Origin of the sequence: Variovorax boronicumulans, assembly GCF_040544675.1 — a bacterium.
In the GTDB taxonomy this organism is placed as follows: domain Bacteria; phylum Pseudomonadota; class Gammaproteobacteria; order Burkholderiales; family Burkholderiaceae_C; genus Variovorax; species Variovorax boronicumulans_D.
The window spans coordinates 53356-109190 of sequence record NZ_JBEPKK010000008.1 but is presented as its reverse complement, the minus strand read 5'-3'; the positions used below and the strand labels follow the sequence as shown (position 1 = coordinate 109190).

Here is a 55835-nt window from a genome sequence, read left to right as displayed (position 1 = left end):
CGAGCGAGGCAACACCCGCGTCCATCGACGCGCCCGCCATGCGCAGCGCCGGCCGCGAGCTGCTGTCGCTGGCGCTGATCGATGCGCGCAACCACACGCTGCATCTGCTGTCCTTGTATGAAGAAGCTTTGGGCGCCGAGGCGCTGGCCGTGCCCCCGGTGCCCGAAGAAGAGGGCGTGGTGCCGCCGGTGTGGCTCGCGGGGCACATCGGCTGGTTCGCCGAATGGTGGATAGGGCGCAACACGCAGCGTGCCTTCGGCGCCGATTGCCCCGTGCGGCCCACGCGGCTCGCGGCCATCGAGCCCGGCGCCGACGATTGGTGGAACCCGGCCCAGAGCGCGCCGGGGCGCCGCTGGTCGCCCGAGCTGCCCGATCTTGCGCAGACCAAGGCCTACCTGCTCGAAACGCTGGAGAGCACGCTCGAGCTGCTCGAACACGCGGCCGAGACCGATGCGGGCCTGTACTTCTACCGCCTCGCGCTCTTCCATGAAGACCTGCGCGGCGAGCAGCTCGTGGTGATGGCGCAGACCCTGGGGCTGCCGCTGGGCTTCGAGCCCGCGCCCATCGCCGTCACGCGCGAACCCTTGCTGCTGCCCGCCACGCGCTGGGAACTGGGCCTGCCCGAGCAGGGCTTCGCGTTCGCGCAGGAGCGCAGCGCCCACCGCGTCGACGTGCCCGAGTTCGAGATCGATGCGCAACCGGTCACCTGGAACCAGTACATCGAGTTCGTCGACGACGGCGGCTACGACCGCCAGGACCTCTGGCACCCCGAAGGCTGGCGCTGGCTGGCCGCGCAGGTCGAGGGGCGGCGCGGGCCGCGCCATGTGGAGCAGATCGGGGTGGCGCGCCACGGCTCCGGCGGCTCGGTGCTGCAGCAGCGCTTCGGCGTGACGGTGCGCGCGGCCGGCCATCACAGCGCGGTGCACCTGAGCTGGTGGGAGGCTGATGCCTGGGCGCGCTGGGCGGGGCGGCGCATCGCCACCGAGGTCGAGTGGGAGATCGCCGCCAGCACGGCCGCACGGCGCGGATTCCGCTGGGCCGACGTGCACGAGTGGACCGCGGGCACGCTGCAACCGTGGCCGGGCTTCAGGGCCGACCCCTGGAGCGCCGGCGGCGAGTTCGATCCCACGGCCTTCTTCGGCAGGGCGCGGGTGCTGCGCGGCGCATCGTTTGCCACGCGTGCGCGCCTGCGTTCGCCGCGCCGTCGCGGCTTTGCCTTGCCCGAGCGCGACGACGGCTTCTTCGGCTTCCGGACCTGCGCGCTGTAGACGACCGTCAGCGCTCGCCGCCGTCTTCGGACGACAGCGGCGGCGCCACTTCCTCCAGCGGCTTGCGTTCCGCATCGGCCGCATAGCGCAACGCCAGCAAGCCCGCGACGATGACCAGCGCGGCGCCGATGCAATAGCCCACCATCACCGCGCCGCGGCTGCCTGTTTCGATCAATGCGCCGAACAGCACCGGCGCCACGAAGCCGCCCGCGCCCATGTCGATGGCATAGAAGATGGCGATGGCCATGGCCCGCATCTCCAGCGGGAACACCTCGCTCACCGTCAGGTAGGCGGAGCTTGCCGCCGCCGATGCGAGGAAGAACACCGCCGACCAGCACAAGGCCTGGCTGCGCGCATCGAGCCAGCCCATCATGAAGGCCCAGCCCGTGAGCGCCAGGCCGATGCCGGCCAGCACATAGGTCAGTGCAATCATCTTGCGGCGGCCCACGCTGTCGAACAGCGGCCCCAGCAGCAGCGGCCCCAGCACGTTGCCCAGCGCAAACGGAAAGATGTAGAGCGCCACGCTGCCTTCGGGCACGGCGTAGAAGCGCGTCAGCACCAGCGCGTAGGTGAAGAAGATCGCGTTGTAGAAGAAGGCCTGCGAAATCATGAGCGCGGCGGCCACCACGCTGCGCTCCTTGTAGCGGCGCAGCAGCACGCGCGCCACTTCGCGCATCGACGGGCTGTTGCTGCGCGCCGCGGTGTACGTGACGTGGCCTTGCGCGGCGGGCAGCGGCCCGTGCTGCCGCTCGACTTCGGCCTCGATGCCCGCCACGATGCGTTCAGCCTCTTCGGCGCGCCCGTGCGCAACGAGCCAGCGCGGACTCTCGGGCACATGGCGCCGCACCAGCAGGATGGCCACGGCCAGCACGCCGCCCAGCGCGAAGCCTGCGCGCCAGCCCCACACCGGGCCGATCACGCGCGCATCCAGCAGCACCAGGCTGAGCCCGGCACCCAGCGCCGCGCCGATCCAGAAGCTGCCGTTGATCGCGAGGTTCACGCGCCCGCGCACGCGCGCCGGAATGAGTTCGTCGATGGCCGAGTTGATGGCCGCGTATTCGCCGCCGATGCCCAGCCCGGTGATGAAGCGGCAGAGCGCGAAGAACGCGAAGTTGGGCGAGAAGGCGGTGGCGAGCGTGCCGGCGGTGTAGACCACCAGCGTGAGCAGAAAAAGCTTCTTGCGCCCGAGCCGGTCGGTGAGCCGGCCGAAGACCAGCGCGCCGATCACCGCCCCCGCGATGTAGATCGAGCCCGACCAGCCGATGTCGCTGGCCGAGAGCCCGAGTGTGTCGGGTCGCTCCAGGACCGCGCCGATGGAGCCCACCAGCGTGACCTCCAGCCCGTCGAGGATCCACGCCACGCCCAGCGCGATCACCACGCGCCAGTGCCAGCGAGACCACGGCAGGCGGTCCAGGCGGGCGGGGATGTCGCTGCGCAGAGCCGTCATGCGGGGAATTATGCGAAGCGCACCATCCCCTTCGTTGTAGGACCGGCGCTGCAATGCGCCGGCCGTGCGTTCGTGGCGCTGCTCAGGCCGCGACCGGCGCCGACACCTGCCGGATGCCCATGGCCTTGAGCGTGTCGGCAATGGCCGTCACCGCGCCCGGAATGCCCGCATCGCCGAAGTGCCCCATGCAGCCCACGCGGAAGGTTTCTACCTGCGTGAGCTTGCCGGGGTAGAGGATGTAGCCGCGCTTCTTGACCTCTTGATAGAAGGTCTTGAAGTCGTAGTTCGCGTCATCGGGCGCGTGGAAGGTCACGATGATCGGCGCCTGGATGTCGGGGTCCAGGAAGCTCCTGAAACCCAGCGTGGCCAGCCCGTCGATGAGCGCCTTGCAGTTGCGCGCATAGCGGCCGCCGCGCGCGGCCAGGCCGCCTTCTTCGATGTACTGCGCAATGGCGGTGTCCAGCGCCGCGACCACGTGCGTGGGCGGCGTGAAGCGCCATTGCGTGGTCTTTTCCATGTAGACCCACTGGTCGTACAGGTCCATGCTCAGCGAGTGGCAGTTGCCTTCGCACTTCTCCAGCGTGCTGCGCTTGATGACGACGAAGCCCATGCCCGGCACGCCTTCGAGGCACTTGCCCGAAGCGGCGACCACCGCATCGAACGGCGTCTTGCGCGCATCGATCTCCAGCGCGCCGAAGGAACTCATCGCGTCGATGATCAATCCACGGCCATGCTTGGCCACGACCACCGCGATCTCGTGCAGCGGGTTGAGCACGCCGGCGCCGGTTTCGCAATGCACCAGCGCCACGTGCGTGATGCTCGGGTCGGCGGCCAGTGCGCGGTCGACGTCGGCGGGCGAGACCTGCTTTTCTTCGGTGTAGTCGATGGTGGTGAGCTTGCGGCCCAGCACCTTGCAGATCTTGGCCAGGCGCTGGCAGTAGGCGCCGTTGCTGGGCACCAGCACATGGCCGTTGCGCGGCACGACGGTGCCGATGGCTGCTTCCACCGAGAAGGTTCCGCTGCCCTGCAGCGGAACGCACTCGTGCGTGCCGGTGCCGTGCACGATCTCCAGCACGTTCTTTCGAATGCGCGCGGTGATCTGGTTGAAGTCGGCGTCCCACGATCCCCAGTCGCGCAGCATCGCCTGGCGCGTGCGGTCCGAGGTGGTGAGGGGACCGGGGGTGAGCAGGATGGGGTGGGGGGCTTGACTCATGATGTCTCCAGGCGGGGGATGCAGGGGAAGGGAATGAGGGCGAGAGAGATTTTTTGTTGCGTTCGTTCGGCCGCGTCGACTGCATTCAGCCGCGGCTGAGGTTGCGCCAGGCCTGCGTGCGCGCGAGCAGCACCCGCGTGAGCAGCGAATAGACGATGCACACCAGCGTCGAGGTGCCCACGATCAGGCTGGCGAGCGCCGCGGCCGGGCCGATGTCGCCGGCGTCGTCCAGATGCATGATCGCGACCGAGGCGAGGATGGTTTCCGGCGTGTACAGGAAGATGGCGCACGAGAGGCTGGCCATCGACACCACGAAGAAGTAGCGCCCGATGTCCAGGATGGCCGGCAGGCACACCGGCACCGTCACCCGCAAAAAGGTCTTGAAGAACGGCACCTTGAGCGAGGCCGACACCGCCTCGAACTCGTTGTCGATCTGCTTGAGCGCGGTCACCGCCGTGAGGTGGCTGGACGTGTAGTAGTGCACCACCATCGAGATGATCAGGATCGCCATCGTCTGGTACAGAAAGTTCAGCGGGTTGGCTGGATGGTTGAAGAACATCACGTAGCCCAGCCCGAGCACCAGGCCCGGCACCGCCATCGACAGCACCGCCATCAGGTGCATGCCCTTGCGCATCAGGCCGAGGTTGCGCGTCTTCTCGATCAGGTAGGCGCCCACGAACACGATCAGCGAGCCCGCCACCGCGGTGACCATGGCCACCAGCAGGCTGTTGCCGTAGGCGGCCGCCATGTCGCTCTCGATCAGCACGAAGTGGTAGTGCTTCAGCGTGAACGACTGGTCATAGGGCCACAGCGAAATCAGCGAGGTGTAGACCGCCATGCCGATGGTGGCCAGCAGCAGGCCGCACACCACGGTGCAGAAGAGCGTGAGCAGCGTGTCGGCGACCTTGCGGCGCTTGGGGCTGTAGGGCACCGAGCGCGCGGTGAGCTGCGCCTTCAGCTTGCGCCGCACCACGTAGTCGATCACGAAGGAAATGATCGACGGCACCAGCAGCAGCATGCCCACCACCGCGCCAATGGAGAAGTTGTGCTGTCCCACCACCTGCTTGAACACGTCCACCGACAGCACGTTGAAGTTGCCGCCGATCACCTTGGGCGCGCCGAAGTCGCTCACCACATAGGTGAAGACCACGGTGGCCGCGCTGATGAGGCCGTACTTGCACGAGGGCAGCGTGATGGTCATGAACTGGCGAAACGGCCGCGTGCGCAGCGCGGTGGCCGCCTCGTACAGCCGGCCGTCGGCCAGCGACAGCGCGGTGACCAGGATCATCAGCGCATGCGGGAAAGTGTTGTAGACCTCGGCCATGATGATCCCGGGCGCACCGTAGATCGAGGTGCCGCCCAGAAGGAACTTGAGCGCGCCCTGGTTGCCGAACCACTGCACGAACGAAATGGCAGAGAGCAGCGAAGGCGCAAGCAGCGGAATGAGCGCGATGAGCCGGAACACCGCCTTCAGCGGCGCCGGCATGCGGCTGCGCGTGAGCGCATAGGCGAACACGAAGGCCATCGGCACGGAGATCATCACCACCGCCGCCGACACCCAGATCGAGTTCCACGCCGCGCGCAGCATGCTGGGCGTCTGGAAGTAGGTGACGAAGTGCGCAAGGCCCACGAAGCGGCCGTCCTTGTCCTGCACCGCATGCGCGAGGATGGTGAGCAGCGGGGCGATGAGAAACACGAACAGCATGACCATCACCACGAGCAGGATGCCGCGGGCGATGGTTTCGTCGCGGCTCCAGCGCATGGCGGGCCGTGTGGCGAACGTCGCCTTGGCGGCGGAGGGATGTGCCAGCGTGTTCATGGCTTGGGCGTGCGTGCGGCGCAGAAGGCCCGGATGCGGTTGGACCGCAGCGCGATGTCGATGGTGTTGCCTTCGCGGATGTCCAGGTCGTGCAACTGGTTCAGCGAGAAGTTCAGCCCCAGCGTCTGCCCATGCAGCGCCTCGGCCGTCACTTCGGCGATGCACAGGCCGCCGAGAAACTCGACCTTGGTGACCAGCGCCCGCAGGCGGTTGGCCGTGCCTTCGCCCAGGTGTTCGACCGCGCGGTCTTCGGGCCGCAGGTACAGGTTGACGGCCTCGCCGGGCTCGAAGGCGCCGTCGCAGGCATCGCACTGCAGTTCCATGTCGCCGACCTGGAAGCGCTGGTTGCCCAGCGCCACCGCGCGCAGCACGTTGACCTTGCCGACGAAGTCCGCCACGAAGGGCGTGGCCGGTTGTTCATACACCTCCATCGGCGTGCCGACCTGCTCGATCACGCCGTGGTTCATGACCACGATGCGATCGGCCATCGACAGCGCCTCTTCCTGGTCGTGCGTGACCATGATGGTGGTGATGCCCACCTGCTTTTGCAGTCGGCGGATTTCGCCGCGCAGGCGGATGCGCTCCAGCGCATCGAGCGCCGACAGCGGCTCGTCCAGCAGCAGCAGGCCGGGACGGGTGGCCAGCGCGCGGGCCAGCGCCACGCGCTGCTGCTGGCCGCCGGAGAGCTGGCTGGGGTACTTGTTGCCCGAGGTCGGCAGGCCGACGAGCTTGAGCAGCTCTTCGACGCGCGCCTTGATTTCGCCCCGTTTGGCGCGGCTGTTGACCAGGCCGTAGCCGATGTTCTCGGCGATCGAGAGGTTGGGAAACAACGCATACGACTGGAACACGATGCCGTAGTCGCGCTTGTCCGGCGAGAGCCACGAGACGTCCTTGCCGTTCTGCAGGATCTGGCCCGAGGTCTGTGTCTCCAGCCCCGCGATGATGCGCAGCAGCGTGGTCTTGCCGCAGCCCGAGGGGCCCAGAAAGCACAGCATCTCGCCCGGGTTCACGCGCAGGTGCACGTCGCGCAGCGCGCTGAAGGATTCGAAGTCCTTGCGAATGCCCACGATGTCCAGCGCCGCGGGGGCGGGCGTGGGCGACTGGGTTGCAATGAACTTGGTGTCGGTCATATCCATTTTTCGCACTCGTCGTTGGCGGGCATCACCACTGTTTCAGCACTGTGGTGACGCCCGCGGATTGAAAGTCGGGAACGCCGCTGTGCTTACTTGGGTTCGGCCTTGCCTTCGTAGCGCTTGCTCCATTCCGCGAGGATGCGTTCGCGATTCTTTGCCGCCCAGTTGATGTCGTTCTTGGCCAGGAGCTTTTCGTAGTTGTCCGGAATGCCTTCCAGCTTGGAGACCACGCCGGGATACGCGACCACGGCCCACCAGCGCGCGCTGATCTGGTTGGCTTCCTTGCTCGCCATCCAGTCGGCGAAGCGCTTGCCCTGCTCCAGCTTCGTGCTGGTCTTCATGAGGCTGGTGGCCTCGATGTCCCAGCCCAGGCCTTCCTTCGGAAAGATCAGGTCCACCGGCGCGCCCGACTTCTTGACCTGGTGCGCACGGAACTCGAAGGAGATGCCGATGGGGAACTCGCCCGCACCCGCCTGCTTGCAGGGCTTGGAGCCCGAATGCACGTACTGCGCGATGTTCTGGTGCAGCGCGTCCATGTACTTCCAGCCTTCGGCATCGCCCATGTTCTGCAGCCAGGAAGACACATCGAGATAGCCGGTGCCGCTGGACGCCGGATGCGGCATCGAGATCGTGCCCTTGTAGATCGGCTTGGTCAGGTCCTTCCAGGTCTCGGGCTTGGGCAGGCCGAGCTTCTTCGCCTCGACATGGTTGAAGCAGATCGTCGCGGCCCAGACGTCCATGCCGACCCAGGCCGGCGGGCGGGCGGTGTCGGAGTAGGCGGGGTTCAGTTCCTTGAAGCCCTTGGGCTCGTAGGGCAGCAGCATGCCTTCCTGCTGCAGCAGCGCCAGGCTGCTGGCGGCCAGGCCGGCCACCACGTCGGCCTGCGGGTTGGCTTTTTCGGCCAGCAGCTTGGCGGTGACGATGCCGGTGGAGTCGCGCACCCACTTCACCTCGATGTCGGGGTTGGCCTTTTCGAAGGCGTCCTTGTAGAGCTTCATGGCGTCGGTTTCCAGCGCCGTGTAGACCAGAAGGGGCGTCTTCTGTGCCCAGGCGGCGCTGCCGGCCACAAGGCCGAGCGTCGCAACACACAGAGCCGCCGCGAAACGGCGCGTGCTTTGTTTCATCGTCATCTGAATTCTCCTGAGAGGGCTGGCTGTCACTGAAAAGGGGGTGAGTGGCGGGCTCCGGCAGTTGGCATTGCTCAAGCTCCGGTGAACGCAATGTAGATTGCAGATTAAAGACTGTCAATAAAAAATCGTTGACAGTTTGCAATCCATGGGGAAAATACGCACCTATGGTCACCAGCAATCACTCCGCCGCCCTCGCGTTTCTCCAGTCCAGCTCGTTGCCGATGCTGATGCAGGAAGAAATCGAGCGTTTGATCATGACGGGCGAGCTCCCGGTAGGCAGCCGCATCAACGAAAGCGAGCTCTCCCAGCGCTTCAACACCAGCCGCGGCCCCATCCGTGAGGCGCTGCGCGCGCTGGAAGAAGCGGGCCTGGTGCGCAACGAAAAGAACCGCGGCGTCTTCGTGCGGGAAATCGCATTCGAAGAGGCAGACGAAATCTACGAACTGCGCGAGGCGCTCGAAGAAATCATCGGCCGGCGCGTGGCGCTGGCCATCACGCCCGACGCGGTCGAGCGGCTGCGCGCCATGCTCGATGCGATGCGCTCCGCCGCCCAGGCGCAGGACGTGGAGCAGTACGCGCAGCTGAACCTGCAGTTCCACGAGATCCTGCTGGACACCGCCGGCAGCAAGAAGCTGACCGAAACCTACAAGCGCTTGGTGAAAGAGTTGCACCTTTTCAGAATGCGCGCGCTCGACAGCGGCGGGGGCCTGCGCGTCTCCGCCGACGAGCACCGCGACATCGTCGAAGCCATTGCCAGCGGCAACCCCGACACCGCGGGGCACGCGCTGCGCCTGCACGTCGCGGGCAGCCGCGCCCGCATGCACAAGGCCTTCGGCCGCGCCGAGTCCGACACGGCCACCGCCAACGAACAACCCACCCCAAAAGGAAGTCTGAAATGACACCGGAGACACTCGAAGTCAATGCCCGCAGCTATCGCTGGATGTCGCGCCCCGTCGTGGTCGTGTGTGTGGACGGCTGTGAGCCGGCTTACCTGGACGCGGCCATCGCAGCCGGCGTCGCGCCGTACTTCGACCGGATGATGAAGTCCGGCGCCAGCCTGCTGGGCGATTGCGTGGTGCCCTCGTTCACCAACCCCAACAACCTGTCCATCGTGACCGGCGTGCCGCCCGCGGTGCACGGCATCTGCGGCAACTACTTCTTCGACCGCGAGCTGGGCCAGGAAGTGATGATGAACGACCCCAAGTACCTGCGCGCCGGCACCGTGCTGGCGGCCTTTGCCGACGCGGGCGCCAAGGTGGCCGTGATCACCGCCAAGGACAAGCTGCGCAAGCTGCTGGGCCACCGCATGAAGGGCATCTGCTTCTCGTCGGAAAAGTCCGACCAGGTGACCATGGAAGAAAACGGCATCGACAACGTGCTCGACATGGTCGGCATGCCGGTGCCTTCGGTGTACAGCGCGGAGCTCTCGGAGTTCGTGTTCGCCGCCGGCGTCAAGCTGATGGAGTCGCGCCGCCCCGACCTCATGTACCTCTCGACCACCGACTACGTGCAGCACAAGGCCGCGCCCGGCAGCCCGGCTGCCAACGCCTTCTACGCCATGATGGACGGCTACCTCGCGCAGCTCGACGCGCTGGGCGCCACCATCGTGGTCACCGCCGACCACGGCATGAACGACAAGCACGGCGCCGACGGCTCGCCCAACGTCATCTACCTGCAGGACGTGCTGGACGGCTGGTACGGCGCCGGCGAGGCCCGCGTGATCCTGCCGATCACCGACCCGTACGTGGTGCACCACGGCGCGCTCGGCTCCTTTGCCACCGTGTACGCCACCGACGAAGCCCGCGTGCCGGGCTGGATCGACCGCATGCAGGGCCTGCCGGGCATGGAGCTGGTGCTCTCGCGCAAGGACGCCGCCCAGCGCTTCGAGCTGCCGCCCGACCGCATCGGCGACATCGTGGTGGTGAGCGAGCAAAGCACGGTCATCGGCACCTCGGCCCATCGCCACGACCTGTCGGCGCTCGAAGTGCCTTTGCGTTCCCACGGCGGCGTGTCGGAGCAGCGCGTGCCGCTGCTCTGCAACCGTCCGGTGACCGGCATCGCAGCAAGCCGCCGCCTGCGCAACTTCGATGCGCTGGACATCGCGCTGAACCACGCCCAATAACAGTCGCCCCGGAGCACCCATGAGCCAAGCCATCCTGAAGCCAGGCACCGTTCACCGCGAGGCCCTGCGCATCGCCGGAGAAAAGGTCCACCGCGACCGCACCATCGAGGTCACCTATCCCTACACCGGCGAAGTGATCGCCACCGTGCCCAAGGCCACGCTGGACGACGTGCGCAATGCCCTGCGCATCGCACGCGACTACAAGCCCACGCTCACCCGCTACGAGCGCTACAGGATCCTGATGCGCGCTGGCGAGATCATCGCCTCGCGCCTGGACGAGATGTCGCGCACCATCACGCTCGAATCGGGGCTCTCCCGCAAGGACTCGTTGTACGAAGTGGGCCGAGCGTCCGACGTGCTGCTGTTCGCGGCCAACCAGGCGCTGGTGGACGACGGCCAGGTGTTCTCCTGCGACCTCACGCACCACGGCAAGAGCCGCAAGGTCTACACCATGCGCGAGCCCCTGCTGGGCGCCATCACCGCCATCACGCCCTTCAACCATCCGCTGAACCAGGTGATCCACAAGGTGGCGCCGGCCATTGCGACCAACAACCGCATCGTGCTCAAGCCCAGCGAGAAGACGCCGCTCACGGCCTACCTGCTGGCCGACATCCTGTACGAAGCCGGTCTGCCGCCGCAGATGCTGTCGGTGCTCACCGGCGACCCGAAGGAGATCGCCGACGAGCTGCTGACCAACGCCGACGTCGACCTGGTCACCTTCACCGGCGGCGTGCCCATCGGCAAGTACATCGCGGGCAAGGCCGTGTACAAGCGCCAGATCCTGGAGCTGGGCGGCAACGACCCGATCATCGTGATGGAAGACGCCGACATCGAAGAGGCCGCCACGCTCGCGGCCGCCGGTTCGTACAAGAACTCGGGCCAGCGCTGCACGGCAGTCAAACGCATGCTGGTGCACGAGTCGGTGGCCGACCGGTTCGTCGAGCTGCTGGTTGCCAAGACGAAGGCGTTGAAGTACGGCGACCCCATGGACCCCGACACCGACATGGGCACCGTCATCGACGAGGCCGCGGCGATCCAGTTCGAGGCGGTGGTCAACGAAGCCATCGCGGCCGGCGCGAAGCTCCTGTACGGCAACGAGCGCCGCGGTGCGCTGTATTCGCCCACGGTGCTCGACCACGTCGATCCGGAGATGACCGTCGCCAAGCACGAGACCTTCGGGCCCGTGTCGCCGGTGATCCGCTTCAAGACCATCGACGAGGCGATCCGCATCTCCAACGGCACGGCCTACGGCCTGTCGTCGGCGATCTGCACCAACCGGCTGGACTACATCACCCGCTTCATCCGCGAGCTGAACGTGGGCAGCGTCAACGTGCGCGAAGTGCCGGGCTACCGGCTGGAGCTCACGCCCTTCGGCGGCATCAAGGACTCGGGCCTGGGCTACAAGGAAGGCGTGCTCGAGGCGATGAAGAGCTTCACCAACTCCAAGACCTATTCGCTGCCCTGGTAATTGCAAGCATCATGAGCCTGAGCCTTGACGACATCGTCGGCCTCTTCGAAACGAAGGGCCACGCGCAGTACGACGGCGAGCCCGTCACGCAGCTGGAGCACGCGCTGCAGTCGGCGCACCTGGCCGAGCAGGAGGGCGCGAGCAGCGCGCTCATCTCGGCCTCGCTGCTGCACGACCTGGGCCACCTGCTGCACGACTTCGGCGGCACGCCGACGCAGCAGGGGCTGGACGACCTGCACCAGTACCGCTGCCTGCCGTTTCTGCGCGCGCTGTTCGGTCCGGCCACGCTGGAGCCGATCCGCCTGCATGTGGACGCCAAGCGCTTCCTGTGCGCGCGCGTGCCCGGCTATCTGGAAGCGCTGTCGCCCGATTCGAAGCGCAGCCTGCAGTTGCAGGGCGGCGTGTTCGACGAAGCGCAGGCCAGGGCCTTCGAGGCCGTGCCCTATGCGATGGACGCCGTGCGCCTGCGGCAGTGGGACGACACGGCCAAGCTGGCCGATGCGGACATGCCCGGCCTTTCGCACTTCGTGCGCCATCTCGAGATCAGCATTGCCGAGCATCGGCAGGCCCTGAGCGCTCGAGCCGATCAAGTCGCCTGAGGCCTGCGCATGCGCCCCTTCTGGATCGAACAGGCGCTCTTCAACGACGGCGACCTGGCCCCCGCCCTGCAGGGCGAGCACAGCGCCGATGTCTGCATCGTCGGCGGCGGCTTCACCGGTTTGTGGACGGCCATTCAAGCCAAGCTGCAGGCGCCTGCGCTCGATATCGTCATTCTCGAGAGCGACCTCTGCGGCGCCGGCGCGAGCGGCCGCAACGGCGGCTGCCTGCTCACCTGGTCGGCCAAGTTCCTCACGCTGCGCCGGCTGTTCGGCGAAAACGAAGCGGTGCGCCTGGTGAAGGCGTCGGAGGCGGCGGTGCAGCACATCGCCGACTTCTGCAAGGCGCACGGCATCGACGCCGAACTGCGGCAGGACGGCACGCTCTACACCGCGACTTCGCAGGCGCAGATCGGCACGCTCGATCCGATGATGCAGGCGCTGGAAGCGCGCGGCATCCACTCCTACCGCACGCTGCCGCCGGACGAAGTGGCGCGGCGCTCGGGCTCCGCGCGCAACCTGGCGGGCGTGTATTCGCCGATTGCCGCCACCGTGCATCCGGGCAAGCTGGTGCGCGGCCTCCGACGCGTGGCGCTGGCCATGGGCATCCGCATCCACGAGCGCACGCCGATGCTGGACTTCAGCACCGGCCACCCGGTGATCGTGCGCACACCCACGGGCAGCGTGCGCGCGAAGAAGCTGGTGCTTGCAATGAACGCATGGATGGCCAGCGCCTTCCCGCAGTTCGAGCGGACCATCGCCATCGTGTCCAGCGACATGATCATCACCGAGCGCTGCCCCGAACTGCTGCAGCAGACCGGCCTGACCGACGGCGTGTCGGTGCTGGACTCGCGCACCTTCGTCTACTACTACCGAAGCACCGTCGACGGCCGCATCATGCTGGGCAAGGGCGGCAACACCTTCGCGTGGGGCGGCCGCATGGCCAAGGTGTTCGACGAGCGCTCGCCGTACGAAGCCGAGCTCACGCAGGCGCTGCATTCCTTCTTCCCGGCGTTGAGCAATACGCCGATCACCGCCAGCTGGAACGGTCCGTCGGACCGTTCGGTGACCGGCTTTCCGTTCTTCGGAAAACTCGACAGCGCGCCGCACATCTACTACGGCTTCGGCTACTCGGGCAACGGCGTCGGGCCGACGTACATGGGCGGGCAGATCCTGTCGTCGCTGGTGCTCGACCAGGACAACGCATGGACGCGCAGTCCGATCACCCAAGGTCCGTTGGGCCACTTTCCGCCGGAGCCGATGCGCTACGTGGGATCGATCGTGGTGCGCAACGCGATCCGCCGCAAGGAACTGGCCGAGGACCAGGACCGCCAGCCGTGGCTGGTGGACCGCATGCTCAGCAAGCTGGCGAACGCGGCGGGCAAGGCCGACAAGGCCTGACCGCGGCGACCAAGGGATAGATCTATCAGTTGGTTTCGGCGAGCGCGTCGGCCAGCGCGTTGACCAGGCGATCGATCTCGGCCTTCTCGGAAACGAAGGGCGGCGCGAGCTGGATCGTGTCGCCGCCGTAGCGCACGTAGAAGCCCTTCTTCCAGCAGTTCATCGCGATCTCGTACGGACGGCGCGCCGGTTCGCCCGGGAGCGCGGCGATCGTGAGGCCGGCGGCAAGGCCGTAGTTGCGGATGTCGGTCACGTGCTTGCTGCCCTTGAGGCTGTGCACGGCGTTCTCGAAATGCGGTGCCAGCGTCTGCACGCGGCCGATCATGTCTTCCTTCTGCAGCACGTCGAGCGCGGCGATGCCGGCGGCGCAGGCCACCGGGTGCGCGCCGTAGGTGTAGCCGTGCGGAAACTCGAGCATGTAGTCGGGGCCGCCCGCTGCCATGAAGGTGTCGTAGATCTCCTTGCTGGCGACCACTGCGCCCAGCGGCTGCGCGCCGTTGGTGACCTGCTTGGCGATGTTCATGATGTCGGGCGTCACGCCGAAGGCTTCCGAGCCGGTGAGCGCACCGCAGCGGCCGAAGCCGGTGATGACCTCGTCGAAGATCAACAGGATGTTGTGCGCGGTGCAGATGTCGCGCAGGCGTTTGAGGTAGCCCTTGGGCGGAATCACCACGCCGGCCGAACCCGCGAAGGGCTCCACGATCACGGCCGCGATGTTCGATGCGTCGTGCAGCGCGATCAGGTCGAGCAGGCGGTCGGCCAGCTCGGCGCCGTTCTCGGCCATGCCGCGCGTGAAGGCGTTCGAGGCGAGCTGGGTGTGCGGCAGATGGTCGGCCTCCACGCCCTGGCCGAAGAGCTTGCGGTTGGCCGCGATGCCGCCCACCGAGATGCCGCCGAAGTTGACGCCGTGGTAGCCCTTCTCGCGGCCGATCAGGCGCGTCTTGCTCGCCTGGCCCTTGCTGCGCCAGTAGGCACGCGCCATCTTGAGGGACGTGTCGGCGGCTTCGGAACCCGAGCCGGTGAAGAACACGTAGTCCAGGCCCGCGGGCGTCAGGTCCTTGATCTTGTTGGCCAGCTCGAAAGAGAGCGGGTGGCCGAACTGGAAGGCAGGCGAGTAGTCGAGCTTGGCGATCTGGCGGCTCACCGCTTCGGTGATTTCGGGGCGGCCGTGGCCGAGGCCCGAGCACCACAGGCCCGAGAGGCCGTCGAAGATCTTGCGGCCGTCGCTGTCGGTGAAGTAGGCGCCCTTGGCCTCCACGATGATCCGCGGATCGGCCTTGAAGCTGCGGTTGGCCGTGTAGGGCATCCAGTGCGCGTCGAGCCAGGCGGCGTCGGTGCGCGTGGTGGACGTCGGTTCGATGGCGGGCGTTGCGAGGGTCATGGGGCTTCCCGCGCAGGGCGGGCTCCGGGGGTGATGGGATGTGCCCGATTGTTCGCAGGGCGATCAGTGTGGAGAATGGCGCAATATCAATGTTCACTTGACGATTCATGCAAGTAAAGTCCAAGCCCCAAAGCAGTGCTCAGGCCACGCGAAGCCGCGCCGTTCTGGGGCAGCTCAGCGACATGGACCTGCGCCTGCTCAAGGTGTTCAAGAGCGTGGTCGATTGCGGTGGCATGGCGGCGGCCGAACTGGAGCTGAACATCGGCACATCGACGGTGAGCCGGCATGTGAAGGACCTGGAGACGCGGCTCGGGCTGGTGCTGTGCCGGCGCGGGCGTGCCGGGTTTGCGCTCACGGCCGAGGGGCAGCGGGTGTACGACGAGACGCTGCGATTGCTTGCGTCAGTGGACGCCTTTCGCAGCAGCATCGACGACATCCACAACCGCATGGGCGGGCAGCTGGAGGTGGCGCTGTTCGACAAGACCGCGACCAACCCGAAGGCGCGCATCGGCGAGGCGATTGCGCGCTTTACCGAGATCGCGCCGGAGGTGAACCTGGCGGTGCATGTGGGTTCGATCAACGCCATCGAGCAGGGCGTGCTGGAGGGCAACTTCCAGATCGGCATCATCCCGGCGCACCGCAGCTCCAAGAGCCTCGTGTATGCCGACCTGTTCGACGAGACGATGCTGCTCTATTGCGGCAAAGGCCATCCGCTGTTCGACAGCCCGCACACGAAGCTCACATGGGCGAAGCTGGGCGAGCACCACTTCGCGGGGCTGGGCTACCACTCGCCGAACATGGAACTGAGCCACCGCGCAAGGCTGTCGCGCAAGGCGACGGGCTTCGACCAGGAGGCAATTGCCACGCTGATTCTTTCGGGGCGCTTCCTGGGCTTTCTGCCCGACCACTACGCGCAGGTGTTCGAGCAGCGCGGGCTGATGAAGGCGGTGCTGCCGGCGCGGTTCAACTATGCGTGCCGGTTCGTGAGTTTGCTGCGGCGGTCGCCGAAGCCTTCACGGGCGGTGTTGGCGTTTCAGGCGTGCCTGGAGAAGGTACACGCGCGGTAGTCGATGGGTCAGCGCTGCCCGCTCGGCAGCAGCAGATGCTTGGCGCCGATGTGCGCTTCCATCTCGTGCATGTGCACCTCCGCATCGACCATGTGCTCGGCCATCAGCCGGCGCACTTCCTCCGCATCTTCCTTGCGATAGGCCGCCAGCAGCTGGGTGTGATAGTCCACATTGGCCTCGCCGAAGTGGTGGTGGTCCAGCGCCTTCTTGTAGACCACGAGGTCGCGCAGCAGGTCGTTGAGAAAGCGGCACATGAAGGACAGCACCGGATTGGGGCAGCTCTCCGCCAGCATGGTGTGAAACGCCAGTTCGGCTTCGCGCTGCATGCGCAGCTCATCGTCGTTGGTCGGCTCGATGGTGCACAGGCGCACGTTGTCTTCCAGCCGCTCGAACTGCTCGGGCGTGAGCTTGCCGACGACGCTCACCGCCAGCTCGGGCTCCAGGACCTTGCGCAACTGGTAGATGTGGTGCCCGTCCAGATGGTGAAAGTGCAGGAAGTTGCGCAGCGGCTCCGACGCATGGTCCACCGACACCTGCTGCAGGTACGCGCCGCCACCCGGGCCTGTGCGAATGGCAATGAGCCCGCGCACTTCCAGTGCCTTCAAGGCCTCGCGCACCGTGCTCTTCGAATAGCCGAAGAGCTCGATCAGCTCCTTCTCGTTCGGCAGGCGGTCGCCGGGCTGCTTGCGCTCGGCCACGATCCATCGCTTGACGTCTTCGACGATGACGTCCGAGAGCTTTTGCCGTTTGGGGCGGTTCTCTCCCACTCTCATTGAAACGCTCCATGCCCATTGGGCGCTGCGCGGGATGCGCAACAGCGCGCGATCTTAAACGGCGTCATCGGCTGGGGTCCGGTCGGGTTTGGGCACAAGGCTTGCTAGCGGGTTTTTACCAACATATTAATTCTATTTATCCGCTTAAATTCGCCGGCACTCGCAGGCACCCCTTTCACTTACTTCCACACCACGACCGGAGAACCCCCATGCAACGCAGACACCTTCTTCAGCTGGCCGCCCTGTCGGCCACCCCGGCTTCGCTCCTGGCGAGCCGCTCGGTTTTCGCGCAATCGGCGGAGGCCATCCGCTTCGGTTGCCCGGTCCCGATGTCGGGCGCCTTCGCGGCCAACGGCAAGTTCGCCGACCTGGGCATGAAGCTGGCGATCGAGCAGTACGGCAGCGTGCTCAAGCGTCCGCTGGCCTACACCGTGCTCGATACCGAAGGCAAGCCCGCCACCGCCGTGCGCAAGGTGCAGGAAGCCTCGCAGCAGCAGGGCGCCAAGTTCTTCGCGGGCGGCATTCTGTCGTCCGAAGCGCTCGCCATGGGCAAGGAAGCCGAGAAGGCCGGCGGCCTCTTCATCACCACCGCCGGTGCGGACGAGATCACCGGCAAGGACTGCAACCCCGCCACCTTCCGCTGGTCGGTGCCCACCTTCGGCGCCGTCGAGCAGACGGTGCGTCCGCTGATCGCCTCGATGCCGAAGGCCAAGCGCTGGTACACGATCACGCCGCAGTACGTGTTCGGCGAAGGCCTCTTGGGCGCGGCCAAGAACATCTTCCAGGAGAAGGGCATCGAGCATGTGGGCAACAGCTACCACTCGCTCAATGAAAAGGAATTCAGCGGCTACCTCACCAACGCCATGGCCGCCAAGCCCGACGTGCTGCTGCTGCTGAACTTCGGCGCGCAATCGTCGGCCGCGCTGCGCCAGGCGGTGAGCTTCGGCATGCACAAGAACATGACCATCCTCATCGCCTGGGCCTCGGGGCTGGAGCAGTTCGACGAGCTGGGCGCGGACCTGTGCGACGGCGTCTACTTCGGCGCACAGTACTGGCACACGACCGACAACACGCTCAACAAGGACCTGGTCAAGCGCACGGCAGACAAGCTCAAGATCGTGCCCAACTACAGCCTCGCGGGCTCGTACATCTGCACCAAGATCCTGATCGACGGCATCGTCAAGGCGGGCACGGTCGACCAGAAGGCGGTGATCGCCGCGCTCGAAGGCATGAAGTACGAAGGCCTCACGGGCACCGAGGAAATCCGCAAGGCCGACCACCAGGTCATCAAGGACTACTACCTGCTCAAGGGCAAGGCCAAGTCGAAGATGAAGGATGCGGCCGACTACGTGGACGTGGTGAGTTCGGGCAAGTCCTTCCTCGCCGTCGACAAGACCGGCTGCAAATTGAGCTAACCCCCAGGCTTGCCCACTGCGTGTGGCCTCCAACCCCCTTGCAGGGGGCAACACCTGCGGACCGGCGAAGCCGGTTCCGCGGTGTTCCGGGAGGGGCGCCGCAGTCGAGCCCGTCATCACTCTTCACTATGTCCGTCTACCTGCTCCAGACCATCAACGGAATCGGCATCGGCATGCTGTATTTCCTGCTGGCCGTTGGCTTGTCCATCGTGTTCGGCCTGCTGCGTTTCGTGAACTTCGCGCACGGCGCCTTCTACCTGCTGGGCGCTTATCTTTGCTACCAGGCGATGCAGTGGGGGCTCAATTTCTGGGCCGCGCTGGTGCTGGTGCCGCTGTGCGTCGGCGCACTCGGCTGGCTGGCCGAGAAGCTGTTGCTGCGCCGCGTGTACGCGAAGCCGCACGAGTTCCACATCCTCGTGACCGTGGGCCTTGCGCTCGCGGTGCAGGAGATCGTCATCGTGTTCTGGGGCCCGCTGGGCAACAGCGTGGCCACGCCCGACCTGCTGCAGGGCGTGGTGATGTGGGGCGACTTCATCTACCCCAAGTACCGGCTCTTCGTGATCGGCTTCACCGCCGTGCTCGCGGTGCTGCTGTGGTGGGTGCTCGAAGGCACGCGCCTGGGCAGCGCGGTGCGCGCGGGCAGCGAATCCACCGAGATGGTGTCGTTGCTCGGCATCAACGTGTTCCGCGTGTTCAGCCTGGTGTTCGCATTGGGCGCGGCCACGGCGGCATTGGCCGGCGTGCTGGCCGCGCCGATCCGCGGTGCCGAGCCCTTCATGGGCGTCGAGGCGCTCAGTGTCGCTTTCGTGGTGGTGGTGATCGGCGGGCTGGGCAGCTTCGGCGGCGCGCTCGTCGGCGGCGTGCTGATCGGCATCGTGCAAAGCCTCATGAGCACCATCTGGCCGCCCGGGGCGAGCCTGATGATCTACATCGCAATGGGCGCAGTGCTCCTCTTGCGCCCGCATGGCCTGCTCGGCCGCAGAGGATGAACCACGCCATGCCAAGAAAAATCACTTTCCTTCTGGCGCTGATCGTCACGTTGGCGCTGCCGCTGTTCATGCGCTCGGGCTCGCTCGCGAGCGAGGTGCTGATCTACGCGCTGGCCGCGCTGGGCTGCAATTTGCTGCTGGGCTACACCGGGCTGCTTTCGTTCGGGCAGGGCATCTTCTTCGGCCTCGGCAGCTACACCATCGCGATCCTGCTCACGCGGCTGCAATTGCCGATGCCGCTCGCGCTGCTCGCCGCCATCGGCATGGGCGCCGTGGGCGCGGCGGTGGTCGGCTGGGTCGCGATTCGCCAGCGCGGCACCTACTTCGTGATGCTCACGCTGGCCTTTGCGCAGATGTTCTATTTCGTGGCGTACACCGCCTCGGGGCTCACGGGCGGCGACAACGGCCTGCTCGACGTGCCGCGCCCGGCCTTCATGGACACGCCCTGGAAGTACTACGCCTTCGTCGCCGTCATGTTCCTCATCGCCTTCGGCCTGCTGTTGCGCGTGACCGATTCGGTCTTCGGCCGCACGCTGCTGGCCATCCGCGACAACGAGGACCGCGCCGCCGCGGTGGGCTACAACCTCAAGCGCTTCAAACTGCTGGCCTTCGTCATCTCCGGTGCCGTCACGGGCCTGGCGGGCGGGCTGCACGCGATGATGACCGGCATCGCGCCGCTGTCGAACGCCGAGTACCACACGAGCGAGATGATCCTGGTCATCACCGTGATCGGCGGCACCGGCAACCTCTTTGCCTCGGTGCTGGGCTCGGCCTTCTACGTGCTCCTGGCCGACTGGCTCTCCACGCTGTGGCCGCGGTGGCTGCTGCTGCTGGGCCTGTTGCTGATCGGCGTGAGCATCGGCATGCAACGCGGCCTGTGGGGCCTGGGCGAGGCCGCATGGCGGCGCGTGTTCCGCAACAAGACGCCGTCCGAACCCAAGGCGCCCGCGGCGCAGGGAGAAAAAGCATGACGCAACCCGTACTCATCGAAGCCATCGGCGTCACCAAGCACTACGGCAAGTTCGCGGCGCTCGGCGGCGTGGACCTGAAGATCAAGCCGAACACCGTGCACTCGGTGATCGGCCCGAACGGCGCGGGCAAGACCACGCTGTTCCACATGCTCACCGGCACGGGCACCACCACGGGCGGCCGCATCCTGTTCGACGGCCACGACGTGACGCACGAGCCCGACCACAAGCGCGTGCAGCGCGGCATGGCGCGCTCGTTCCAGGTGACCAGCCTGTTCGCGAGCCTCTCGGTGCGCGAGAACCTGCGCGTCGCGGCGCAGGGCATCGCGCCGCGCCAGGCCATGAACTGCTGGCGTGCGCCGGTGGGCGATCGCGCCTGCGCCGAGACGGTGGCCGAAGTGCTTGCGCGCGTCGGGCTCGAACGGCTGGCCGACACGCCCGCCAGCGTGCTCTCGCACGGCCAGCAGCGCCGGCTCGAAGTGGGCATGGCGCTGGCCGCAAAGCCCAAGGCCATCTTCCTGGACGAGCCTACCTCGGGCATGGGCATCGACGACCTGGACGACATGAAGCGGCTCATTCGCAGCCTGCGCGATGCGCACACGGTGGTGCTGATCGAACACAACATGAACATCGTGATGGACATCTCCGACACCGTGACCGTCATGCAACTGGGCCGCGTGCTCGCCGAAGGGTTGCCGGGCGACATCCGTTCCGATGCGCGCGTGCGCTCGGCCTATCTGGGCAACATGATCACCGGGGGCAAGGCATGAGCGCAACGAACATCCTCGAAGTCGAGGCGCTGCATGCGCACTACGGCAAGAGCCATGTGCTGCAAGGCGTGTCGCTGACCGTGGGCGAGGCCGAACTGGTCACGCTGCTGGGCCGCAACGGCGCGGGCAAGTCGACCACGCTCAAGAGCATTGCCGGCGCGGTCGTGCCCACCGGCGGGCGCGTGCGCTTCCAGGGCGCCGATGTGGCCGGCATGCCGCCGCACCGCATCGCCACGCGCGGCGTGTGCCTGGTGCCCGAGCACCGCGGCATCTTCAAGCTGCTCACGGTCGAAGAAAACCTGCTGCTCGGCCAGCGGCGCGATTCGCCCTGGCAGCTGGCCGACATCTACCGGATCTTTCCGCGCCTGAAGGAGCGTCGCCGCAACGGCGGCGGGCAGCTCTCGGGCGGCGAGCAGCAGATGCTGGCCATCGGCCGCGCGCTGATGAACCATCCGCGCCTGCTGATCCTGGACGAGCCGGTCGAAGGCCTTGCGCCGGTGATCGTCGAAGAAATCGTCGCGCAGCTCAAGACCATCAAGGCTGCAGGCGTCGCGATCCTCCTGGTCGAACAGAACCTGGAGGTCTGCGTGCAGCTTGCCGACCGCCACTACATCGTGGAGCAGGGCGTGATCGTGCACGAAGCCGCCAACGCCGCCTTCATGGCCGACCACGAAGTCAAAGACCGCTACCTCGGCGTAGGTCTTGCTTGAACGCCTCCATCTTCCAGACCTCTTTCGCAGAACCATGACCACATCCGACCGACACTCCTCCGCGCCCGACGTGCGCGACCTGCGCATCGACGGCCAGCGCCTCTGGGACTCGCTGATGCAACTGGCCCAGGTGGGCGCCACCGAGAAGGGCGGCGTGTGCCGCCTTGCGCTCACCGACCTCGACCGCCAGGGCCGCGACCTCTTCACGCGCTGGGCGCGCGAGGCCGGCTGCGACGTACGGGTGGACGCCATCGGCAACATCTTCGCGCGCCGCGCCGGCCGCAACAACACGCTGCCGCCGGTCACCACCGGCAGCCACATCGACACGCAACCGACAGGCGGCAAGTTCGACGGCAACTACGGCGTGCTCGCGGGGCTGGAAGTGATCCGCGCGCTCAACGATGCGAAGCTGGTCACCGAGGCACCGCTCGAAGTCGCGGTGTGGACCAACGAGGAAGGCTCGCGCTTCGTGCCGGTGATGATGGGCTCTGGCGTGTTCGTCGATGCCTTCACGCTGGCGCATGCCCTCGGCCAGCGCGACACCGAAGGCGTCAGCGTCTCCGAAGCGCTCACGGCCATCGGCTATGCCGGCACGGTGCCCGCCTCGGCGGCGGCATCGCCGGTCGGCGCGTATTTCGAGGCGCACATCGAACAGGGCCCGGTGCTCGAAGCCAACGAGCGCGTCATCGGCGTGGTCGAGGGCGCCCTCGGCCAGCGCTGGTACGACGTGGTGGTGCAGGGCATGGAAGCGCATGCCGGCCCCACGCCGATGGAACTGCGCAAGGACGCGCTGCTCGCCGCCGCCGAACTGGTGATCGAGGTCAACCGCATCGCGCTCGCGCACGCACCGCATGCGCGCGGCACCGTCGGCTGGATCGACAACTATCCGAACTCCCGCAACGTGATCCCGGGCCGCGTGAAGCTCAGCGTCGATCTGCGCGCGGCGGACGACGTGGTGCTGTCGGCGATGGACGCAGCGCTGAAAGAAGCCGTGCAGCGCCTCGCCGCGAAGGCCAAGGTCGAGGCGACGGTGGAGCAGGTCGTGTACTTCCCGCCCCAGCCCTTCACGCCCGGGCTGGTGTCCGCCGTGCGCGATGCCGCCGAGGCGCAGGGCCTCAGCTGGATGAACGTGATCAGCGGCGCCGGCCACGATGCGGTGTACCTCGCCCGCGTGTGCCCCACGGCAATGATCTTCGTGCCCTGCCTCGACGGCATCAGCCACAACGAGATCGAGGATGCCGAGCCCGCGCACCTGGAGGCCGGCTGCAACGTACTGCTGCAGGCGATGGTGCAGAGCGCGGGAGTCGCCGCATGAACGCCGTGCTCCGACGCCTCGCCCTGCGCGCCCTGACGATCGGCATGGTCGCCGCATCCGCCGCGGCACCCGTCGCCGCGCTGGCGGCGGGCGAGCCGATATTGGTGGGCCAGTCCGCCGTGCTCAGCGGGCCGTTCACGCCGAACAGCCTCGCGTTCATGGAAGGCCAGACGCTCTTCTTCGACCAGCTGAACAAGGCCGGTGGCATCGGTGGCCGGCCGGTCAAGATGATCACCTACGACGACGCCTACGTGCCCGAGAAGGCCGCGGCCAATGCAGAGAAACTGCTCGGCACCGACCGCGTCGTCTGCCTGTTCGGGACCATGGGCACCGGCATCGGCGCGGCCATGGTGCCGGTGGCGGCCAAGTACGACAGCTTCATCTTCGGCGGGCTGACCGGCGCCGCCGTGCTGCGCGGCCCGAAGGTCCCGATCTATCACGTGCGGGAGTCGTACGCCGACGAAGTCGCGCGCGTGATGAACCACCTGATGACCGTGGGCCTGACGCGCATCGCGATCGTCTCCAGCGACGACGCCTACGGCAAGGGCATCGAGAAGGATGCCTTGGCCGCGCTCGAGAAAAGCAAGCAGCCGGCGCTGCTGTCGCTGCGCTTCGACCCGAAGGCAAAAGACCACTCCGCCGTCGCGCAGCAAGTGATCGCGAGCCGGGCACAGGCGGTTTACGTGATTGCGGCGGGCATGCCGGCGATCGACATCATCCGCGCGCTGGTGGCTGCGCCCATCCACCCGCAGATCTACACGAACTCGGTGGCGAGCTCTTTCCTCCTGTACAAGGAGCTGGGCGACAAGAGCCGCGGCATCGTGCTGTCGCAGGTGATGCCGCCGTTCTGGAAGACGCGCTTTGCCATCGTCGATGAATACCAGCGCGCGCTCAAGGCCGCGAAGAGCGGCAGCGAAGGCTCCTACCTGGGCCTGGAGGGCTACGTCACGGCCAAGGCTTTTGCGGAATCGTTGCAGCGCGTGAAGGGGCCGATCACCACCGAGTCGCTGCGGCGCAGCATCGAGAACTCGCCGCCCATGAACCTCAATGGCTTCCAGGTCGCATTCCGGCCCGACGACCGCAACGGCTCCAGCTTCGGTGACATCACCATGCTGGCAAGCGGCGGAAAGTTTGCGCAATGAAAGTACTGATCGCACGCCTGAACCACGAGACCAACACCTTCTCGCCGGTGCCCACGCCGCTCGCGGCCTTCGGGCCCGACGGCCCCACCTTCGGCGAAGCGGCCTACAAGGACAACAAGGGCATGCGCACCGCGATGTCCGCCTTCATCGACCTGGCCGAGCAGGCCGGCGCGACGGTGGTGACGCCGGTGTCGGCCTCGGCCAATCCGAGCGGCCCGGTGGACGCGAAGGCCTACACCGTGCTCACGCAATGCATCGTCGATGCGGCGCCGGGGTGCGACGCCATCCTGCTCGACCTGCACGGCGCGATGGTGGCCCAGAACAGCGTCGACGGCGAGGGCGACCTGCTGGTGCGGCTGCGTGCCGCGGCGCCCGGTGTGCCCATCGGCGTGGCGCTGGACCTGCACGCCAACGTGACGCCGGCGATGGTCGGCAACGCGGACGTGATCGTCGGCTTCAAGACCTATCCGCACATCGACATGTACGAGACCGGCGAGCATGCCGGCCGCCTGCTGTTCGACCTGCTCGCAGGGCGCAACAAGCCGGCCATGCGCTGGCACCCGCTGCCGCTGATGGCGCACACGTTGCGCAGCGCCTCCTTTACCGGGGCGATGCAGCGGGCCATCGAGGCGGCGTGCGCGGCCGAGAAATCGGAGTCGCTCGCGGTCTCGATCTTCGCGGGCTTCTCGCTGTCGGACATCGCGTCGCCTTGCATGAGTGTGGTGGTGGTCGATGCAGAAGCGCCCGAGCGCGCGCAGGCCACGGCCGACCGCATCGCCGGTCAGATGTGGGCCGAGCGCGAGGCCTTCATCTACCGCAGCGAGCCGCTCGCGCAATCGGTGGCGCGGGCCAAGCTCATCGCCGAAGGCGCGACGCGCCCGGTGCTGCTGCTGGACCACGGCGACAACTGCATGTCGGGCGGCAGCTGCGACACCATGGACGTGCTGCAGGAAGCGCTCGCGCAGGGCCTTCATGGCATTGGCGTCGGACCGCTGTGCGACCCCGAGGCGGTGGCCCGGCTGATCGCGGCGGGCGAGGGTGCCGAAGTGACGGTCGCACTCGGCAACAAGGTCTCGCTCGAAGGCATCGGGCTGAAGAAAACGCCGGTGCAGCTGACTGGCACGGTGCGCTTCATCAGCAACGGCGAGTACGTGATCACCGGCCCCACCTACACCGGCCAGCGTGCCAGCATGGGCCGCACGGTGCTGTTCGACATCGGCCCGGCGCGCATCGTGGTGACCGAACGCACGCAGGAGCCGTGGGACATCGGCGTCTTCGAATGCGCGGGGCTCGATCCGCGCAACGAGCGCTTTCTGCTGCTCAAGTCGCGCATGTACTGCCGGCCGGTGTTCGAGCCGCTCTCGGCGGCGCTGGTGGAGTGCGACAGCCCGGGCGTGACCAGCTCGGACTACAGCCTGTTCCCGTTCAGCAAGGTGCGCCGCCCGGTGTTTCCGCTGGACGCCGAACTGGCGGCATAACCTCCCACGTCATCGACGCTGCGCGCGTGCGGCGCGACCATTCCTTCACCCCGCGATGTTGCGGGTCTGAACCTCCAAAAGGAATGCGCATCATGAACACCGCCGCACACGACGCCGCCACGATTGCCCAACGCTACATCGCCGTCTGGAACGAAACCGATGCCGGCCGCCGCGCCGCATTGATCGAGGCCGGATGGACCGCCGATGCGCACTATGTCGACCCGATCGCGCAGGCCAGCGGCCGCGAGCAGATCAGCGCGCTGGTCGGCGCGGTGCAGCAGCGCTATCCGGGCTTTCGTTTCAACCTGCTCGGCAAGGCCGAGGCGCACGGCGACAACCTGCGCTTTTCGTGGACCCTGGGTCCGAGCGGTGCCGAAGACCTGATCCAGGGCACCGACTTTGCGCAGATCGATGCGGGCAAGCTCAGCGCGGTGACGGGTTTCCTGGACAAGGTACCGGTCGGCGCCTGAGCCAAAGCCCGAAGGCGCCCGGTCGTTCTGTCAGTCTGGTGTGCCGGCAGGCCGGCCGCGCCAGAGCTTGCGGTAGACCGTGGCGCGGCTGATGCCCAGCGTGCGCGCGGCTTCCGCCACGTTGCCGCGGGCGTCGGCCACGGCCTTGCGGATCAGCGCGGTTTCCACATCGCGCAGGCGGGGCCGCGCATCGGACAGGTCGCCGGCCGCGCCACTGCCGCCGCGCTGGGGCCGCACCTGCACCCACAAGCCCGACCACAGCGGCACTTCCAAAGCCGCATCGCCGCGCCGGGCGGCGTCGAACATCATGTGCAGCGGCAGCGCGAACAGGTCGTTGAAGTGCAGGGCGTGCTGGCCGTGCTGGTTGTACGCCAAGGGCTGGTGCAGCATCTGCCGCGCGGCGGCGTTGGCACCCGCCACGTTGCCTTCGGCGTCGATGCACACCAGGCCCTCGGTGGCCTCGCTGCTCGGGTGGCCGGGCCAGGCCAGGTGCAGCCGCAGCTCGCAAGGGTCTTGCAGCACCAGCGTGTTCTCGATGCTGCGCGCCGACAGGGCCGCCAGGTGCCGCAGTTCGGGCCGCTCCACCGTCTGCACACCGCTCAGGTCGAGCATGCCGATGCATTGGCCCCGGGGGCCGAAAAGCGGGGCGCCGGCGCAGCTGTAGACGCTGGTGTCGTCGAAGAAGTGCTCGCCGCGGTGCAGCCACACCGACTCCTGCTCGGCCAGCGCGGTGCTGATGGCCGAGGTGCCGATGGCGCATTCCGAAAGATCGACCCCGATCCGGCCGATGTCGCGGGCGCAGCGGCTGGCGGCGTCGGTGCCGTCAGGCAGCGCACCCACGTCGATCACGATGCCGTCGGCGTCGGTCAGGATCGCGAAATACCGGGTGTCGGCGATGGCGCGCGAGAGCCGTTCGATCACCGGCCGTGCCGCCGCCACCAGCGCCCGGTTGCGCTCGGCCACCTCGCGGCTGGCCGACCGGCTCACCGGGTCGAAGCTCACCCGCTGCTGCGGGCGGCGGCCGGCCTCGATGCAGCGCTGCCAGGAGCGGGTGATCCAGGGGTCGATGCGCAGGGCGCTGCGGGCACGCGGGGCGTCGCCGTGGAGCAGCTCGCGCCGGGCCTGGGCAATGGCCAGCGAACGCTCGGGGGACGGCGAGGCGATAGAGGTGTTCATCGTGCGGGTTTGCCCGCGTGGGGCGGCTTTTTATGGCTCACCGGGCGGCAAGCTGTTTCATTTTGAGAATTTCGCGGGCACTGCGCAAGTGTCAAGGGTTTTGCCTAGGATAGTGCGAAAGGTGGGCATCCAAGATGCCTTTTGCCAACCAGCCATCACCTTTCACGGAGACAGCCACATGCAGGTCGCTTTCAAGGTCAACGGACGCCCGGTCACGGTCGACGCACCGCCAAACACCTTTCTTGTGCACGCGATCCGCGAGCACCTTCACCTCACAGGCACCCACGTCGGCTGCGACACGGCCCAATGCGGCGCGTGCACCGTGCATGTGAACGGTCGTGCGATCAAGTCCTGCAATGTGCTGGTCGCCCAGGCGGCCGGCGCCGACATCACCACCATCGAGGGCATTGCCGAAGCCGACGGCACCATGCACCCGATGCAGGCAGCCTTCAAGGAATGCCACGGCCTGCAGTGCGGCTTTTGCACTCCCGGCATGGTGATGAGCGCCATCGACCTGTGCACCCACCACCCCAAGTCCAGCGAATCGGAGATCCGCGAGCTGCTGGACGGCAACCTGTGCCGCTGCACGGGCTACCAGAACATCGTGAAGGCCGTGAAGATGGGCGGCGAGGCCATGGCCTCGGGCACGCCGGTCAAGACCACCGCCACGGCGTGAAGGGAGCAACATCATGGGTGCTTCCGACTTCTCGAACCTGCCCCACATCGGTGAAGCCCTGCGGCGCAAGGAAGACTATCGTTTCCTGACCGGCGCGGGCAACTACACCGACGACATCACCCTGGCCAACCAGAGCCATGCGGTCTTCGTGCGCTCGCCGCACGCCCACGCCGTCATCAAGTCGATCGACATCGCCGAGGCCATGAAAATGCCAGGCGTGGTCGGCATCTTCAGCGGCAAGGACATCGAGGGAAAGATGGGCGGCCTGCCTTGCGGCTGGCTCATCAACAACCCCGACGGCACGCCGATGAAGGAGCCGATGCACCCGATCCTGGCGATCAACAAGGTGCGCTATGTGGGCGACCATGTCGCGATGGTGGTGGCCGAGACGGTCGAGCAGGCCAAGAACGCCGCCGAAGCGGTGGTGGTCGACTACGAAGTGCTGCCCGCGCTGGTGAGCGTGGCCGACGCGGCAAAGAAGGCCAGCGGCGTCACGCTGCACGACGAGGCACCCGACAACCAGTGCTACAAGTGGGTGCTGGGCGACAAGGCGGCGGTGGACAACGTGTTCACCACGGCCGCGCACATCACCAAGCTCGACCTGGTCAACAACCGGCTGATTCCCAACCCGATCGAGCCGCGCGTGGCCATCGGCAGCTACAGCCGCGGCACCGACGACTACACGCTGTATGTGTCGAACCAGAACCCGCACGTCGAACGCCTGCTGATGACGGCCTTCGTGCTGGGCCTGCCCGAGCACAAGGTGCGCGTGATCGCACCCGACGTGGGCGGTGGCTTCGGCTCGAAGATCTTCCTGTACGCCGAAGACGTGTGCCTGACCTGGGCGGCCAAGCAGCTCAACCGCAACATCAAGTGGACGGCCGAGCGCTCGGAGTGCTTCCTGTCGGACGCGCATGGCCGCGACCACGTGAGCCACGCCGAGATGGCGATGGACAAGGATGGCAAGTTCCTCGCGATGCGCGTGCACACCGACGCCAACCTCGGTGCGTATCTTTCGACCTTTTCCACCGCGGTGCCGACCATCCTCTACGCGACGCTGCTCGCGGGCCAGTACACGACGCCGCAGATCTACGTCGAAGTCGATGCCTGGTTCACCAACACCTCGCCGGTGGATGCCTACCGCGGTGCGGGGCGGCCCGAGGCCACCTACCTGCTGGAGCGCCTGGTGTCGCGCTGCGCCTGGGAAATGAACCTGGGCCAGGACGAGATCCGCAAGCGCAACTTCATCACCACCTTCCCCTACCAGACGCCCGTGGCGCTGCAGTACGACACCGGCGACTTCCATGCCTGCATGGACAAGGCCCGCGTGCTCGCCGACGTCGAGGGCTATGCGCAGCGCAAGTCGGCGACCGAGGCCAAGGGCAAGCTGCGCGGCATCGGCTACTCGAGCTACATCGAAGCGTGCGGCATCGCGCCGTCGAACATCGCGGGTGCGCTCGGTGCGCGTGCCGGCCTGTTCGAATGCGGCGAGATCCGCGTGCACCCGACCGGCAGCGTGACGGTGTTCACCGGCTCGCACAGCCACGGCCAGGGCCATGAAACCACCTTCGCGCAGGTCGTTGCGGCGCGGCTGGGCATTCCGGTCGACAACGTCGACGTGGTGCACGGCGACACCGGCCGCGTGCCCTTCGGCATGGGCACCTACGGCTCGCGCTCCATCTCGGTGGGCGGCGCCGCCATCATGAAGGCGCTCGACAAGATCGAGACCAAGGCCAAGAAGATCGCCGCGCATCTGATGGAGGCGAGCGACGCCGACATCGAGTTCGCCAACGGCGAATTCACCGTCAAGGGCACCGACAAGAAGATCCCGTTCGGCCAGGTGGCGCTCACGGCCTACGTGCCGCACAACTACCCGCTCGACAAGCTGGAGCCGGGCCTGAACGAAACCGCCTTCTACGACCCGACCAACTTCACCTTTCCGGGCGGCACCTACATCTGCGAGGTCGAGATCGACAAGCAGACCGGCGAGGTCAAGGTCGACCGTTTCACTGCGGTGGACGACTTCGGCACCATCATCAATCCGATGATCGTGGAGGGCCAGGTGCACGGCGGGCTGGTGCAGGGCATCGGCCAGGCGCTGCTGGAAAACTGCGTCTACGACAACGAAACCGGCCAGCTGCTCACCGGCAGCTTCATGGACTACGCCATGCCGCGCGCCGGCGATTTTCCGCAGTTCAAGCTCGACACCGTGTGCACCCCCTGCACGCACAACCCGCTGGGCACCAAGGGCTGCGGCGAGGCGGGGGCCATCGGCTCGCCGCCGGCCGTGATCAATGCGGTGCTTGACGCGCTGGCGCCGCTGGGCGTCAAGGATTTCGACATGCCCGCTTCGTCCAGCCGCGTCTGGGAAGCCATGCAGAAGGGCAGCGCGCCGCAGGACGTGCAAGCGCCCTCGCTCGCCGCCAGCACCCAAGGCCGTCCCGCCCCATAAGAACACAGAAGGAACCACACCATGTACGCCTTCACACTCGAACGGCCCGCCACCGTGGCCGATGCGGCCAAACTCGTTGCAGCGGGCGCCAAGCCGCTCGCCGGCGGCCAGACGCTGCTCGCCTCCATGAAGCTCAGGCTCTCCGCGCCCGAGCAGCTGGTGGACCTGAGCGGCATCCAGGAACTCAGCGGCATCAAGAAGGATGGCGGCACGATCACCATCGGTGCCATGTCGCGCCACCTCGACGTGGCGAACAACGCCGACGTGAAAGCCGCCTTCCCCGCGCTGGCCGACCTGGCTTCGCGCATCGGCGACCGGCAGGTGCGCGCGATGGGCACCCTCGGCGGCTCGGTGGCCAACAACGATCCGGCGGCTTGCTATCCGAGCGCGGTGCTGGGTTCGGGCGCCACGGTCGTCACGTCGAAGCGCGAAATTGCGGCCGACGATTTCTTCCAGGGCCTGTTCACCACGGCGCTGGAAGAAGACGAACTGATCACCGCGATCCGCTTTCCCATCCCCAAGCGCGCCGTGTACGAAAAGCTGCGCCAGAAGGCTTCGCACTTTCCGCTGGTCGGCATCTTCCTTGCGCAGCACGACAGCGGCGTGCGCGTGGCGGTCACCGGCGCGGGCAACGGCGTGTTTCGCCATGCGGGGCTGGAAGACGCGCTCAACAAGAGCTTCACCGCGGCAGCCGCTGCGGCCGTCAAGATCGACGCGAGCGAGCTCAACAGCGACCTGCATGCCTCGGCCGCCTACCGCGCCAACCTGATCAGCGTGCTCACGCAACGGGCCGTCACCAAGGCGCTGGGCTGAAGCAGTCTCCCGCCCACTGGAAGGCGCGATACCCTCGCGCCTTCCCCTGCGCTTTGCCATGATCTTTCCGACCATCGATTCCCTCTCCGAAGGTCTGATGCAGGCCGGCTATTTCGCCGACCGCCGCCTGGCGACTGCCGTGTTCCTCGCGCTCAAGCTGCAGCGCCCTTTGCTGCTCGAAGGCGAACCGGGCGTCGGCAAGACCGAGCTGGCCAAGGCGCTGTCGAAGGCACTCGGCCGCGAGCTGCTGCGCCTGCAGTGCTACGACGGGCTGGAGCAGCGCGAAGCGCTCTACGAGTGGAACTACGCCGCGCAACTGCTGCACATGCGCGCGGCCGAGGCGACAGGCGCCGCGCGCGACGTGGAGGCCGAGGTCTACCAGCCGCACTACCTGATCCGCCGTCCGCTGTTGCAGGCTCTGCAGACGCCCGCGCCCGGCGCCGTGCTGCTGATCGACGAAGTGGACCGCGCCGACGAGCCCTTCGAGGCCTTCCTGCTCGAATACCTGGGCGAGTACCAGGTGAGCATTCCCGAGCTGGGCACCGTGAGCGCGGTGGTCCCGCCGGTGACCATCCTCACGAGCAACCGCACGCGCGAGCTCAACGATGCGGTCAAGCGCCGCTGCCTTTATCACTGGCTCGATTACCCCGAACGCGAGCGCGAACTGGCGATCGTGCGGGCGCAGGTGCCCGAGGCCGGCGAGAAGCTCTCGGCCCAGGTCGCCGCCTTTGTCGCGCGGCTGCGCGATGCGCCGTTCATCAACGCCTTCCAGCGCGCACCCGGCATCGCCGAAAGCGTGGAGTGGGCGAGGGCGCTGATCGCGCTGGACACGGTCGAGCTCGACCCCGAAGTGGTGGTCGACACCGCGGGCATCCTGTTCAAGCAGCGCGACGATGTGGCCGCGCTCACGCGCGAGCTGGCGTCGGAGCTGCTCCAGCCCGAGGAGCCGGCTGCGCGCTGATCCGCTGCGGCCCCATGGCATGACGACGACCGGCATCCCGCAACTGGGCGACGTCCGCAGCGGCAAGCTGGCCGGCAACATCACCGCCTTCGGCCGCGCGCTGCGCCGCGCCGGCGTGCGCACCGATGCGATGCGCATTGCGCTCGCTGCCGAAGCCGTCACGCTGGTGGGGGTGGAAGACAAGCTCGATCTGAGCGCCGCCATGGAAGCCGTGATGGTGAGCCGCGAGCAGGACCGCATGGTGTTCCGCGAACTCTTCGACGCCTGGTTTCGCGACCCCGAGCTCGCCAACAAGCTGCTCGCGCAGATGCTCCCGAGCGCTGAGGGCAAAGCCGAGCCTTCGAAGCGGCGGCCGCGCGTGCGCGAGGCGCTGACTGCACCGCGCGACCCCACCAAGCCTGCCGTGGCCGCCAAGCCCGACAAGGAAGTCGAGTTCGATGCCGCGATGACATCGAGCGACCGCCAGCGTTTGCAGCATGCGGACTTCAACGCCCTCGGTGCCTCCGAATACCGCTTGGTCGAACGGCTCGCGCGCGACGTGACGCTGCCCATTCCTTCCTTGCCCTCGCGCCGGCTGCGTGTGGCGGGCGATGCGGGCCGGCAGCATGCGCGCATGCACTGGCCCGGCGTGCTGCAGGAAGCCGCGCGCACCGGCGGCGAGATCCTGCGGCTGCCGCGGCTGGCCCGGCGGGAGCAGCCCTTGCCGCTGCTGGTGCTGGTCGATGTGTCGGGCTCGATGGAGCGCTATGCGCGCCTGCTGCTCGCGTTTCTGCATGCATCCACCCGCAGGGCCGGGCGGCGCGACGTGTTCGCCTTCGGCACCCGCCTCACTGACCTGACGCCGGCCTTCCGCCTGGCGGACACCGACGCGATGCTCGGCGCGGCCAGCATGGCGATCGACGATTTCGCGGGTGGCACGCGGCTGGGCAGTTCGCTGGCCGAACTGCGGCAGGCCCATGCGCGCCGCCTCACCGGCCGCCGCACGCTGGTGCTGGTGATCAGCGACGGCCTAGACACCGGCGAGCCCGCCGTGCTGGAGAACGAATTGCTCTGGCTCAAGCGCCATTCGCGCCGGCTGCTGTGGCTCAACCCGCTGCTGCGCTTCGAGGGCTACGCCCCTCTGGCGCGTGGGGCCACCGTGCTGCACCGCCATGCGGACGCGATGCTCGCGGTCCACAATCTCAGCGCCCTTGAACAACTCGCCACGAGCCTGGCCGCCCTCATGCGGTCGGGCCGATAGAACAAAAGGAAGACCACCATGGAAATGCTCGGAAACCGCCGCCTCGGCGTCACCCAACAACAGGCCTGGGAAGCGCTCAACGACCCCGAGACGCTCAAGAAGTGCATTCCCGGCTGCGACAAGTTCGAGCTGACCGGCGAGAACCAGTACAGCGTGGCGCTCGCTCTCAAGATCGGGCCGGTGTCGGCCAAGTTCAGCGGCAAGGTGCTGCTGTCGGACATCGTGGCGCCCGACGGCTACAAGCTCACCTTCGAAGGACAGGGCGGCGTGGCGGGCTTTGCCAAGGGGTCGTCGAGCGTGTCGCTCCGGCCGTTGGCTGCGGCTGAAGCTGCGCCTGTTGTCGCACCCGCCGAAGGTGCGGAGGCCGCAGCGGTCGTCGATGCCGCTCCCGTGGACGCCGCAACGGCCCCCGCCGGCTGCGAACTCGACTACACGGTGCAGGCGCAGGTCGGCGGCAAGATCGCGCAGTTGGGCCAGCGCCTGATCGACGGCGCGGCCAAGTCCACGGCCGACGATTTCTTCAAGCGCTTCGAAGCCGAAATGCAAAGCCGCTACGGGCCGCCGCCCGCCGTGGCCGCGGAGCCCGCCGACGCACCCGCGGAGAAGGCTGGCGTCATGTCCGGCTTCATGAAGAAGATCGGCCTCGGCAAGAAAGACGAAGACGCCGCCAAGGACGCCCCCGCCAACCCCGGCGCCCCCAGCTAGAAGCAAACACCGGTCATGGAAAACCTCGACGTCATGGTGCTGCGCACGCTGCGCGACTGGCGGCAGGCCGGCAAGCGCGCGCTGCTGACCACGGTGGTGCGCACCTGGGGCTCGTCTCCCCGGCCGGTGGGCTCGATCATGGCGTTGGCGGACGACGGCGCGGTGGTCGGTTCGGTCTCGGGCGGTTGCATCGAGGACGACCTGATCGCGCGCTACAGCCGCGCACACGGCAAGGCCGAAGACGTGCCCCTGGGTGCGCCGCCCGCGCTGGTGAAGTACGGCATCACGGCCGACGAGGCACACCGCTTCGGCCTGCCCTGCGGCGGCACGCTGGAACTGCTGCTCGAATACGACCCCGACGCCGCCTCGTTGGACACCTTGGTCGCCCAGCTCGAAAAAGGCAGGCTCATGCAGCGCACGGTGACGCTGGCCACGGGCGCCGTGAAGCAAGCCGAGGCCACCGCCCCCGACGAGATCAAGGTGGACGACACCGAACTCACCAACACCTTCGGCCCCGAGTACCGCATGCTGCTGATCGGCGCGGGCCAACTGGCCGAATACCTGGCGACGATGGCCAAGTTCAGTGGCTTCGCGGTCACGCTGTGCGATCCGCGCGCCGAGTACCGCACCGCCTGGTCGCTGCCGGGCGTTCACATCACCACCGAGATGCCCGACGACGCGGTGCTGGCGTTCAGGCCCGACCGCCGCAGCTGCGTGGTGGCGCTCACGCACGACCCCAAGCTGGACGACCTGGCGCTGCTCGAAGCGCTGCAGACCGAGGCCTTCTACGTGGGGGCCATCGGCTCGCGCCGCAATGCCGAGGCGCGGCGCGACCGCATGATCGAGCACTTCGACCAGACCGCCGAATCGCTCGCGCGGCTGCGCGGGCCGATCGGCATCTACATCGGCAGCAAGACGCCGCCCGAGATCGCGGTGAGCGTGATGGCGGAGATTCTTGCGGTGAAGAACGCGGTGACGCTGCCGCGTGAAATGGAAGTGGCGCGCGCCAAGGGATTGCAGCAGCTCGCAATGAGCTGATCGCACGCGGCGCTTTTTAGCCCGACTTGGCCTGTGGCGGCACATCGCCGCCCTTTTGCCGTTCGCGGAACAACGCCGCACGCATCAGGAAGATGGTGGTGATCGGCGCGGTGAGCCCGATGAACAGCACGATCAGGATCGCGTGCAGGAACAGGCTGAAGCCCTGCACCGAGAAGTAAACGATGGTGGCGATGGTCATGCACCACACGCCCACCGTCGCGCCCAGCGTGGGCGCATGGATGCGGTGGAAGAAGGTGGGCAGCCGCACCAGCCCGAAGGAGCCGATGGCCGCGAAGCCCGCGCCCAGCACGGCGAACACCGCAGTCACGATCTCGGCCCACAAAGGCAAGGGTCCGACGATGAAATCATTCATGGCTGTTGCCCCCACGCTCGGCACTTCGTGTCCGTGCTGCCCCCCGAGGGGGCGTTCGCTTGCTTGGGGCGGCCCGGCGCGGCGCTCATTCAATCACCTCCCCACGCAGCAAAAACTTGGCCATCGCCGTCGAACCCACGAAGCCGAACAGCGCGACCAGCAGCGCGGCCTCGAAGTACACGTTGCTCGCGTAGACGATGCCCAGCACCAGCATCATCAGCATGCCGTTGATGTAGAGGCAGTCGAGCGCCATCACGCGGTCTTGCGCCGACGGTCCGATCAGCAGGCGCGCGAGCGCGCACAGCATGGCCACCGCGAGCAGGAAGAGGGCGAACTTCAGCGCCCAGAAAAGAATCGGCGTCATGACTCGAAGATCTCCATCAGCGGGCGTTCGTAGCGTTGCTTGATCATGGCGATGAAGGCGGCCTCGTCGGGCAGGTCGAACAGGTGGATCAGCAGCGTGCTGCGGTCGAACGCCACTTCGCCCCAGGCGGTGCCGGGCGTGAGGCACATCACCATCGCGAGCACCGCCAGGCCGTTGGGGTCGCGCATTTCCAGCGGAATCTGCACGAAGGTGGAGGCCAGGCGCGAACTGCGGCGCGTGAGCAGCAGCCGCGCCACGTCGTACGCGGACTTCAGCATGTCGTAGGTGACCGCGAACAACAGCCGCAGCGCGACGCCGGGCCGGCGCATGCGCACGGTGGCGGGGCGCAGGCCCTTGGTGAGCAACGGCACGGCAATGGCCAGCACCAGGGCCGCCAGCAGCGTGGCCGCATCCAGCGACTGGTTGAGCAACAGCCAGACGACGAAGAGCGCGCACGACAGCGGCGGGGAAGGAATCCAGCGCTTCATGGGGCGTTTCCTTTCACCGGCGGCTTGGCCGGCGCGATCACCGGGTTGGGCACCTGCGTGGCGCCCATCACGGCGTTGCGGTAGGGCTCGGGGTTCTTCAGGCCGCTGGCGGTGGCCTTGGCGTGCTGCATCACAGGCTCGGCCCACACGGTGAGCGCCACGCAGGCCGCGAGCAGCGCCGCCACCGGCAGCACTTCGAGCGCAGGCAGCGAGGGTATGGTGGGATGGGGCTGCGTCCAGAAATGGCGGATGCCGGTGCGGCTCAATGCAATCAGCGAGAGAAAGCCCGAGGCGATCAGCAGCGCAAGAAAACTCCAGCCGGCGGCGGTGAGCCCGGTCGCGCCGAGCAGGCCCGAGAGCATCGCGAACTTGCCGACGAAGCCCGAGAACGGCGGCAGCCCCGCGAGCAGCAGCGTGCAGGCCATGAAGCTCAGGCCGAGGAAGGCGACGCCGGCGGGAATCGCGCGGCCGTAGAGCGCCTGCGCCTCGTCGTCGAGGTTCACGTCGGACATGGCGCTGAGGTCTTCGGACAGAAAGGGCGCGTTGCCCGCCGCCTCGTGCGGCGCGACGCTCATGCCCGCGTTGCGCCAGCGCTCGATCATGTCGACGAGCAGGAAAAAGGAGCTCACGGCGAGCGTGGAGCTCAGCATGTAGTAAAGCGCGCCCGCCCACACATCCGGCTGCCCGAGCCCGACCGCCGCGAGCAGCGTGCCGGCCGACACCAGCACGCTGAAGCCCGCCAGGTTCGACAGCCGCTGCGTGCCGACGATGCCGATGGCGCCGACGAACAGGGTTGCCAGGCCGATGCCGATCAGCGCCGCCTGCCCGAAGGCGGCCGAATCGCCGGTGTCGGGTGCGAAGAGCACCGTCCACAAACGCAGCACCGTGTAGATGCCCAGCTTGGTCAGCAGCGCGAACACCGCGCCCACCGGCGACACCGCCGCGCTGTACGCCGGCACCAGCCAGAAGTTGAGCGGCCATGCGCCCGCCTTGGCGAAGAAGGCCGTCGCAAGAATGGCGGCCGCCGCATGCACCAGGCCGCGGTCGCCCGGCGCGAGCTCGGCGATGCGCACGCCCAGGTCGGCCATGTTGAGCGTGCCGGTCACGCCGTAGAGGATGGCCGCGCCGACGAGGAACAGCGACGACGCCCCAAGGTTGATCGCGATGTAGTGCAGCCCCGCCTGCACCCGCAGGCGCCCCGAGCCGTGCAGCAGCAGGCCGTAGGAGGCCGCGAGCATCACCTCGAAGAAGACGAACAGGTTGAACAGGTCGCCGGTGAGGAAGGCGCCGTTCAGGCCCATGAGCTGCAGTTGCAGCAGCGGGTGGAAGTGAACGCCGGCGCGGTCCCAGCGCGAGGTCGAGTAGATGGAGGCGGCAAAGGCGACCACGCCGGTGAGCGCGACCATCATGGTCGAGAGCCGGTCGGCCACCAGCACGATGCCGAAGGGCGCGCGCCAGTTGCCGGGCAGGTACACGCCGATGGAGCCGGGGCCGTTGCCTGTGTCGGGCGCGTTCACCCAGCGCAGCAGCGCGAGCGCGGCGAGCAGGCCGACAAGGCCCGAGACCACGCTCAATGCCGACTTGGTGCGCCGGCGGTTTTCGCCCAGCAGCAGCATCAGCGCGGCGGTGAGCATCGGCACGAGGATCGGCACCGCCACGAGGTGCGGCATGCTGAATTCGAGAAGCTGGTCGAGCAGGTGGAAGACTTCTGTCATTCCGCCTCCTTGCGCTCTTCACCGTCCACATGGTCGGTGCCCGTCAGCCCGCGCGAGGCGAGCATGACCACGAGAAACAGCGCCGTCATCGCAAAGCCGATCACGATGGCCGTGAGCACCAGCGCCTGCGGCATCGGGTCGGCGGTGTTGGCCAGCGTGGATTCGATGCCCTTGACGAGCACCGGCTCGCTGTCGACCTTGAGCCGGCCCATGCTGAAGATGAAGAGATTGACCGCGTAGGAGATCAGGGTCAGGCCCATGATCACCTGGAAGGTACGCGGGCGCAGCAACAGGTAGACACCCGAGCCTGTGAGCACGCCGATGGCCAGGGCGAGCACGATTTCCATCAGTGCGCTCCTTCCACGGCTTTGGCTTGCGCCTGCGCTTCGCGTTCGGTTTGTTCGTCGGCCCAGCGGTGGCTGCGGATGGACTGGTGGGCCAGCGCGGTCAGGATCAGCATGGTGGCGCCGAGCACCAGCGCGAACACGCCGATGTCGAAGAAGAGCGCGCTGGGCACGTGGATTTCGCCCAGCACCGGCAGATGAAGGTGCGCGGTGTGCGTGGTGAGGAACGGGTAGCCGAACAGCAAGGCGCCGCCGCCCGTGGCCAGGGCCAGCAGCAGGCCGATGGCGATCCAGCGGCGCGGGTAGATGCGCAGATGCTCCTCGACCCATTCGGTGCCCGAGACGATGAACTGCAGCACCAGCGCCACCGACATCACCAGCCCCGCGACGAAGCCGCCGCCCGGCGCGTTGTGCCCGCGCATGAAGAAGTAGACCGACACCAGCGCCGCCAGCGGCAGCAACAGCCGCACCAGCACGGCCGGCACCATCAGGTAGCCGACGGCGGTGTCCTTGGCCAGGCGCGGGTTCAGCAGGTCGCTGCTGCCGTCGTCGACCTGCTGGCGCTGCTGCAGCGGCAGCGCCATCGACTCGATGGCCGGACGAAAGCGCCGCAGCAACGCATACACGGTGAGCGCCACCACGCCGAGCACGGTGATCTCGCCGAAGGTATCGAAGCCGCGGAAGTCGACCAGCATCACGTTGACCACGTTGGTGCCACCGCCCTCGAGGAGCGCGTGCTCGAGGAAGAAGGGCGAGATGCTCTGCGGAAAGTTGCGCGTCAGCATCGCCCAGGCCAGCGCCGCCATGCCGCAGCCGGCCAGCGTGGCGACCAGCAGGTCGCGCCCGCGCCGGCCCCAGGGGCGAAGCCGCGCGCGCGCGGGCTGCACCACGTCCTTGCTGCGCATCGGCAGCCAGCGCAGGCCCAGCAGGATCAGCACCGTGGTCACGGCCTCGACCACGAGCTGCGTGAGGGCAAGGTCGGGCGCGGAGAACCAGATGTAGGTCACGCAGGAGACCAGGCCGGCGCCCGAGGCCAGCATGAGCGCCGCGAGCCGGTGGAACTTGGCCTGCCAGGCGGCGGCCAGCGCACAGGTGCCGCCGATGAGCCACATCATGGCGAACATCGGCGAGAAAGGCAGCAGCTCGCGCGTGCCGGGCTCAGTGGGTGTGGCCCACATCGACGCGGCAGCGCCCGCCACGGCGACCGCCACGAGCAGAAGCAGTTGCGACTGCATGCGGCGCGTGCCGAACAGGCGCCGACTGCGGCGGCCGGTTTCGCTCAGCAGCGCGAGCAGGTGTTCGAAGATGACCTGGCCGTCGAAGCGGTGCAGCAGCGGCGTGTGCTCGAGGCCGCCACCCGCACGTCGGCGGCGCTGCAGCAGGTAGAGCGCGGCGCCGCCCGCCAGCGCGACGAAGCTCATCACCAGCGGCAGGTTGAAGCCGTGCCACACGGCCAGGCTGTATTCCGGCAGGGTGCCGCCGACCACCGGCGCGGCCGCCGCGGCGAGCAGCGGGCCGACGGACCAGGCTGGCATCACGCCCACCACCAGGCACACCAGCACCAGGAGCTCGACCGGCACGCGCATCCAGTGCGGCGGCTCGTGCGGATGCTTGGGCACCTCGTCGCCGCAGGGCGGGCCGAAGAACACGTCGAAAACGAAGCGCGCGGAGTACGCCACGCTGAAGATGCCGGCGATGGTGGCGATAACCGGCAGGCTGAAATCGACCCAGGGCGTGGACTGGATGAACACCGTCTCGGCGAAGAACATTTCCTTCGACAGAAAGCCGTTGAGCAGCGGCACGCCGGCCATCGAGGCGCTGGCGATGATGGCCAGCGTGCCGGTGATGGGCATCAGCCGCATCAGGCCGCTGAGCTTGCGGATGTCGCGCGTGCCGGTTTCGTGGTCGATGATGCCGGCGGCCATGAACAGCGAGGCCTTGAAGGTCGCGTGGTTCATGACGTGGAACACCGCCGCCACCGCTGCGAGCGGGCTGTTCAGGCCCAGCAGCAGCGTGATGAGGCCGAGGTGCGAGATGGTCGAGTAGGCCAGCAGCGCCTTCAGGTCGCGCTGGAACATTGCGATGAAACCGCCCAGCAGCAGCGTGATCGCGCCCGCGCCGCCCACCAGCCAGAACCATTGCTCGGTGCCCGAGAGCACGGGCCACAGGCGCGCCATGAGGAACACGCCCAGCTTCACCATGGTGGCCGAGTGCAGGTAGGCCGACACCGGCGTGGGCGCGGCCATGGCGCGCGGCAGCCAGAAGTGGAACGGGAATTGCGCGCTCTTGGTGAAGGCGCCCAGCAGCACCAGCACCAGCGCGACCGGGTAGAGCGCATGCGCGCGGATCAGGTCGCCCGAGGCCAGCACCACGTCGAGTTCGTAGCTGCCCACGATACGGCCCAGCACCAGCACGCCGGCCAGAAGGCACAGCCCGCCCGCACCGGTGACCGTGAGCGCCATGCGCGCGCCGCGCCGCGCATCGCGACGGTGGTGCCAGTAGCCGATCAGCAGGAAGGAGAAGAGGCTGGTGAGCTCCCAGAACAGCACCATCTGGATGAGGTTGCCCGAGAGCACCACGCCCATCATCGCGCCCATGAACGCGAGGAAGAACGAGAAGAAGCGCGGCACCGGGTCGGAGGCCGACATGTAGTAGCGCGCATAGAGCACCACCAGCGCGCCGATGCCCAGCACCAGCATGCAGAACAGCCAGGCGAAGCCGTCCATGCGGAACACGAGGTTCAGGCCGAGGGCCGGCAGCCATTCGATCTCTTGCCTGAGCACGTTGCCGTGCGCGATCTGCGGGAAGAACCAGGCGGTCTGGATGGCGCAGCCCAGTGCGACCAGGCCCGCGAGGGTCGACTCCCTGTTTCGCGCGTTGGACGGCATCAACGCGGCCAGCACGCTGGCAATGAAGGGGAGGGCGACGAGAAAGACCAGTGGCATTGTGGTCAATTCTATCGGCCGGTCCTATGCACGACCCTATCTATAACCGCAGGACATAGGGCAGTTTCTCGGTGCGATCAGGCCGCGAAGGCCTGCACCGTGCGGATCCCGAGCCATGTGAAAAAGAGCGACCCGCCCAGATGGGCCGCGGCCGTCAGCATCGCCACGCCGAGCCTGCCCTCGAGCAGCATGGTCGTGACCTCGGCGGAGAAGCTCGAGAAGGTGGTCAGCCCGCCGAGGAAGCCGGTCACCAGCGCAAGCCGCCACACCGGATCGAGGTTGGGCAACAGCTGGAAGGTGGCAATGGCGATGCCGATGAGATAGCCGCCGATCAGGTTGGCCGCCAGCGTGCCCCACGGCATGAGGCCGCCGACGCCGAACCAGAGGGCAAGACCCCAGCGGGCCAGGGCGCCGACCGAGGCGCCGACACAGATCGCGAGGATCGGAAGAAGCATGCGGCTATTGTCTGGCACTTGTCGCCATGGTTCACGGCCTTCAGAAGGCCATGATGTGTTGCCCCCGGTAGGGGGTTGGAGAAGCGACACGAAGTGCGCGAAGCCTGGGGGCGAGCTCAATCTCAGGGCGCCATCTGCTGCGGCAGCCACGTCACCAGTTGCGGCACGAAGTAGATGATCAGCACCGCCGCGGCCATCAGCAGGAACATCGGCAGCGTCACCCGCGCGATGTAGAGCAGGTCCTTGCCCGTCATGCCCTGCAGCACGAACAGGTTGAAGCCCACGGGCGGCGTGATCTGCGCCGCCTCGACCACCAGCACGATGAAGATGCCGAACCAGATCGGATCGATGCCGGCCGCGGTGACGGTCGGCATGATGACGCCCATGGTCAGCACCACCATCGAGATGCCGTCCAGAAAGCAGCCCAGCACGATGTAGAAGGCGGCGAGCATCACGATCAGCTGGAACTTCGACAGGCCCAGCGAGCCGATCCATTCGGCCAGGTGGCGCGGCAGGCCGATGTAGCCCATGGCGAGCGTGAGGAAGGCCGCGCCCGCCAGGATCAGCGCCATCATGCAGTAGAGCCGCGTGGCACCCAGCAGCGCCTCCTTGAAGCTGTGCCAGGTCAGCGAACCCTGCGCCCCCGAGATGACCATGGCACCGACGACACCCACCGCAGCCGCCTCGGTGGCCGTGGCGATGCCCGCGTAGATGGAGCCCAGCACCGACAGGATCAGCAGCGCCACGGGAATCAGCGACAGCGAGGCCTTGAGCTTTTCAAGGAACGGCAGCTTTGCGTCGGCCGGCGGCACGCGGTCGGGATGGCGCAGCGCCCAGAACACGATGTAGCCCGAGAACAGCAGCGCGAGCAGGATGCCCGGGATGACGCCCGCGATGAACAGCCGCGCGATCGACACGTCCGCGCTCACCCCGTAGACGATCATGATGATCGACGGCGGAATCAAGAGGCCCAGCGTGCCGGCACCGGCCAGCGTGCCGATGACCATGTCGTCGGGGTAGCCGCGGCGCTTGAGCTCGGGCAGGCTCATCTTGCCGATGGTGGCGCAGGTGGCCGCGCTGGAGCCCGAGACCGCGGCAAACACCGCGCAGCCCACCACGTTGGTGTGCAGCAGCCGGCCCGGCAGGCTTTGCATCCAGGGCGCGAGACCCTTGAACATGTCCTGCGAGAGCCGCGTGCGGAACAGGATCTCGCCCATCCACACGAACAGCGGCAGCGCGGTGAGCGTCCAGCTCGAAGCCGATCCCCAGATGGTCACGGCCATGGCGTCCCCGGCGGGGCGGGACGAGAAGATCTGCATGGCGATCCAGGCCACACCCGAGAGCGTGAGGCCGATCCAGACGCCGCTGCCCAGGATGAGGAACAGCGCGGCGATCAGCAGGCCGGCAATGGCGATGTCACTCATGGCGAAGCGCCTCCGCGTCTGCGGACTTGGCGGGGCGGCCACGCCACTCGATCACGAACTCGTCCAGCGCCGCGACGGCGAAGACGATGGCACCGAGCGCCATCGACAGCTGCGGTATCCACAGCGGTGTGGCGTCGTTGCCGGTGGAGATGTCGTGGTAGTCGAGCGACTGCCAGACCAGGCGCACGCTGTACCAGGCAAAAAGCAGCGCGAGCAGCGCGGCGGCGCCCATGGCCCAGCGTTTGAGCCAGCGCTGCGCTGCGGGCGGCAGGTGCTGCAACACCAGCGTCACGCGGATGTGTTCGCCGCGCTTGAGCGTGTGCGCCAGCGCCAGGAAACCCGCGCCGGCCATCAGGTAGCCGGCGTAGGCGTCGATGCCGGGAATGTTGAAGTGAAGCTGCCGGCCGATGATGGACAGGAGCACCATCGTCAGCAGGCCGATCATGGAAAGCGCCGCCAGTGCGGCGGCGCTCATGTAGAGAAGATCAAGCGTCTTGCGCATCGGATGCAGTTCGGGGCCGCGTCACATCTTCTTGTAGGCGTCGACCACCGCCTGGCCTTCGGCGCCGGCCTTCTCTGTCCACTCCTTGAGCATGGTGTCGCCGACCTTCTTCATGTCGGCCTTGAGTTGTGCCGAGGGCACGTGCACCGTCATGCCGTTCTTCTTGAGCAGGTCCAGGTATTCGACGTTCTTTTTCTTCGACAGGTCCCAGCCGCGCTTTTCAGCGTCCGCCGCGGCCTTGAGCACCGCGTCCTGCGTGGGCTTGTCGAGCGCGTCGAAGGCCTTCTTGTTCATGAGCACCGCGTTCTTGGGAAGCCACGCCTGGGTGTCGTAGAAATTCTTGATGTACTCGTAGGTCTTGGTGTCGTAGCCGGTGGAGCCCGAGGACATGTACGACTCGATGACGCCGGTGGCCATGGCCTGGGAGAGCTCGGCCTGCTGGACCGTGACGGGTTGCGCGCCGACGAGTTCGCCGATGCGCGCGGTGGCGGGGCTGTATGCACGCCACTTCACGCCCTTCAGGTCGGCGGCGGAGGCGATTTCCTTCTTCACGAAGATGCCCTGCGGCGGCCATGCGACGGTGTAGAGCAACTGGATGCCCTGCTCGGCCAGCTTTTTCTCGAGCGCCGGTTTCTGCGCCTGGTAGAGCTTCCAGGCCGCGTCGTAGCTGTCGGCCAGGAACGGAATGCCGTCGGCACCGAACATCTGCCATTCGTTCTGGTAGTTCACCAGCAGGATCTCGCCCAACTGTGCCTGGCCGCCTTGCACCGCGCGCTTGATTTCGGGCGCCTTGAACAGCGAGGCATTGGAATGCACCGTGATCTTGAGCTTGCCGCTGCTGCCCTTGTCCACATCGCTCGCGAACTGGGTGATGTTCTCGGTGTGGAAGTTGCTCGCCGGGTAGGCGGTGGGAAGGTCCCATTTGGTCTGCGCGAAGGCTGCGGTGCCGAAGGCGAGGCCAGCGAGGGCAATGCCGAACTTGTGATTCATGAGGGCTCCGGAACGTATGAAAGTGAAAACGAAAATGAGCATACGTGCAAAATCCGGGCCATCTCTGAGGCATTTCCCTGCCTGCTTCCCCGCTTTGGGGCGCGCATGAAAAAGCCGCCCGAAGGCGGCTTTGCTTTGCATCGATGCGGGCAGGTTCAGGGCTTGGCGGCCTTGGAAGGCTTCGATTCCTTCGGCGCCGCGGCGGCCGCACCACCGAAAGACTGGCCGTTGACAGTGAGGCCTTCGGCCGAGAGCTTTTCAGCCGTCTTTTCCTTCACGCCCTTCACGCGCTGCATGAGGTCGGGCCAGTCCTTGAATTCGCCTTGCTTGCGCGCGTCGAGGATGCGCTTGGACATGGCGGGGCCCACGCCCTTGAGTCCGTCGAGCTCGGCTTCGGTGCCCTTGTTGGCATCGACGGCGGCGAAAGAAGCGAAGGCGAACAGCATGGCCGAGACGGCCAGAATCTTCTTGAACATGGTTGAAAAACTCCCTGATTTGTTGATATGACTGACAGCCGACAGAAGCGTCGGCTGGCGTTCAACGAGATCAGGGAAAGGGGCGTTGACGAGGTCGTCGCCCCGGTGACCATTGTTCTGAAACGTGGTCGAAACCTTGCTCAGAGTTCTTCGACGCGGCGCGGCGGATAGCTGTCCCAGGCCTGGCAGCCGGGGCAGTGCCAGAAGTACTGGTGCGCCTCGAAGCCGCAGGCGGCGCATCGGTAGCGCATGAGCGGCCGGGTGGCCTGGTCGAGCGCGCGCTGCACCTGCGGATGGAACTGCTCGTTCTCGAAGCGCTCGCCGGCGAGCCAGCGCGACGCGGCTACCAGCGAAGGCTGGTTCGCGAGGTGGGCGATGTAGCCGTCGCGCGGGGTGGGCGGCTGTTCGTCGTCGGCGCTTGCCGCGGACGGTGCGCCGCCCAGTGCGATCAGTGCCTCCAGCACATCGATCGAGGGCGATTCGGTGTAGCGCCGCTGCAGCAAGGCCAGCGCCTCGGGTTCGCGGTGCGCAGCCACAGCCGCCTGCTGCAATGCGGCGGCATAGAGCGGCAGTGCGAGCGGTGCGGTGTCGCTCAGGGCCACCAGCGTGTCGAAGGCGGCGGCCGCATCGCCGCTGCGCAGTTGCAGCGTGGCGGTGTCGATGGCGGGGCGGGGCGCCTCCGGGGCCAGCGCCACGGCCTCCGCGAGCAGCTTGGCGGCGGCTGGCAGATCGCCGGCGGCCACGCGCTCGGTGGCTTGTTCGCACAGGTGGTGCGCGCGGCGTGTGGCGTAGCTCGCCTGGTCGGATTCGTCGAGTTTCTGGGCCACGTCGGCGGCCTGCGTCCATTCGCGCGAACGCTCATAGATGGCCAGCAGCGAGAGGCGCGCCTCGTTTTCGTAGCGCGTGCCTTCGAGCTTCTGCAGCGCCGCTTCGGCGCGGTCGAGCAGGCCAGCGCGCAGGAAGTCCTGCGCGAGCGCGTGCTGCGCGCGTTCGCGGTCGGCGCGGCTCAGGTCGCCGCGGCCCAGCAGATGCTCGTGCACGCGCACGGCGCGCTGGTATTCGCCGCGCCGGCGGAAGAGATTGCCGAGCGCGAAGTGCAGCTCCTGCGTGTCGGGGTCGTTCTGCACAGCCTCGATGAAGGCGTCGATGGCCTGGTCCTGCTGCTCGTTGAGCAGGAAGTTGAGGCCCCGAAAGTAGGCCTTGGGCGCCTGCCGGTTCTCGAGCTTGAGCTGGCGGATGTCGAAGCGCGATGCGAGCCACCCGAGCACGAAGGCGACGGGCAGGCTGATCAGCAGCCAGCTGGGATCAAAGTCCATGTTGACGTACGGCGGGGAGGTCGGTGGCGGAGATGGGCGTCGGCGCGGCAGGCGCGGTTGCGGCGGGCGATGCGGCTGCGGTGGAGGTGTCGGTGGCGGTCGAGGGCAACTGCGCGGCGGCGGCGCGGTGTTTCCACCAGCCCGGCAGCATGCCGAGCGCGCCGACCACGAGCCCGCCCGCGAAGGCCGCGAGCACGACCAGCACCAGCGGCGCGCGCCAGTTCGTGCCGAAGAAGAAATAGACGGTCGCGTCGTGCTGGTTGTTCAGCGCGAAAGCGAAGAGCGTAAAAAAAATGGCTGCCTTGAGCAGCCACAGGAGGTATTTCATAGCCGTTCCCGTTGCCGGGGGCATTCTACGTTTGCATCCATGCGGATCAGGCCTTGCGACCCTTGGCTTCCTTGGCGTCGAGCTCGGCGGTCTTTGCGTCCACGGCCTCGCGCAGGGCCTTGCCCGGCTTGAAGTGCGGCACCCGTTTTTCGGGGATCTGCACGCTCTCGCCCGAACGCGGATTGCGGCCGATGCGCGGCGGGCGCCGGTTGACCGAGAAGCTGCCGAAGCCGCGGATCTCGATGCGGTGCCCGCGCACCAGCGCGTCGCTCATGGCGTCCAGGATGGTCTTGACGGCGTATTCGGCATCGCGGTGCGTGAGCTGCGCAAAGCGCGCTGCGAGTTCTTCGACGAGGTCAGAGCGGGTCATAGAGGCCAGTGCGGAGAAAACGTGGACGAAAAAAAAGACAGAGTGGCCAAGCTGAAAGCCTGGCCTGCTCTGTCTTCGGACTCAGCTTACTTGCTGTCGTTGTTGTCGAGCTTGGCGCGCAGCAGGGCGCCCAGGCTCGTCGTGCCTGCGTTTTCGCGGGCCGACTGCTGGCTCAGGTTGGCCATGGCGCCTTGTTCGTCGACCATGTCCTTCTGCTTGATCGACAGCTGGATGTTGCGGGTCTTGCGATCCACGTTCACGACGATGGCGGTGACTTCGTCGCCTTCCTTGAGCACGTTGCGGGCATCTTCGACGCGGTCGCGCGAGATTTCCGAAGCGCGCAGGTAGCCGAGGATGTCCTCGCCCAGGTCGATTTCAGCGCCGCGGGCGTCCACGGTCTTGACCTTGCCGGTCACGATCTGGCCCTTGTCGTTCACGGTGGTGAACGTGGTGAACGGATCGCTGTCGAGCTGCTTGATGCCCAGGCTGATGCGTTCGCGGTCGACGTCGACGGCCAGCACGAGCGCTTCGACTTCCTGGCCCTTCTTGTAGTTGCGAACGGCGGTTTCGCCGGCTTCGTTCCACGAGAGATCCGAGAGGTGAACCAGGCCGTCGATGCCGGCAGCCAGACCCACGAACACGCCGAAGTCGGTGATCGACTTGATCGGGCCCTTGACGCGGTCACCGCGCTTGGTGTTCTGCGCGAACTCTTGCCACGGGTTGGCCTTGCACTGCTTCATGCCCAGGCTGATGCGGCGCTTGTCTTCGTCGATTTCCAGGACCATGACTTCGACTTCGTCGCCCAGCGAGACGATCTTGTTCGGAGCGATGTTCTTGTTGGTCCAGTCCATCTCGGACACGTGCACCAGGCCTTCGATGCCGGGTTCGAGTTCGACGAACGCGCCGTAGTCGGCAATGTTCGTGACCTTGCCGAACAGGCGGGTCGATTGCGGGTAGCGGCGCGAAACGCCCATCCACGGGTCGTCGCCCATTTGCTTCAGACCCAGCGAGACACGGTTCTTTTCGGTGTCGAACTTGAGGATCTTGGCGGTGATTTCCTGGCCGGCCTGAACGACTTCGCTCGGGTGGCGAACACGGCGCCATGCCATGTCGGTGATGTGCAGCAGGCCGTCGATGCCGCCGAGGTCCACGAACGCACCGTATTCGGTGATGTTCTTGACCACGCCGCGGACAACAGCGCCTTCCTTCAGGGTTTCCATCAGCTTGGCGCGTTCTTCGCCCATGCTGGCTTCGACCACGGCACGGCGCGACAGCACGACGTTGTTGCGCTTGCGGTCGAGCTTGATGACCTTGAATTCGAGGGTCTTGTTTTCGTACGGGGTCAGGTCCTTGATCGGACGCGTGTCGATCAGCGAGCCCGGCAGGAATGCGCGGATGCCGTTGACCAGCACGGTGAGACCGCCCTTGACCTTGCCGCTGGTGGTGCCGGTGACGAAGTCGCCCGATTCCAGGGCCTTCTCGAGGGCGAGCCACGAAGCGAGGCGCTTGGCGGTGTCGCGCGAGAGGATGGTGTCGCCGTAGCCGTTTTCAACGCTGCCGATGGCAACGGAAACGAAATCGCCGGCCTGGACTTCGAGTTCGCCCTTGTCGTTCTTGAACTCCTCGATCGGCACATACGCTTCGGACTTCAGACCGGCGTTGACGACGACGTGGTTGTGTTCGACACGCACGACTTCGGCCGTGATGACCTCGCCGGTGCGCATTTCGGAACGCTTCAGGGACTCTTCGAACAGATCGGCAAAAGATTCAGACATTTATGGTTCCTTCCGTCAGGCAGGGTTGGCAGGCGCTATTGCGAAATTGCGTGCGACTGCTGTGTGTCTGGAGACGGCGGTTTTGTGGGTTTTTTGGATATAAACCCGGGTTGGTTGAACAACCAGAAGGCCGGTGCGCTGTCGCGCGAGAAGAGCCTGCTGGAGCGGTAGGCGCCAGCCGGACAACCCGGTTGGCGCGAGCCTTTCAAGCGGACTTGAAGGGCTGCCGGTTCAATCCGCTCAAGCGGGCTTGAACGGTTGAATTTGCTGCCACCAGTTCAGCACCGTATCGATCGATTTCTCGATGGACAGCTGGGAGTTGTCGAGGTGGCGGGCATCCTGCGCCGGTTTGAGAGGCGCAACGCTGCGGGAGGAGTCCCGGGCATCGCGTGCTTCCAAGTCGGAGCGAAGACTATCGAGTGTAGTCGAAATACCCTTTGAAATCAATTGCTTATGGCGCCGTTCCGCTCTCTGGGCCGCACTGGCCGTGAGGAAGACCTTGAGCGGCGCGTCGGGGAAGATCACGGTGCCCATGTCGCGGCCGTCGGCGACCAGGCCCGGGAGCTGGCGAAAGCGTTGCTGCAGCGCCAGGAGCGCCTCCCGCACGGCGGGCAGCGTGGAGACGCGCGAGGCGTCCATGCCGGCCGCTTCGGTGCGGATCTCGTCGCTCACGTCCTCGCCGTCCAGCATCACCTTGCCCTCGATGAACTGCAGGGGCAGGGCGGCCGCCAGGGCCGCGATCTGCGCTTCGTGCTGCCGATCGGCGCTGAGGCCGGCGCGGCGCATGGCAAGGCCGGTCACGCGGTAGAGCGAGCCTGAATCGAGGTAGTGATAGCCCAGAAGGCGCGCCACTTCGGCCGCCAGCGTGCCCTTGCCCGAGGCGGTGGGGCCGTCGATGCAGATCACCGGCACTTCGGCTGCCTCGGCGACCGAGAACAGGGTTTCGAAGTAATCGGGGAAGGTTTTGGCCACGCAATGGGGCTCGAGGATGCGCACCGGCACGCCCGCCGGGTTGAACGCCGCGAGCGAAAAGCACATGGCCACCCGGTGGTCGTCATACGTGCGGATGCTCGCCGCCTGCCAATCGGCCTGTGCGAGCGGGTGCACGCGGATGAAGTCGGGGCCCGCCTCGACCGTGGCGCCGAGCTTCTTGAGCTCGTTGGCCATGGCGTCGATGCGGTCGGTTTCCTTCACCCGCCAGCTGGCGATGTTGCGCAGCGTGCTCGGGCCGTCGGCATAGAGCGCCATGACGGCGAGCGTCATCGCGGCGTCGGGGATGTGGTTGGCGTCGAGGTCGATGGCCTGGAGCGGCCAGGCGCCGCGGCGCACTTCGAGCCAGTTCGGCCCGCTGTCGACCAGGGCGCCCATCTGCCGGGCGGCGTCGATGAAGCGGATGTCGCCCTGGATCGAGTCGGCGCCCACGCCTTCGATGCGGATGCCGTTCTTTCCGGCAACGCCCGTCGCGATGGCGCCCAGTGCGATGAAATAGCTGGCTGACGAGGCGTCCGCCTCGACGTGGATGTCGCCTGGCGAGCTGTAGCGGCTGCCCGCGGGAATGGTGAACCGCTCCCAGCCGTCGCGCCGCACCGCAATGCCGAAACGCGCAAGCAGGTTCAGCGTGATCTCGATGTAGGGCTTGGAAATCAGCTCGCCGATCACCTCGATCACGATGTCGCGCCCCGCCGAAGGGCCGCCCGCGGCAAGGGGCAATGCCAGCAGCAGGGCCGTCAGGAACTGGCTCGACACATCGCCGCGCACGCGGATCGGCGCGTCGAGGACCAGGTCGCCGTGGTCCACGGGATGGATGCGCAGCGGCGGGTAGCCGGGGTTGCCGAGGTAATCGATGTGGCAACCCAGCTGCGTGAGCGCATCGACCAGGTCGCCGATGGGCCGCTCGTGCATGCGCGGCACGCCGCTCAGTTCGAATTCGCCGCCCAGCAGCGACAACGCCGCGGTCAGCGGACGCATGGCCGTGCCGGCGTTGCCCAGGAACAAGGGCAGCAGCGTTTCGCTGGGCTTCAGCTGGCCGCCCAGGCCGGTGATCTGCACTGTGCTCCCAGCAGGCTGGATGCCGCAGCCGAGTGCGCGCAGTGCAGCGAGCATCACGCGCGTGTCGTCGGAATCGAGCAGGTCGTGGATGGTGGTGGTGCCGCTCGCGAGCGCGGCCAGCAGCAGCACGCGGTTGGAAATGCTCTTGGAGCCCGGCAACTGCACAGTGCCTGCGGCGCCTGTGAGGGGCGGGAGATCGAGGAACGCCGTGGAGAACATGTCAGGAATCCTGCCGGGCCGAGGCGTCGGCGTTCGAATTGGGCTTCCAGGCCGCGCGGGCCTTGCTCGCGGCAGCGATGGATTGCTCCAGCGCCTGCAGGTCGCCTGCGGCCATCAGTGCCTCGAGATCGTCCAGCGCCTTTCGGAAAGCCTGCGATTGCAGCAGCACCTGCTCGCGGTTGGCGAGCAGCACGTCGCGCCACATGACGGGGTCGCTCGCGGCGATGCGCGAAAAATCTCTGAAGCCCGGCCCCGCGAGGCTGAGAAAGCGGTCGCCTTGCGGCTGCGAGGTGAGGGCGTTGGTGTACGCGAATGCCAGCAGGTGCGGCAGGTGGCTCACGGCGGCGAAGGAGGCATCGTGCTCCTCATGCGTCATCGTGACGACGTGGGCGCCGATGCCGCTCCACACCTGCGAGGCCCGTTGCACGTTGGAGCGCAGCGTGGCCTTGACGGGGGTCAGCACCACCTGGCGGCCAGTGAACAGCGAGGCCTCGGCATGCTCGATGCCCGAGACTTCCTTGCCGGCGATCGGATGCGCGGGAACGAAGTTGGCGAACTGCTTTTGAAGGCCGTTGCGCGCGGCTTCGATGACGTCGCCCTTGGTCGAGCCGACGTCCATCACCAGCGTCTCGCTGGAGATGCCGTGGCGGATGGCCTTGAACATGGCCTCCGACGCGGCCACCGGCACGGCCAGCAGCACCAGGTCGGCGCCGGATACCGCCAGCAGCGCGGAAGGCGCGACCACGTCGATCACGCCGAGCTGGCGCGCCCGCTCTGTGGTGGACGGCGACTTGCTGTAGCCGACCACGCGTTTCACCAGCTTCGCGCGCTTGAGCGCGAGCGCAAAGGAGCCGCCCATGAGGCCGCAGCCGATCAATCCCAGTTGCTCGAACATCGTGTGTCTGTCCGGCTCAGGCTTTGATGGGGTAGGCGCCGAGCACCTTGTAGAACGCGCAGAGACCGCGCAGTTCGGCCAGCGCCGCAGCCACGTTGGGCTGCGAGGGATGGCCGTCCAGGTCGATGTAGAAGTAGTACTCCCACTGGCCGGTGCGCGCTGGGCGCGATTCGAAGCGTGTCATCGAGACGTTGTTGGCCTTCAGCGGCACCAGGAGGTCGTGCACCGCGCCGGGCCGGTTCGGCACCGAGACGATCAGGCTCGTGCAGTCCTTGCCCGATGCTGGCGGCATCGCCAGCGTTTGCGGAAGGCAGATCACCGAGAAACGGGTGCGGTTGTACGAATCGTCCTGGATGGCGTGCGCCACGATGTGCAGGCCGAAGCGGGTGGCGGCGCGTTCGCCGGCGAGTCCGGCCCAGGCCGGGTTGGTGGCCGCGAGGCGTGCGCCTTCGGCGTTGCTCGACACGGCGCGGCGCTCGGCATTGGGCAGGTGCTTGGACAGCCAGGTCTGGCATTGCGCGAGCGCCTGCGGATGGGCCAGCACGGCCTCGATACCTTCGAGCGAGTTTTCGCTGCGCAGCAGGTGGTGACGTACCAGCAGGCTGACTTCGCCGACGACATGGGTGGGCGAATGCAGGAACAGATCGAGCGAGCGGGTGACCACGCCTTCGGTCGAGTTCTCGACGCCGACCACGCCGTACTGGGCGCTGCCCGCGGCCGTGGCGTGGAACACTTCGTCGAAGCTCGCGCAGTAGATCAGGTCGGCGGCGCCACCGAAATACTCGATGGCGGCCTGCTCGCAGAAGGTGCCTTCGGGGCCGAGCACAGCCACGCGTTGCGGCGACTCAAGCGCCAGGCAGGCCGACATGATCTCGCGCCAGATGGCCGCCACATGCAGGTCCTTGAGCGGACCGCCATTGCTTTTCTGCATCTTGTCGATGACGGCGGCAACGCGGTCAGGACGAAAGAAGGGCGTACCCTCGCGCTTCTTGACCTCGCCGACCAGCTCGGCCACATGGGCGCGCTCGTTGAGCAGGCTGAGCAGGCGTTGGTCGAGCGAGTCGATCTGCACGCGCAGATCGGCAAGGCTTTCGGAGTTGTCGTTGGAGGAGGGCGGTGTGGGTGCGGAGGCGGTCATCGGTGCGAGCAGCTAGGGCGCATGCGCCTAGGCATGCGATCGCGCGAATTCTCGCATGTAGCCCACGAGCGCCTGCACCCCTGCCAGCGGCATGGCGTTGTAGAGGCTGGCCCGCATGCCACCGACCGACTTGTGGCCCTTGAGTTGCAGCAGTCCGGCCTCGCGCGCGCCGGCCAGGAAGGCTTCGTTGCGGCTTTCGTCGGCGAGGAAAAAAGGAACATTCATGCGCGAACGGCAGCTGGCATCGATGCGGTTGGCATAGAAGTCGGAGCCGTCGATGAAGTCGTACAGCAGCTTCGCTTTTTCGATGTTGCGCTGCTCCATCGCGGCCACGCCGGTGAGCGCCCCTTCGGTCTGCTGCTTCAGCCACTGGAAGGTGAGCCCCGCCATGTAGATGCCCCAGGTCGGCGGGGTGTTGTACATGGAGTTGTTGTCGGCAACGGTCTTGTAGTTGAAAGCGCTCGGGCAGATCTCGAGCGCATGGCCCAGCAGGTCGTCGCGCACGACCACGATCGTGAGGCCCGCGGGCCCCAGGTTCTTCTGCGCACCGCCGAAGGCAAGGCCTACGCGGGTCCAGTCGACGCTGCGCGAGGCGACATGCGACGAGAAATCGATGACCAGCGGCGCATCGCTGCCTAGCGCGGCGAGGTCGGGCAGCTCCTGGAACTCGATGCCGTTGATGGTCTCGTTGGTGCACAGGTGCACGTACGACGCGTCTTTACTGAGTTGCCAGGTCGCGGGGTCGGGGAGTTGGGTGTGCTGGTTGTCTGCATTGCTCGCAGCAATGCGCGCACTGCAATAGCGCTGCGCTTCCTTGTGCGACTTGATGCTCCAACTGCCGGTGATCACGAAGTCGGCGCTTTTGCCGCGCGAGAGGTTCATCGGCACGATGGCGTTTTCGCCCAGCCCGCCACCCTGCATGAACAGGATGTGGAAGTGCGAAGGCACGGCCAGCAGCGCGCGGATGTCGGCTTCGGCCTGCGTGCAGATGGCGCCGAATTCCTTGCCGCGATGGCTCATTTCCATCACGCTCATGCCGCTGCCTTGCCAGTCGAGCATTTCGGAGGCGGCGCGTTGCAGCACCTCCTCCGGCATGGCAGCCGGACCGGCCGAGAAGTTGTAGGGGCGCTTGCCGGCCGGCGTCTGCTGCTGGGTCACGTTGCTTTACTTCTTGGCGGGGGCCTTGGCTGGCGCCTTGGCGGGTGCGGAACCTTGGGCTGCGCCACCGTCGGTGGGTGCGCCGAGGGCCTTGGCGACGTTGGTGTCCAGTGCACGCATCTTGGGTTCGATGGTGGCGCGGGTTTCGGCCACCAGCTTTTCCGTCAATGCGGTCTGCATCTTGGGGTTCAGGTCCTGGTACTTCTTGCTGAGCGGCGAGTTGATCCACGCCAGCAACTGCCTGAGTTCTTCTTCATTGAAGTTCTGCTCCAGCAGCGGCGTCAGCGCGCCCGGTGCCAGTTGCACAGCCTTGTCGCGCACGATGGGGTAGGCGTCGTCGAAGTACTTCTTCAGTTCGGCGTCGGCTGCCTTGGCGGCCGATTCGCGCTTGGCTTCAGGCACTTGCGTCTGCAGGTACTGCGAGCCGGCCTGGGCGATCGGCGAGCTCGATTGCTCGACCAGACCGCGTGCCAGCGATTCGATGCCGGGACGCTGGATGTCGACAAACTGCTTGATGAGCGCGGCCTTGTCCTGGGCCATGGCGGCCATCGAGCTGCTGGCCAAAGCTACCGTCAGAAGTGCGAGTTTGATTTTTTTCACTGAGGATTCTCCGTTGAAGATGTGGAAGTGTCGTCTGCGTCCGGCTCGCTCTCGCCGTTCGCGTCGTTCTCGACGATACGTTGTAGCCCGCTGAGTTTGGCGCCTTCGTCGAGCCCGATCAGCGTGACGCCTTGCGTCGCGCGACCTAGTTCACGAATTTCGGCAACACGGGTGCGCACAAGCACGCCCTTGTCGGTGATGAGCATGATCTCATCGTCCGCATGCACGAGGGTGGCGGCAACGACCTTGCCGTTGCGCTCACTCTGTTGAATCGCGATCATGCCTTTGGTTCCGCGACCGTGTCGCGTGTATTCCGTAATGCTTGTTCGCTTTCCGTAACCATTTTCCGTGGCGGTGAGCACGCTTTGCTGTTCGTCCTCGGCCACGAGCATGGCGATCACGCCCTGGCCTGGGTCCAGTGACATGCCGCGCACGCCTCGCGCATTGCGGCCCAGGGGGCGGACGTCGTCCTCGGCGAAACGCACGGCCTTGCCGCCGTCGCTGAAGAGCATCACGTCGTGCTTGCCGTCGGTCAGCGCCGCACCGATCAGGTAGTCGCCGTCGTCGAGGTTGACAGCGATGATGCCGCCCTTGCGCGGGTTGTTGAATTCGTCGAGCGCCGTCTTCTTGACCGTGCCCATCGAGGTGGCCATGAACACATACTGGTCCGCCGGGAACACGCGCTTTTCGCCGGTCAGCGCCAGCACGACGTTGATCTTTTCGCCTTCCTGCAGCGGGAACATGTTGACGATCGGCCGGCCGCGCGAGCCGCGCG

52 protein-coding genes (2 of these 52 only partly in view) are annotated in these 55835 nt (G+C 66.9%); 23 read left to right on the top strand and 29 right to left on the bottom strand.

Annotated elements, in window-relative coordinates; all coding sequences use genetic code 11:
* On the top strand, positions 1-1268 hold the 3' portion of the coding sequence (locus ABIC90_RS15920; protein WP_354355526.1) for an SUMF1/EgtB/PvdO family nonheme iron enzyme. 34 nt of this gene lie to the left of the window's left edge; only the last 1268 of its 1302 coding nucleotides appear in the window; its start codon lies beyond the left edge, outside the window; it ends in the stop codon at positions 1266-1268.
* Positions 1269-1275: 7 nt separating this feature from the next.
* Here ABIC90_RS15920 and ABIC90_RS15915 read toward each other — a convergent pair whose 3' ends face one another.
* The 5 genes from ABIC90_RS15915 to ABIC90_RS15895 form a co-directional block, all read right to left on the bottom strand.
* On the bottom strand, positions 1276-2715 hold the full coding sequence (locus ABIC90_RS15915) for an MFS transporter (RefSeq protein ID WP_354355525.1): 1440 nt from the start codon (positions 2713-2715) through the stop codon (positions 1276-1278).
* Positions 2716-2797: 82 nt separating this feature from the next.
* Positions 2798-3928, bottom strand: a complete 1131-nt coding sequence (locus ABIC90_RS15910; RefSeq protein ID WP_354355524.1) for a 2-aminoethylphosphonate--pyruvate transaminase — start codon at positions 3926-3928, stop codon at positions 2798-2800.
* Between the two features lie 85 nt (positions 3929-4013).
* On the bottom strand, positions 4014-5747 hold the full coding sequence (locus ABIC90_RS15905) for a putative 2-aminoethylphosphonate ABC transporter permease subunit (RefSeq protein ID WP_354355523.1): 1734 nt from the start codon (positions 5745-5747) through the stop codon (positions 4014-4016).
* Positions 5744-6883 (bottom strand): putative 2-aminoethylphosphonate ABC transporter ATP-binding protein, encoded by a 1140-nt coding sequence (locus tag ABIC90_RS15900; protein ID WP_354355522.1) that lies wholly within the window; start codon positions 6881-6883, stop codon positions 5744-5746. Before ABIC90_RS15900 ends, ABIC90_RS15905 begins: the two co-directional genes overlap by 4 nt.
* An 86-nt stretch (positions 6884-6969) precedes the next feature.
* Positions 6970-8010 carry a putative 2-aminoethylphosphonate ABC transporter substrate-binding protein gene (locus tag ABIC90_RS15895; RefSeq protein WP_354355521.1) on the bottom strand — a complete coding sequence of 347 codons (1041 nt, stop codon included), beginning with the start codon at positions 8008-8010 and terminating at the stop codon, positions 6970-6972.
* Positions 8011-8174: 164 nt separating this feature from the next.
* Here ABIC90_RS15895 and ABIC90_RS15890 point away from each other — a divergent pair, with 164 nt between their 5' ends.
* From ABIC90_RS15890 to ABIC90_RS15870, 5 genes are read left to right on the top strand one after another with little or no spacing between them, the layout of a single operon-like run.
* On the top strand, positions 8175-8909 hold the full coding sequence (locus tag ABIC90_RS15890) for a phosphonate utilization associated transcriptional regulator (protein ID WP_354355520.1): 735 nt from the start codon (positions 8175-8177) through the stop codon (positions 8907-8909).
* On the top strand, positions 8906-10132 hold the full coding sequence (gene phnA / locus ABIC90_RS15885; RefSeq protein WP_354355519.1) for a phosphonoacetate hydrolase: 1227 nt from the start codon (positions 8906-8908) through the stop codon (positions 10130-10132). The genes ABIC90_RS15890 and phnA overlap by 4 nt, the downstream gene beginning before the upstream one ends.
* Before the next feature lie 19 nt (positions 10133-10151).
* Entirely contained in the window at positions 10152-11600 is a 1449-nt protein-coding gene (phnY, locus tag ABIC90_RS15880) for a phosphonoacetaldehyde dehydrogenase (RefSeq protein WP_354355517.1), read from the top strand.
* Positions 11601-11611: 11 nt separating this feature from the next.
* Complete coding sequence (locus ABIC90_RS15875) at positions 11612-12199, top strand: phosphonate degradation HD-domain oxygenase (protein ID WP_354355515.1); 588 nt, start codon at positions 11612-11614, stop codon at positions 12197-12199.
* A 9-nt stretch (positions 12200-12208) separates the two neighbouring features.
* Complete coding sequence (locus tag ABIC90_RS15870; RefSeq protein ID WP_354355513.1) at positions 12209-13597, top strand: FAD-dependent oxidoreductase; 1389 nt, start codon at positions 12209-12211, stop codon at positions 13595-13597.
* 25 nt (positions 13598-13622) lie between these two features.
* Here the strand turns inward: ABIC90_RS15870 and ABIC90_RS15865 are convergent, their stop codons facing one another.
* Positions 13623-14978, bottom strand: a complete 1356-nt coding sequence (locus tag ABIC90_RS15865) for an aspartate aminotransferase family protein (RefSeq protein WP_354355511.1) — start codon at positions 14976-14978, stop codon at positions 13623-13625.
* Positions 14979-15085: 107 nt separating this feature from the next.
* Here ABIC90_RS15865 and ABIC90_RS15860 point away from each other — a divergent pair, with 107 nt between their 5' ends.
* Positions 15086-16045, top strand: a complete 960-nt coding sequence (locus tag ABIC90_RS15860) for a LysR family transcriptional regulator (RefSeq protein ID WP_354355509.1) — start codon at positions 15086-15088, stop codon at positions 16043-16045.
* 8 nt (positions 16046-16053) lie between these two features.
* Here the strand turns inward: ABIC90_RS15860 and ABIC90_RS15855 are convergent, their stop codons facing one another.
* The gene (locus ABIC90_RS15855; protein ID WP_354355507.1) at positions 16054-16818 is read right to left on the bottom strand and encodes a FadR/GntR family transcriptional regulator; all 765 of its coding nucleotides are present in this window, start codon (positions 16816-16818) and stop codon (positions 16054-16056) included.
* A gap of 209 nt (positions 16819-17027) precedes the next feature.
* Between ABIC90_RS15855 and ABIC90_RS15850 the strand changes: the two genes are divergently transcribed.
* From ABIC90_RS15850 to ABIC90_RS15810, 9 genes are all read left to right on the top strand, one after another.
* Positions 17028-18233, top strand: coding sequence for an ABC transporter substrate-binding protein (locus ABIC90_RS15850; protein ID WP_354355505.1), 1206 nt, complete (start codon positions 17028-17030; stop codon positions 18231-18233).
* A 128-nt stretch (positions 18234-18361) separates the two neighbouring features.
* Positions 18362-19222 (top strand): branched-chain amino acid ABC transporter permease, encoded by an 861-nt coding sequence (locus ABIC90_RS15845; RefSeq protein WP_354355503.1) that lies wholly within the window; start codon positions 18362-18364, stop codon positions 19220-19222.
* Between the two features lie 8 nt (positions 19223-19230).
* The gene (locus ABIC90_RS15840; protein WP_354355501.1) at positions 19231-20193 is read left to right on the top strand and encodes a branched-chain amino acid ABC transporter permease; all 963 of its coding nucleotides are present in this window, start codon (positions 19231-19233) and stop codon (positions 20191-20193) included.
* Positions 20190-20960 (top strand): ABC transporter ATP-binding protein, encoded by a 771-nt coding sequence (locus ABIC90_RS15835; protein ID WP_354355499.1) that lies wholly within the window; start codon positions 20190-20192, stop codon positions 20958-20960. Before ABIC90_RS15840 ends, ABIC90_RS15835 begins: the two co-directional genes overlap by 4 nt.
* On the top strand, positions 20957-21670 hold the full coding sequence (locus ABIC90_RS15830) for an ABC transporter ATP-binding protein (protein WP_354355497.1): 714 nt from the start codon (positions 20957-20959) through the stop codon (positions 21668-21670). Before ABIC90_RS15835 ends, ABIC90_RS15830 begins: the two co-directional genes overlap by 4 nt.
* Before the next feature lie 34 nt (positions 21671-21704).
* Positions 21705-22985, top strand: coding sequence for a Zn-dependent hydrolase (locus ABIC90_RS15825; RefSeq protein WP_354355495.1), 1281 nt, complete (start codon positions 21705-21707; stop codon positions 22983-22985).
* On the top strand, positions 22982-24127 hold the full coding sequence (locus tag ABIC90_RS15820; RefSeq protein ID WP_354355493.1) for an ABC transporter substrate-binding protein: 1146 nt from the start codon (positions 22982-22984) through the stop codon (positions 24125-24127). Before ABIC90_RS15825 ends, ABIC90_RS15820 begins: the two co-directional genes overlap by 4 nt.
* Positions 24124-25605: a M81 family metallopeptidase gene (locus tag ABIC90_RS15815; RefSeq protein ID WP_354355491.1), complete on the top strand. Its 1482-nt coding sequence runs from the start codon at positions 24124-24126 to the stop codon at positions 25603-25605. Before ABIC90_RS15820 ends, ABIC90_RS15815 begins: the two co-directional genes overlap by 4 nt.
* Positions 25606-25697: 92 nt before the next feature.
* A complete protein-coding gene (locus tag ABIC90_RS15810) occupies positions 25698-26075 on the top strand; it encodes a nuclear transport factor 2 family protein (protein WP_354355489.1) in 378 nt (125 codons plus the stop codon).
* Between the two features lie 30 nt (positions 26076-26105).
* On the opposite strand, the gene ABIC90_RS15805 is transcribed toward ABIC90_RS15810, so the two are convergent.
* Entirely contained in the window at positions 26106-27251 is a 1146-nt protein-coding gene (locus ABIC90_RS15805; RefSeq protein WP_354355487.1) for a helix-turn-helix domain-containing protein, read from the bottom strand.
* Positions 27252-27429: 178 nt separating this feature from the next.
* Here ABIC90_RS15805 and ABIC90_RS15800 point away from each other — a divergent pair, with 178 nt between their 5' ends.
* The 7 genes from ABIC90_RS15800 to ABIC90_RS15770 are packed head-to-tail and all read left to right on the top strand — an operon-like array spanning position 27430 to position 35136.
* Positions 27430-27927, top strand: coding sequence for a (2Fe-2S)-binding protein (locus tag ABIC90_RS15800; RefSeq protein ID WP_354355485.1), 498 nt, complete (start codon positions 27430-27432; stop codon positions 27925-27927).
* Between the two features lie 13 nt (positions 27928-27940).
* Positions 27941-30379, top strand: a complete 2439-nt coding sequence (locus ABIC90_RS15795) for a xanthine dehydrogenase family protein molybdopterin-binding subunit (RefSeq protein WP_354355483.1) — start codon at positions 27941-27943, stop codon at positions 30377-30379.
* A 21-nt stretch (positions 30380-30400) separates the two neighbouring features.
* Positions 30401-31192 (top strand): FAD binding domain-containing protein, encoded by a 792-nt coding sequence (locus ABIC90_RS15790; RefSeq protein ID WP_354355481.1) that lies wholly within the window; start codon positions 30401-30403, stop codon positions 31190-31192.
* A 58-nt stretch (positions 31193-31250) separates the two neighbouring features.
* Positions 31251-32153 (top strand): AAA family ATPase, encoded by a 903-nt coding sequence (locus ABIC90_RS15785; protein ID WP_354355479.1) that lies wholly within the window; start codon positions 31251-31253, stop codon positions 32151-32153.
* Positions 32154-32172: 19 nt separating this feature from the next.
* Complete coding sequence (locus ABIC90_RS15780; protein ID WP_354355477.1) at positions 32173-33393, top strand: vWA domain-containing protein; 1221 nt, start codon at positions 32173-32175, stop codon at positions 33391-33393.
* Positions 33394-33411: 18 nt separating this feature from the next.
* Positions 33412-34098, top strand: coding sequence for a CoxG family protein (locus tag ABIC90_RS15775; protein ID WP_354355475.1), 687 nt, complete (start codon positions 33412-33414; stop codon positions 34096-34098).
* 15 nt (positions 34099-34113) lie between these two features.
* Positions 34114-35136, top strand: a complete 1023-nt coding sequence (locus ABIC90_RS15770) for an XdhC family protein (protein WP_354355473.1) — start codon at positions 34114-34116, stop codon at positions 35134-35136.
* Between the two features lie 16 nt (positions 35137-35152).
* Here ABIC90_RS15770 and mnhG read toward each other — a convergent pair whose 3' ends face one another.
* The 21 genes from mnhG to gyrA form a co-directional block, all read right to left on the bottom strand.
* Positions 35153-35509, bottom strand: coding sequence for a monovalent cation/H(+) antiporter subunit G (gene mnhG / locus ABIC90_RS15765; protein WP_354355471.1), 357 nt, complete (start codon positions 35507-35509; stop codon positions 35153-35155).
* 85 nt (positions 35510-35594) lie between these two features.
* Complete coding sequence (locus tag ABIC90_RS15760; protein WP_354355469.1) at positions 35595-35873, bottom strand: K+/H+ antiporter subunit F; 279 nt, start codon at positions 35871-35873, stop codon at positions 35595-35597.
* Complete coding sequence (locus ABIC90_RS15755; protein WP_354355467.1) at positions 35870-36361, bottom strand: Na+/H+ antiporter subunit E; 492 nt, start codon at positions 36359-36361, stop codon at positions 35870-35872. The genes ABIC90_RS15760 and ABIC90_RS15755 overlap by 4 nt, the downstream gene beginning before the upstream one ends.
* A complete protein-coding gene (locus tag ABIC90_RS15750; protein WP_354355465.1) occupies positions 36358-38076 on the bottom strand; it encodes a monovalent cation/H+ antiporter subunit D in 1719 nt (572 codons plus the stop codon). The genes ABIC90_RS15755 and ABIC90_RS15750 overlap by 4 nt, the downstream gene beginning before the upstream one ends.
* A complete protein-coding gene (locus ABIC90_RS15745) occupies positions 38073-38423 on the bottom strand; it encodes a Na+/H+ antiporter subunit C (RefSeq protein WP_354355462.1) in 351 nt (116 codons plus the stop codon). Before ABIC90_RS15745 ends, ABIC90_RS15750 begins: the two co-directional genes overlap by 4 nt.
* Positions 38423-41365 (bottom strand): monovalent cation/H+ antiporter subunit A, encoded by a 2943-nt coding sequence (locus ABIC90_RS15740; RefSeq protein ID WP_354355460.1) that lies wholly within the window; start codon positions 41363-41365, stop codon positions 38423-38425. The genes ABIC90_RS15745 and ABIC90_RS15740 overlap by 1 nt, the downstream gene beginning before the upstream one ends.
* A 77-nt stretch (positions 41366-41442) precedes the next feature.
* Positions 41443-41820, bottom strand: coding sequence for a fluoride efflux transporter CrcB (crcB, locus tag ABIC90_RS15735; protein ID WP_354355458.1), 378 nt, complete (start codon positions 41818-41820; stop codon positions 41443-41445).
* A gap of 122 nt (positions 41821-41942) precedes the next feature.
* Positions 41943-43244 (bottom strand): TRAP transporter large permease, encoded by a 1302-nt coding sequence (locus ABIC90_RS15730; protein ID WP_354355456.1) that lies wholly within the window; start codon positions 43242-43244, stop codon positions 41943-41945.
* Positions 43237-43746, bottom strand: coding sequence for a TRAP transporter small permease (locus tag ABIC90_RS15725; RefSeq protein ID WP_354355454.1), 510 nt, complete (start codon positions 43744-43746; stop codon positions 43237-43239). The genes ABIC90_RS15730 and ABIC90_RS15725 overlap by 8 nt, the downstream gene beginning before the upstream one ends.
* Positions 43747-43767: 21 nt before the next feature.
* Positions 43768-44736 (bottom strand): TRAP transporter substrate-binding protein, encoded by a 969-nt coding sequence (locus tag ABIC90_RS15720; protein WP_354355452.1) that lies wholly within the window; start codon positions 44734-44736, stop codon positions 43768-43770.
* A 155-nt stretch (positions 44737-44891) separates the two neighbouring features.
* Positions 44892-45212, bottom strand: coding sequence for a ComEA family DNA-binding protein (locus ABIC90_RS15715; RefSeq protein WP_354355450.1), 321 nt, complete (start codon positions 45210-45212; stop codon positions 44892-44894).
* Between the two features lie 140 nt (positions 45213-45352).
* A complete protein-coding gene (gene lapB, locus ABIC90_RS15710) occupies positions 45353-46528 on the bottom strand; it encodes a lipopolysaccharide assembly protein LapB (protein WP_354355448.1) in 1176 nt (391 codons plus the stop codon).
* The gene (locus ABIC90_RS15705) at positions 46518-46856 is read right to left on the bottom strand and encodes a LapA family protein (RefSeq protein WP_354355446.1); all 339 of its coding nucleotides are present in this window, start codon (positions 46854-46856) and stop codon (positions 46518-46520) included. The genes lapB and ABIC90_RS15705 overlap by 11 nt, the downstream gene beginning before the upstream one ends.
* Positions 46857-46902: 46 nt before the next feature.
* Positions 46903-47226: an integration host factor subunit beta gene (locus tag ABIC90_RS15700; RefSeq protein WP_013540224.1), complete on the bottom strand. Its 324-nt coding sequence runs from the start codon at positions 47224-47226 to the stop codon at positions 46903-46905.
* An 86-nt stretch (positions 47227-47312) separates the two neighbouring features.
* Positions 47313-49001, bottom strand: a complete 1689-nt coding sequence (gene rpsA / locus ABIC90_RS15695) for a 30S ribosomal protein S1 (protein ID WP_354355443.1) — start codon at positions 48999-49001, stop codon at positions 47313-47315.
* A 240-nt stretch (positions 49002-49241) separates the two neighbouring features.
* Positions 49242-51269 (bottom strand): bifunctional 3-phosphoshikimate 1-carboxyvinyltransferase/cytidylate kinase, encoded by a 2028-nt coding sequence (locus tag ABIC90_RS15690; RefSeq protein WP_354355441.1) that lies wholly within the window; start codon positions 51267-51269, stop codon positions 49242-49244.
* Between the two features lies 1 nt (position 51270).
* Complete coding sequence (locus ABIC90_RS15685; protein WP_354355439.1) at positions 51271-52164, bottom strand: prephenate dehydrogenase; 894 nt, start codon at positions 52162-52164, stop codon at positions 51271-51273.
* A 16-nt stretch (positions 52165-52180) separates the two neighbouring features.
* The gene (gene pheA, locus ABIC90_RS15680) at positions 52181-53302 is read right to left on the bottom strand and encodes a prephenate dehydratase (protein ID WP_354355437.1); all 1122 of its coding nucleotides are present in this window, start codon (positions 53300-53302) and stop codon (positions 52181-52183) included.
* A gap of 27 nt (positions 53303-53329) precedes the next feature.
* Positions 53330-54397, bottom strand: coding sequence for a 3-phosphoserine/phosphohydroxythreonine transaminase (serC, locus tag ABIC90_RS15675; RefSeq protein ID WP_354355791.1), 1068 nt, complete (start codon positions 54395-54397; stop codon positions 53330-53332).
* Positions 54398-54466: 69 nt separating this feature from the next.
* Positions 54467-55060, bottom strand: a complete 594-nt coding sequence (locus ABIC90_RS15670; RefSeq protein ID WP_354355435.1) for a DUF2059 domain-containing protein — start codon at positions 55058-55060, stop codon at positions 54467-54469.
* Positions 55057-55835: the end of a DNA gyrase subunit A gene (gyrA, locus tag ABIC90_RS15665; protein WP_354355433.1), read on the bottom strand. 1867 nt of this gene lie beyond the right edge of the window; the window shows 779 of its 2646 coding nt (coding positions 1868-2646); its start codon lies beyond the right edge, outside the window — the gene reads right to left on this strand; it ends in the stop codon at positions 55057-55059. The genes ABIC90_RS15670 and gyrA overlap by 4 nt, the downstream gene beginning before the upstream one ends.

Bases quoted from the DNA above. Each gene is read 5' to 3' on its own strand.
- ABIC90_RS15915 (WP_354355525.1), bottom strand. From the start codon at position 2,715: ATGACGGCTCTGCGCAGCGACATCCCCGCCCGCCTGGACCGCCTGCCG.
- ABIC90_RS15910 (WP_354355524.1), bottom strand. From the start codon at position 3,928: ATGAGTCAAGCCCCCCACCCCATCCTGCTCACCCCCGGTCCCCTCACC.
- ABIC90_RS15905 (WP_354355523.1), bottom strand. From the start codon at position 5,747: ATGAACACGCTGGCACATCCCTCCGCCGCCAAGGCGACGTTCGCCACA.
- ABIC90_RS15900 (WP_354355522.1), bottom strand. From the start codon at position 6,883: ATGGATATGACCGACACCAAGTTCATTGCAACCCAGTCGCCCACGCCC.
- ABIC90_RS15895 (WP_354355521.1), bottom strand. From the start codon at position 8,010: ATGACGATGAAACAAAGCACGCGCCGTTTCGCGGCGGCTCTGTGTGTT.
- ABIC90_RS15890 (WP_354355520.1), top strand. From the start codon at position 8,175: ATGGTCACCAGCAATCACTCCGCCGCCCTCGCGTTTCTCCAGTCCAGC.
- phnA (WP_354355519.1), top strand. From the start codon at position 8,906: ATGACACCGGAGACACTCGAAGTCAATGCCCGCAGCTATCGCTGGATG.
- phnY (WP_354355517.1), top strand. From the start codon at position 10,152: ATGAGCCAAGCCATCCTGAAGCCAGGCACCGTTCACCGCGAGGCCCTG.
- ABIC90_RS15875 (WP_354355515.1), top strand. From the start codon at position 11,612: ATGAGCCTGAGCCTTGACGACATCGTCGGCCTCTTCGAAACGAAGGGC.
- ABIC90_RS15870 (WP_354355513.1), top strand. From the start codon at position 12,209: ATGCGCCCCTTCTGGATCGAACAGGCGCTCTTCAACGACGGCGACCTG.
- ABIC90_RS15865 (WP_354355511.1), bottom strand. From the start codon at position 14,978: ATGACCCTCGCAACGCCCGCCATCGAACCGACGTCCACCACGCGCACC.
- ABIC90_RS15860 (WP_354355509.1), top strand. From the start codon at position 15,086: ATGCAAGTAAAGTCCAAGCCCCAAAGCAGTGCTCAGGCCACGCGAAGC.
- ABIC90_RS15855 (WP_354355507.1), bottom strand. From the start codon at position 16,818: ATGAGAGTGGGAGAGAACCGCCCCAAACGGCAAAAGCTCTCGGACGTC.
- ABIC90_RS15850 (WP_354355505.1), top strand. From the start codon at position 17,028: ATGCAACGCAGACACCTTCTTCAGCTGGCCGCCCTGTCGGCCACCCCG.
- ABIC90_RS15845 (WP_354355503.1), top strand. From the start codon at position 18,362: ATGTCCGTCTACCTGCTCCAGACCATCAACGGAATCGGCATCGGCATG.
- ABIC90_RS15840 (WP_354355501.1), top strand. From the start codon at position 19,231: ATGCCAAGAAAAATCACTTTCCTTCTGGCGCTGATCGTCACGTTGGCG.
- ABIC90_RS15835 (WP_354355499.1), top strand. From the start codon at position 20,190: ATGACGCAACCCGTACTCATCGAAGCCATCGGCGTCACCAAGCACTAC.
- ABIC90_RS15830 (WP_354355497.1), top strand. From the start codon at position 20,957: ATGAGCGCAACGAACATCCTCGAAGTCGAGGCGCTGCATGCGCACTAC.
- ABIC90_RS15825 (WP_354355495.1), top strand. From the start codon at position 21,705: ATGACCACATCCGACCGACACTCCTCCGCGCCCGACGTGCGCGACCTG.
- ABIC90_RS15820 (WP_354355493.1), top strand. From the start codon at position 22,982: ATGAACGCCGTGCTCCGACGCCTCGCCCTGCGCGCCCTGACGATCGGC.
- ABIC90_RS15815 (WP_354355491.1), top strand. From the start codon at position 24,124: ATGAAAGTACTGATCGCACGCCTGAACCACGAGACCAACACCTTCTCG.
- ABIC90_RS15810 (WP_354355489.1), top strand. From the start codon at position 25,698: ATGAACACCGCCGCACACGACGCCGCCACGATTGCCCAACGCTACATC.
- ABIC90_RS15805 (WP_354355487.1), bottom strand. From the start codon at position 27,251: ATGAACACCTCTATCGCCTCGCCGTCCCCCGAGCGTTCGCTGGCCATT.
- ABIC90_RS15800 (WP_354355485.1), top strand. From the start codon at position 27,430: ATGCAGGTCGCTTTCAAGGTCAACGGACGCCCGGTCACGGTCGACGCA.
- ABIC90_RS15795 (WP_354355483.1), top strand. From the start codon at position 27,941: ATGGGTGCTTCCGACTTCTCGAACCTGCCCCACATCGGTGAAGCCCTG.
- ABIC90_RS15790 (WP_354355481.1), top strand. From the start codon at position 30,401: ATGTACGCCTTCACACTCGAACGGCCCGCCACCGTGGCCGATGCGGCC.
- ABIC90_RS15785 (WP_354355479.1), top strand. From the start codon at position 31,251: ATGATCTTTCCGACCATCGATTCCCTCTCCGAAGGTCTGATGCAGGCC.
- ABIC90_RS15780 (WP_354355477.1), top strand. From the start codon at position 32,173: ATGACGACGACCGGCATCCCGCAACTGGGCGACGTCCGCAGCGGCAAG.
- ABIC90_RS15775 (WP_354355475.1), top strand. From the start codon at position 33,412: ATGGAAATGCTCGGAAACCGCCGCCTCGGCGTCACCCAACAACAGGCC.
- ABIC90_RS15770 (WP_354355473.1), top strand. From the start codon at position 34,114: ATGGAAAACCTCGACGTCATGGTGCTGCGCACGCTGCGCGACTGGCGG.
- mnhG (WP_354355471.1), bottom strand. From the start codon at position 35,509: ATGAATGATTTCATCGTCGGACCCTTGCCTTTGTGGGCCGAGATCGTG.
- ABIC90_RS15760 (WP_354355469.1), bottom strand. From the start codon at position 35,873: ATGACGCCGATTCTTTTCTGGGCGCTGAAGTTCGCCCTCTTCCTGCTC.
- ABIC90_RS15755 (WP_354355467.1), bottom strand. From the start codon at position 36,361: ATGAAGCGCTGGATTCCTTCCCCGCCGCTGTCGTGCGCGCTCTTCGTC.
- ABIC90_RS15750 (WP_354355465.1), bottom strand. From the start codon at position 38,076: ATGACAGAAGTCTTCCACCTGCTCGACCAGCTTCTCGAATTCAGCATG.
- ABIC90_RS15745 (WP_354355462.1), bottom strand. From the start codon at position 38,423: ATGGAAATCGTGCTCGCCCTGGCCATCGGCGTGCTCACAGGCTCGGGT.
- ABIC90_RS15740 (WP_354355460.1), bottom strand. From the start codon at position 41,365: ATGCCACTGGTCTTTCTCGTCGCCCTCCCCTTCATTGCCAGCGTGCTG.
- crcB (WP_354355458.1), bottom strand. From the start codon at position 41,820: ATGCTTCTTCCGATCCTCGCGATCTGTGTCGGCGCCTCGGTCGGCGCC.
- ABIC90_RS15730 (WP_354355456.1), bottom strand. From the start codon at position 43,244: ATGAGTGACATCGCCATTGCCGGCCTGCTGATCGCCGCGCTGTTCCTC.
- ABIC90_RS15725 (WP_354355454.1), bottom strand. From the start codon at position 43,746: ATGCGCAAGACGCTTGATCTTCTCTACATGAGCGCCGCCGCACTGGCG.
- ABIC90_RS15720 (WP_354355452.1), bottom strand. From the start codon at position 44,736: ATGAATCACAAGTTCGGCATTGCCCTCGCTGGCCTCGCCTTCGGCACC.
- ABIC90_RS15715 (WP_354355450.1), bottom strand. From the start codon at position 45,212: ATGTTCAAGAAGATTCTGGCCGTCTCGGCCATGCTGTTCGCCTTCGCT.
- lapB (WP_354355448.1), bottom strand. From the start codon at position 46,528: ATGGACTTTGATCCCAGCTGGCTGCTGATCAGCCTGCCCGTCGCCTTC.
- ABIC90_RS15705 (WP_354355446.1), bottom strand. From the start codon at position 46,856: ATGAAATACCTCCTGTGGCTGCTCAAGGCAGCCATTTTTTTTACGCTC.
- ABIC90_RS15700 (WP_013540224.1), bottom strand. From the start codon at position 47,226: ATGACCCGCTCTGACCTCGTCGAAGAACTCGCAGCGCGCTTTGCGCAG.
- rpsA (WP_354355443.1), bottom strand. From the start codon at position 49,001: ATGTCTGAATCTTTTGCCGATCTGTTCGAAGAGTCCCTGAAGCGTTCC.
- ABIC90_RS15690 (WP_354355441.1), bottom strand. From the start codon at position 51,269: ATGTTCTCCACGGCGTTCCTCGATCTCCCGCCCCTCACAGGCGCCGCA.
- ABIC90_RS15685 (WP_354355439.1), bottom strand. From the start codon at position 52,164: ATGTTCGAGCAACTGGGATTGATCGGCTGCGGCCTCATGGGCGGCTCC.
- pheA (WP_354355437.1), bottom strand. From the start codon at position 53,302: ATGACCGCCTCCGCACCCACACCGCCCTCCTCCAACGACAACTCCGAA.
- serC (WP_354355791.1), bottom strand. From the start codon at position 54,397: ATGCCGGAGGAGGTGCTGCAACGCGCCGCCTCCGAAATGCTCGACTGG.